General features: G+C 73.2%; 51 protein-coding genes and 2 pseudogenes (2 of these 53 running past the window's edge). 34 read left to right on the plus strand and 19 right to left on the minus strand.

All coding sequences use genetic code 11. The features are described from left to right. On the minus strand, window positions 1–1,385 hold the 5' portion of the coding sequence (locus tag OG730_RS30250) for an oxidoreductase (protein WP_327307197.1). It extends 220 nt beyond the left edge of the window; the window shows 1,385 of its 1,605 coding nt (coding positions 1–1,385); it begins with the start codon at window positions 1,383–1,385; its stop codon lies beyond the left edge, outside the window. 148 nt (window positions 1,386–1,533) lie between these two features. Here OG730_RS30250 and hisD point away from each other — a divergent pair, with 148 nt between their 5' ends. From hisD to OG730_RS30295, 9 genes are read left to right on the plus strand one after another with little or no spacing between them, the layout of a single operon-like run. Then, window positions 1,534–2,856: a histidinol dehydrogenase gene (hisD, locus tag OG730_RS30255; protein ID WP_327307198.1), complete on the plus strand. Its 1,323-nt coding sequence runs from the start codon at window positions 1,534–1,536 to the stop codon at window positions 2,854–2,856. Then, on the plus strand, window positions 2,853–3,968 hold the full coding sequence (locus OG730_RS30260) for a histidinol-phosphate transaminase (RefSeq protein ID WP_327307199.1): 1,116 nt from the start codon (window positions 2,853–2,855) through the stop codon (window positions 3,966–3,968). Before hisD ends, OG730_RS30260 begins: the two co-directional genes overlap by 4 nt. Continuing rightward, window positions 3,965–4,558 carry an imidazoleglycerol-phosphate dehydratase HisB gene (hisB, locus tag OG730_RS30265; protein ID WP_215035049.1) on the plus strand — a complete coding sequence of 198 codons (594 nt, stop codon included), beginning with the start codon at window positions 3,965–3,967 and terminating at the stop codon, window positions 4,556–4,558. Before OG730_RS30260 ends, hisB begins: the two co-directional genes overlap by 4 nt. A gap of 1 nt (window position 4,559) precedes the next feature. Beyond that, window positions 4,560–4,727, plus strand: a complete 168-nt coding sequence (locus OG730_RS30270; RefSeq protein WP_327307200.1) for a CG2302 family histidine operon protein — start codon at window positions 4,560–4,562, stop codon at window positions 4,725–4,727. A gap of 2 nt (window positions 4,728–4,729) precedes the next feature. Further along, on the plus strand, window positions 4,730–5,374 hold the full coding sequence (hisH, locus tag OG730_RS30275; protein WP_327307201.1) for an imidazole glycerol phosphate synthase subunit HisH: 645 nt from the start codon (window positions 4,730–4,732) through the stop codon (window positions 5,372–5,374). Then, window positions 5,374–6,108 carry a bifunctional 1-(5-phosphoribosyl)-5-((5-phosphoribosylamino)methylideneamino)imidazole-4-carboxamide isomerase/phosphoribosylanthranilate isomerase PriA gene (gene priA / locus OG730_RS30280; RefSeq protein ID WP_243330271.1) on the plus strand — a complete coding sequence of 245 codons (735 nt, stop codon included), beginning with the start codon at window positions 5,374–5,376 and terminating at the stop codon, window positions 6,106–6,108. The genes hisH and priA overlap by 1 nt, the downstream gene beginning before the upstream one ends. Further along, window positions 6,105–6,545: a RidA family protein gene (locus tag OG730_RS30285; RefSeq protein WP_327307202.1), complete on the plus strand. Its 441-nt coding sequence runs from the start codon at window positions 6,105–6,107 to the stop codon at window positions 6,543–6,545. Before priA ends, OG730_RS30285 begins: the two co-directional genes overlap by 4 nt. Beyond that, the gene (hisF, locus tag OG730_RS30290) at window positions 6,542–7,297 is read left to right on the plus strand and encodes an imidazole glycerol phosphate synthase subunit HisF (protein ID WP_327307203.1); all 756 of its coding nucleotides are present in this window, start codon (window positions 6,542–6,544) and stop codon (window positions 7,295–7,297) included. Before OG730_RS30285 ends, hisF begins: the two co-directional genes overlap by 4 nt. 28 nt (window positions 7,298–7,325) lie before the next feature. Then, window positions 7,326–8,552 (plus strand): MFS transporter, encoded by a 1,227-nt coding sequence (locus tag OG730_RS30295; RefSeq protein ID WP_327307204.1) that lies wholly within the window; start codon window positions 7,326–7,328, stop codon window positions 8,550–8,552. A 28-nt stretch (window positions 8,553–8,580) separates the two neighbouring features. On the opposite strand, the gene OG730_RS30300 is transcribed toward OG730_RS30295, so the two are convergent. Next, on the minus strand, window positions 8,581–9,213 hold the full coding sequence (locus tag OG730_RS30300; protein WP_327307205.1) for a TIGR03085 family metal-binding protein: 633 nt from the start codon (window positions 9,211–9,213) through the stop codon (window positions 8,581–8,583). A gap of 92 nt (window positions 9,214–9,305) precedes the next feature. On the opposite strand from OG730_RS30300, the gene hisI reads away from it, so the two are divergent. From hisI to lgt, 11 genes and pseudogenes are all read left to right on the plus strand, one after another. Beyond that, entirely contained in the window at window positions 9,306–9,686 is a 381-nt protein-coding gene (hisI, locus tag OG730_RS30305) for a phosphoribosyl-AMP cyclohydrolase (RefSeq protein ID WP_327307206.1), read from the plus strand. Between the two features lie 31 nt (window positions 9,687–9,717). Then, window positions 9,718–11,208, plus strand: coding sequence for an anthranilate synthase component I (locus OG730_RS30310; RefSeq protein WP_327307207.1), 1,491 nt, complete (start codon window positions 9,718–9,720; stop codon window positions 11,206–11,208). Window positions 11,209–11,222: 14 nt separating this feature from the next. After that, a complete protein-coding gene (locus OG730_RS30315; protein ID WP_327307208.1) occupies window positions 11,223–11,897 on the plus strand; it encodes a TIGR02234 family membrane protein in 675 nt (224 codons plus the stop codon). Between the two features lie 150 nt (window positions 11,898–12,047). Continuing rightward, entirely contained in the window at window positions 12,048–12,299 is a 252-nt protein-coding gene (locus OG730_RS30320) for an HGxxPAAW family protein (protein WP_327307209.1), read from the plus strand. Window positions 12,300–12,370: 71 nt separating this feature from the next. Beyond that, on the plus strand, window positions 12,371–12,862 hold the full coding sequence (locus tag OG730_RS30325; protein WP_327307210.1) for a DUF2752 domain-containing protein: 492 nt from the start codon (window positions 12,371–12,373) through the stop codon (window positions 12,860–12,862). Window positions 12,863–13,024: 162 nt separating this feature from the next. Further along, window positions 13,025–13,834 carry an indole-3-glycerol phosphate synthase TrpC gene (trpC, locus tag OG730_RS30330; protein ID WP_250743801.1) on the plus strand — a complete coding sequence of 270 codons (810 nt, stop codon included), beginning with the start codon at window positions 13,025–13,027 and terminating at the stop codon, window positions 13,832–13,834. A 9-nt stretch (window positions 13,835–13,843) separates the two neighbouring features. Then, entirely contained in the window at window positions 13,844–14,053 is a 210-nt protein-coding gene (trpM, locus tag OG730_RS30335) for a tryptophan biosynthesis modulator TrpM (protein WP_250743802.1), read from the plus strand. Window positions 14,054–14,250: 197 nt separating this feature from the next. Next, complete coding sequence (gene trpB, locus OG730_RS30340; RefSeq protein ID WP_327307211.1) at window positions 14,251–15,501, plus strand: tryptophan synthase subunit beta; 1,251 nt, start codon at window positions 14,251–14,253, stop codon at window positions 15,499–15,501. Further along, complete coding sequence (gene trpA / locus OG730_RS30345) at window positions 15,498–16,310, plus strand: tryptophan synthase subunit alpha (protein WP_327307212.1); 813 nt, start codon at window positions 15,498–15,500, stop codon at window positions 16,308–16,310. The genes trpB and trpA overlap by 4 nt, the downstream gene beginning before the upstream one ends. Before the next feature lie 122 nt (window positions 16,311–16,432). Beyond that, window positions 16,433–17,218: pseudogene (locus OG730_RS30350) on the plus strand (DsbA family protein); the annotation flags it as partial. Between the two features lie 321 nt (window positions 17,219–17,539). Beyond that, window positions 17,540–18,613 (plus strand): prolipoprotein diacylglyceryl transferase, encoded by a 1,074-nt coding sequence (gene lgt / locus OG730_RS30355; RefSeq protein ID WP_327307213.1) that lies wholly within the window; start codon window positions 17,540–17,542, stop codon window positions 18,611–18,613. A 253-nt stretch (window positions 18,614–18,866) separates the two neighbouring features. Here the strand turns inward: lgt and OG730_RS30360 are convergent, their stop codons facing one another. From OG730_RS30360 to OG730_RS30390, 7 genes are all read right to left on the minus strand, one after another. Then, a complete protein-coding gene (locus OG730_RS30360) occupies window positions 18,867–19,688 on the minus strand; it encodes an HpcH/HpaI aldolase/citrate lyase family protein (RefSeq protein ID WP_327307214.1) in 822 nt (273 codons plus the stop codon). Then, a complete protein-coding gene (locus OG730_RS30365; RefSeq protein WP_327307215.1) occupies window positions 19,685–20,899 on the minus strand; it encodes a CaiB/BaiF CoA transferase family protein in 1,215 nt (404 codons plus the stop codon). Before OG730_RS30365 ends, OG730_RS30360 begins: the two co-directional genes overlap by 4 nt. Further along, window positions 20,896–21,801, minus strand: a complete 906-nt coding sequence (gene rbsK, locus OG730_RS30370) for a ribokinase (RefSeq protein ID WP_327307216.1) — start codon at window positions 21,799–21,801, stop codon at window positions 20,896–20,898. Before rbsK ends, OG730_RS30365 begins: the two co-directional genes overlap by 4 nt. Then, window positions 21,798–23,498 carry an ADP-ribosylglycohydrolase family protein gene (locus OG730_RS30375; RefSeq protein WP_327307217.1) on the minus strand — a complete coding sequence of 567 codons (1,701 nt, stop codon included), beginning with the start codon at window positions 23,496–23,498 and terminating at the stop codon, window positions 21,798–21,800. The genes rbsK and OG730_RS30375 overlap by 4 nt, the downstream gene beginning before the upstream one ends. Beyond that, complete coding sequence (locus OG730_RS30380; RefSeq protein ID WP_327307218.1) at window positions 23,495–24,685, minus strand: ADP-ribosylglycohydrolase family protein; 1,191 nt, start codon at window positions 24,683–24,685, stop codon at window positions 23,495–23,497. Before OG730_RS30380 ends, OG730_RS30375 begins: the two co-directional genes overlap by 4 nt. Continuing rightward, entirely contained in the window at window positions 24,682–26,160 is a 1,479-nt protein-coding gene (locus tag OG730_RS30385) for an ADP-ribosylglycohydrolase family protein (RefSeq protein ID WP_442815222.1), read from the minus strand. Before OG730_RS30385 ends, OG730_RS30380 begins: the two co-directional genes overlap by 4 nt. Window positions 26,161–26,762: 602 nt before the next feature. Further along, window positions 26,763–27,749 carry an ADP-ribosylglycohydrolase family protein gene (locus OG730_RS30390; RefSeq protein WP_266909514.1) on the minus strand — a complete coding sequence of 329 codons (987 nt, stop codon included), beginning with the start codon at window positions 27,747–27,749 and terminating at the stop codon, window positions 26,763–26,765. A gap of 269 nt (window positions 27,750–28,018) precedes the next feature. On the opposite strand from OG730_RS30390, the gene OG730_RS30395 reads away from it, so the two are divergent. From OG730_RS30395 to OG730_RS30405, 3 genes are all read left to right on the plus strand, one after another. Then, the gene (locus OG730_RS30395; RefSeq protein ID WP_327307220.1) at window positions 28,019–28,750 is read left to right on the plus strand and encodes a VIT1/CCC1 transporter family protein; all 732 of its coding nucleotides are present in this window, start codon (window positions 28,019–28,021) and stop codon (window positions 28,748–28,750) included. A 376-nt stretch (window positions 28,751–29,126) separates the two neighbouring features. Continuing rightward, the gene (gltB, locus tag OG730_RS30400) at window positions 29,127–33,677 is read left to right on the plus strand and encodes a glutamate synthase large subunit (protein ID WP_327309485.1); all 4,551 of its coding nucleotides are present in this window, start codon (window positions 29,127–29,129) and stop codon (window positions 33,675–33,677) included. Further along, on the plus strand, window positions 33,670–35,130 hold the full coding sequence (locus OG730_RS30405; RefSeq protein ID WP_327307221.1) for a glutamate synthase subunit beta: 1,461 nt from the start codon (window positions 33,670–33,672) through the stop codon (window positions 35,128–35,130). The genes gltB and OG730_RS30405 overlap by 8 nt, the downstream gene beginning before the upstream one ends. Before the next feature lie 166 nt (window positions 35,131–35,296). Here the strand turns inward: OG730_RS30405 and OG730_RS30410 are convergent, their stop codons facing one another. Together OG730_RS30410 and OG730_RS30415 are read right to left on the minus strand one after the other, a co-directional pair. Next, window positions 35,297–36,079, minus strand: coding sequence for a GntR family transcriptional regulator (locus OG730_RS30410; RefSeq protein WP_327307222.1), 783 nt, complete (start codon window positions 36,077–36,079; stop codon window positions 35,297–35,299). After that, entirely contained in the window at window positions 36,076–36,624 is a 549-nt protein-coding gene (locus OG730_RS30415) for a GntR family transcriptional regulator (protein WP_327307223.1), read from the minus strand. The genes OG730_RS30410 and OG730_RS30415 overlap by 4 nt, the downstream gene beginning before the upstream one ends. Before the next feature lie 422 nt (window positions 36,625–37,046). On the opposite strand from OG730_RS30415, the gene OG730_RS30420 reads away from it, so the two are divergent. Both OG730_RS30420 and OG730_RS30425 read left to right on the plus strand, forming a co-directional pair. Further along, window positions 37,047–39,608 (plus strand): molybdopterin-dependent oxidoreductase, encoded by a 2,562-nt coding sequence (locus tag OG730_RS30420; protein WP_327307224.1) that lies wholly within the window; start codon window positions 37,047–37,049, stop codon window positions 39,606–39,608. Continuing rightward, the gene (locus OG730_RS30425; RefSeq protein ID WP_327307225.1) at window positions 39,605–40,567 is read left to right on the plus strand and encodes an FAD binding domain-containing protein; all 963 of its coding nucleotides are present in this window, start codon (window positions 39,605–39,607) and stop codon (window positions 40,565–40,567) included. Before OG730_RS30420 ends, OG730_RS30425 begins: the two co-directional genes overlap by 4 nt. A 39-nt stretch (window positions 40,568–40,606) precedes the next feature. On the opposite strand, the gene OG730_RS30430 is transcribed toward OG730_RS30425, so the two are convergent. Then, the gene (locus OG730_RS30430; RefSeq protein ID WP_327307226.1) at window positions 40,607–41,590 is read right to left on the minus strand and encodes a GlxA family transcriptional regulator; all 984 of its coding nucleotides are present in this window, start codon (window positions 41,588–41,590) and stop codon (window positions 40,607–40,609) included. A 111-nt stretch (window positions 41,591–41,701) separates the two neighbouring features. On the opposite strand from OG730_RS30430, the gene OG730_RS30435 reads away from it, so the two are divergent. The 3 genes from OG730_RS30435 to OG730_RS30445 all read left to right on the plus strand — a co-directional run bounded on the left by OG730_RS30435 (window position 41,702) and on the right by OG730_RS30445 (window position 44,026). After that, on the plus strand, window positions 41,702–42,619 hold the full coding sequence (locus tag OG730_RS30435; RefSeq protein WP_327307227.1) for an NAD-dependent epimerase/dehydratase family protein: 918 nt from the start codon (window positions 41,702–41,704) through the stop codon (window positions 42,617–42,619). Window positions 42,620–42,719: 100 nt separating this feature from the next. Next, on the plus strand, window positions 42,720–42,944 hold the full coding sequence (locus OG730_RS30440; protein ID WP_327307228.1) for a hypothetical protein: 225 nt from the start codon (window positions 42,720–42,722) through the stop codon (window positions 42,942–42,944). Then, window positions 42,941–44,026, plus strand: a complete 1,086-nt coding sequence (locus tag OG730_RS30445) for a hypothetical protein (protein ID WP_327307229.1) — start codon at window positions 42,941–42,943, stop codon at window positions 44,024–44,026. The genes OG730_RS30440 and OG730_RS30445 overlap by 4 nt, the downstream gene beginning before the upstream one ends. A 60-nt stretch (window positions 44,027–44,086) precedes the next feature. Here the strand turns inward: OG730_RS30445 and OG730_RS30450 are convergent, their stop codons facing one another. Next, window positions 44,087–44,590, minus strand: a complete 504-nt coding sequence (locus tag OG730_RS30450) for an SgcJ/EcaC family oxidoreductase (RefSeq protein WP_327307230.1) — start codon at window positions 44,588–44,590, stop codon at window positions 44,087–44,089. A gap of 96 nt (window positions 44,591–44,686) precedes the next feature. Between OG730_RS30450 and OG730_RS30455 the strand changes: the two genes are divergently transcribed. Together OG730_RS30455 and OG730_RS30460 are read left to right on the plus strand one after the other, a co-directional pair. Further along, window positions 44,687–45,181, plus strand: coding sequence for a MarR family winged helix-turn-helix transcriptional regulator (locus tag OG730_RS30455; protein WP_327307231.1), 495 nt, complete (start codon window positions 44,687–44,689; stop codon window positions 45,179–45,181). Window positions 45,182–45,300: 119 nt separating this feature from the next. Then, the gene (locus OG730_RS30460) at window positions 45,301–46,746 is read left to right on the plus strand and encodes a DUF1906 domain-containing protein (RefSeq protein WP_327307232.1); all 1,446 of its coding nucleotides are present in this window, start codon (window positions 45,301–45,303) and stop codon (window positions 46,744–46,746) included. A 6-nt stretch (window positions 46,747–46,752) separates the two neighbouring features. Here the strand turns inward: OG730_RS30460 and OG730_RS30465 are convergent, their stop codons facing one another. The 5 genes from OG730_RS30465 to OG730_RS30485 all read right to left on the minus strand — a co-directional run bounded on the left by OG730_RS30465 (window position 46,753) and on the right by OG730_RS30485 (window position 52,712). Beyond that, complete coding sequence (locus OG730_RS30465) at window positions 46,753–47,274, minus strand: pyridoxamine 5'-phosphate oxidase family protein (protein ID WP_327307233.1); 522 nt, start codon at window positions 47,272–47,274, stop codon at window positions 46,753–46,755. Between the two features lie 103 nt (window positions 47,275–47,377). After that, window positions 47,378–48,688: an RNA-guided endonuclease IscB gene (gene iscB, locus OG730_RS30470; RefSeq protein WP_327309486.1), complete on the minus strand. Its 1,311-nt coding sequence runs from the start codon at window positions 48,686–48,688 to the stop codon at window positions 47,378–47,380. Window positions 48,689–49,080: 392 nt separating this feature from the next. Next, window positions 49,081–49,809, minus strand: coding sequence for a vWA domain-containing protein (locus OG730_RS30475; protein ID WP_327307234.1), 729 nt, complete (start codon window positions 49,807–49,809; stop codon window positions 49,081–49,083). 51 nt (window positions 49,810–49,860) lie between these two features. Then, window positions 49,861–51,030, minus strand: a complete 1,170-nt coding sequence (locus OG730_RS30480; RefSeq protein ID WP_327307235.1) for an acyl-CoA dehydrogenase family protein — start codon at window positions 51,028–51,030, stop codon at window positions 49,861–49,863. Continuing rightward, window positions 51,027–52,712, minus strand: a complete 1,686-nt coding sequence (locus OG730_RS30485) for a FadD3 family acyl-CoA ligase (RefSeq protein WP_327307236.1) — start codon at window positions 52,710–52,712, stop codon at window positions 51,027–51,029. Before OG730_RS30485 ends, OG730_RS30480 begins: the two co-directional genes overlap by 4 nt. A gap of 141 nt (window positions 52,713–52,853) precedes the next feature. On the opposite strand from OG730_RS30485, the pseudogene OG730_RS30490 reads away from it, so the two are divergent. Then, window positions 52,854–53,243: pseudogene (locus OG730_RS30490) on the plus strand (flavin reductase family protein); the annotation flags it as partial. A gap of 47 nt (window positions 53,244–53,290) precedes the next feature. On the opposite strand, the gene OG730_RS30495 reads toward OG730_RS30490, so the two are convergent. Further along, on the minus strand, window positions 53,291–53,953 hold the full coding sequence (locus OG730_RS30495) for a PadR family transcriptional regulator (RefSeq protein ID WP_442815223.1): 663 nt from the start codon (window positions 53,951–53,953) through the stop codon (window positions 53,291–53,293). 116 nt (window positions 53,954–54,069) lie between these two features. On the opposite strand from OG730_RS30495, the gene OG730_RS30500 reads away from it, so the two are divergent. The 3 genes in view from OG730_RS30500 to OG730_RS30510 are tightly spaced (at most 9 nt apart) and all read left to right on the plus strand, a layout consistent with a single transcriptional unit that may run on beyond the window. Beyond that, window positions 54,070–55,200, plus strand: coding sequence for an LLM class flavin-dependent oxidoreductase (locus OG730_RS30500; RefSeq protein WP_327307238.1), 1,131 nt, complete (start codon window positions 54,070–54,072; stop codon window positions 55,198–55,200). Between the two features lie 9 nt (window positions 55,201–55,209). Beyond that, the gene (locus OG730_RS30505) at window positions 55,210–55,935 is read left to right on the plus strand and encodes an SDR family NAD(P)-dependent oxidoreductase (RefSeq protein ID WP_327309487.1); all 726 of its coding nucleotides are present in this window, start codon (window positions 55,210–55,212) and stop codon (window positions 55,933–55,935) included. Beyond that, window positions 55,932–56,462: the 5' portion of an alpha/beta hydrolase gene (locus OG730_RS30510; protein WP_327307239.1), read on the plus strand. Its footprint extends 372 nt past the window's final position; the window shows 531 of its 903 coding nt (coding positions 1–531); the start codon lies at window positions 55,932–55,934; the stop codon falls past the right edge of the window. Before OG730_RS30505 ends, OG730_RS30510 begins: the two co-directional genes overlap by 4 nt.

Below are 56,462 nucleotides of genomic sequence, written 5' to 3' on the forward strand. Positions count from 1 at the left end.
ACCTCGAAGAGCACGGCCCCGGCCGCCCACAGCACGGCCATCCACAGCGCCGCGCGGCCCGGCCGGTAGCCGTAGACCACCGTCCAGTCCTGGAGGTGGCCCCACGCGCGCAGCGCCGGCGGCAGCGTCGCCCGCCGGCGCCGCTGTTTGGCCAGCAGCACCCCGCGGGCGTCCGAGTCCTCGCCGGAGGCCCGCAGGACCGCGGCGAGCCGCTCGTACGGTTCCGGGGAGTACTCGGGGGTGGCCGCCTCGATCCACTCCAGCCGGCGGGCCGGCGGGAAATCGCCCCGGGGCGCGAGGTTCTCGTAGGCGAAGCCCTCGATGGACAGCCGGCCCGGGCGGGCCGGCCAGCTCGTGGCCGTGTCCACGAGCTTGACCACCCGCGAGCCCGACAGCACCACCCGCCCCAGCTCGGGGCGCTCGCCCACGAACCGCAGCTCCGGGGTGTGGATGCGGCGCAGCGAGACCTCCTGGTCCTCCGTGAGGGTGAACCGGGCCCCGTAGAAGTCCACGGCGTCCCCGAAGCGGCCGTCGTCCAGCCGCAGGCCGCCCCGGCATTCGAAGTGCTGCGCGGGTCGGCCCCGCAGCGGGGTGTGGCCCAGCCCGTAGGGGGGAGTGGAGGAGCCGGAGCCGCCCGAGACGTAGTCCAGGGCGATGGAGGTCAGGTAGAGCGTGCGCTCGACGGTGAGCTGCGGCGCGTTCAGCGCCCGCTTCCCGGCCGGATTGCTCAGGCGGGCCCCGCGCAGGCTCATCGAGACGCCGACCTTGGCGCCGCGCAGGCTCAGCTCCCCGTAGGTCTGGAGCAGCTCGCCCTGGAAGTCCTGGGCCACCGACATGCCGTCGGCGGCCAGGGCCCGTCCCTTGGCGTCGCGCCGCACCACCGCCTCGCTGATCAGCAGGTCGGTGCCGATCTGCGCGTCGGTCAGCCGGATCCCGCGCGCCACCCGGCAGCGCGCCAGGTGCAGATCGCCCTCGGTGTGCAGCCGGGCCGCGTCCAGCCGGGGTATCGCGCAGTTGACCAGGCGCAGGGTGCCGAAGCGGGTCTCGGAGAGCTGCACCTCGCCGTCGAAGCGGCAGGACTGGAGCTCCACGTACGGGGTGACCGTGCCCCCGGAGAGGTCGAGGCGGCCCGTGATCCGTCCGCCGCGCAGCTTCAGGGAGGCCACCCGGCCCCGCACCGGGCCCGGCCCGTGGAGCAGCAGCAGGGCCACCACGGCCGCGCGGACGCTGCGCTCGGGGCCCCAGACCCGGTCGGCGTGCGGATCGTCCCGCTCGGCGGTGCGGGTGCTGAGATCGCAGACGCTGCCGGTCCGGTACGCGTCCCACATGAGCCGCTCGGGGCCCGTGAGATCCTCGGGTTCCCCGTCCGGGCGTGCTTCGGCCATGGCGGCCCCCCTCCGCTCGTCCGCGCGGACACCACCGCGCCTACCGGCAACGCTAGAGGGCCGCTGTGACATCGGAAAACGTCCGTGGCCTGTATCAGCCAGTGATACGGACGGACGGCGGCGTGAAACGGTCTGAGAGAATTGGCGGGTGATCTCTCGTATCGACCTGCGCGGCAACACCCTCCCCGAGGGTGGCGCCCTGCGCGATCTGCTGCCCCGTGCCGAGTTCGACGTGGAAGCCGCCCTGGAGAAGGTGCGGCCCATCTGCGAGGACGTCCACCATCGTGGAACGGCGGCGCTGATCGAGTACGCGCGGAAGTTCGACGGGGTCGAGCTGGAGCAGGTCAGGGTGCCCGCCGAGGCCCTCAAGACCGCCCTCGACGAGCTCGACCCGGCCGTCCGCGCCGCCCTGGAGGAGTCGATCCGGCGCGCCCGGATCGTGCACCGCAGCCAGCGCCGGTCCGAGCACGTCACCCAGGTGGTCCCCGGCGGCACGGTGACCGAGAAGTGGGTGCCGGTGGAGCGCGTGGGGCTGTACGCCCCGGGCGGCCGTTCGGTGTACCCGTCCTCCGTCGTCATGAACGTGGTCCCGGCCCAGGAGGCGGGCGTCGAGTCCATCGCGCTCGCGTCCCCGCCGCAGAAGGAATTCGACGGTCTGCCGCACCCGACGATCCTCGCCGCGTGCGCGCTGCTCGGCGTGGACGAGGTGTACGCGGCCGGCGGCGCCCAGGCCGTCGCGATGTTCGCGTACGGGACGGAAGACTGCCCGCCCGCCAACATGGTGACCGGCCCCGGCAACATCTGGGTCGCCGCCGCCAAGCGCTACTTCACCGGCAAGATCGGCATCGACACCGAGGCCGGCCCCACCGAGATCGCGGTCCTCGCGGACTCCACGGCCGACCCGGTGCACGTCGCCGCCGACCTGATCAGCCAGGCCGAGCACGACCCGCTGGCCGCCGCCGTACTGGTGACGGACTCCGAGGAGCTCGCGGTCGCCGTCGAGAAGGAGCTGGAGCCGCAGGTCGCGGCCACCAAGCACATCGAGGACCGGATCAAGCCCGCGCTGGCCGGCCGCCAGTCCGCGATCGTGCTGGTCGACAGCCTGGAGGACGGCCTCAAGGTCGTCGACGCGTACGGCGCCGAGCACCTGGAGATCCAGACGGCCGACGCGGCCGCCTGGGCTGCCCGCGTGCGCAACGCCGGAGCGGTCTTCGTCGGCCCGTGGTCCCCGGTCTCGCTCGGCGACTACTGCGCCGGCTCCAACCACGTGCTGCCCACCGGCGGCTGCGCCTGCCACTCCTCGGGCCTGTCCGTGCAGTCCTTCCTGCGCGGCATCCACATCGTGGACTACACGCGCGACGCCCTCGCCGAGGTCACCCACCACGTGGTGACCCTGGCCGAAGCCGAGGACCTGCCCGCGCACGGCGCGGCTCTGAAGGCACGATTCGGTTGGAAGGTTCCGCAGGCATGACCCGCACCATCGGTATCGACGACCTCCCCATCCGGGACGAGCTGCGCGGCAAGACCCCGTACGGCGCCCCGCAGCTGGACGTGCCCGTCCAGCTCAACACCAACGAGAACCCGTACGGGCTGCCCGAGCCGCTCGTCGCGCGCATCGCCGAGCGCGTCGCGGAGGCCGCCCGCACCCTCAACCGGTACCCCGACCGGGACGCCGTCGAGCTGCGCACCGAGCTCGCCGCCTACCTCACCCGTACCGGCAAGCACCCGGTCGCGCGCGAGAACGTATGGGCCGCCAACGGCTCCAACGAGGTCCTCCAGCAGCTGCTGCAGACCTTCGGCGGGCCCGGCCGCACCGCGATCGGCTTCGAGCCCTCGTACTCGATGCACGCGCTGATCGCGCGCGGTACCGGGACCGACTGGATCTCCGGTCCGCGCAACGAGGACTTCACCATCGACGTGGCGGCGGCCGAGCAGGCCATCGCCGAGCACGCCCCCGACGTCGTCTTCATCACCTCGCCCAACAACCCCACGGGCACCGCGGTCGGGGCCGAGACGGTCCTGGCCCTCTACGAGGCGGCGCAGGCGGCCAAGCCCTCGCTCGTCATCGTGGACGAGGCCTACGTGGAGTTCAGCCACCGCGACTCGCTGCTGCCGCTCATCGAGGGCCGCCCGAACCTGGTGGTCTCCCGGACCATGTCCAAGGCCTTCGGCGCCGCGGGCCTGCGCCTGGGCTACCTGGCCGCGCACCCCGCCGTGGTCGACGCCGTACAGCTCGTACGCCTGCCGTACCACCTGTCGGCCGTCACCCAGGCGACCGCGCTGGCCGCCCTGGAATTCACCGACACCCTGCTCGGCTACGTCGAGCAGCTCAAGGCCGAGCGCGACCGCCTGGTCACCGAGCTGCGGGGGATCGGCTTCGAGGTCACCGACTCCGACTCGAACTTCGTACAGTTCGGCCGGTTCGAGAACTCCCACACCGCCTGGCAGAAGATCCTCGACCAGGGCGTCCTGGTCCGGGACAACGGCGTACCGGGATGGCTGCGGGTCACCGCGGGCACCCCGGCCGAGAACGACGCGTTCCTGGAAGCGGTTCGCGCACTGAACAAGGAGCAGCACGCATGAGCCGCATCGGACGGGTCGAACGGACCACCAAGGAGACCTCGGTCCTCGTCGAGATAAACCTCGACGGCACCGGCAAGGTCGACGTCTCGACGGGCGTGGGCTTCTACGACCACATGCTCGACCAGCTCGGCCGCCACGGCCTCTTCGACCTCACGGTCAAGACCGAGGGCGACCTGCACATCGACAGCCACCACACGATCGAGGACAGCGCCCTCGCGCTGGGCGCCGCCTTCAAGCAGGCCCTCGGCGACAAGGTCGGCATCTACCGCTTCGGCAACTGCACCGTGCCGCTCGACGAGTCCCTCGCCCAGGTGACCGTCGACCTGTCCGGCCGCCCGTACCTCGTGCACACCGAGCCCGAGAACATGGCGCCGATGATCGGCTCGTACGACACGACGATGACCCGGCACATCTTCGAGTCCTTCGTCGCGCAGGCCCAGATCGCCCTGCACATCCACGTGCCGTACGGCCGCAACGCCCACCACATCGTGGAGTGCCAGTTCAAGGCGCTGGCCAGGGCCCTGCGCTACGCCGCCGAGTTCGACCCGCGCGCCGCCGGGATCCTGCCCTCCACGAAGGGCGCCCTCTAGCGTGAACGGGCTCAACACGATCCTGATCGTCCTCGGCCTGTTCCTGGCCGGCGGCGTCTACTCCTTCAAGAAGCAGGAGATGCCGGCGTCGGTGATCATCCTGCTCGCCATCGGCTCCGTGATGTGCCTGGTCGCCGGAGTGCTGCGGATCCAGGGAATTTGGGAGTGAGCATGTCGACCCCCACCAAGAAGGTCGTGGTCTTCGACTACGGCTTCGGCAACGTCCGCTCCGCCGAGCGCGCTCTGGCGCGCGCCGGCGCGGACGTGGAGATCACCCGCGACTACGACAAGGCCATGGACGCCGACGGACTCCTCGTCCCCGGCGTCGGAGCCTTCTCCGCCTGCATGCAGGGGCTCAAGGACGCGCGCGGCGACTGGATCATCGGCCGCCGGCTCTCCGGCGGCCGTCCGGTCATGGGCATCTGCGTCGGCATGCAGATCCTCTTCGAGCGCGGCATCGAGCACGGCGTGGAGACCGAAGGGCTCGACGAGTGGCCCGGCACGGTCGGCCCGCTGCAGGCCCCGATCGTCCCCCACATGGGCTGGAACACCGTGGACGCGCCGGCCGACAGCCAGGCCTTCGCCGGCCTGGACGAGGACGCCCGCTTCTACTTCGTGCACTCCTACGCGGCCCACGACTGGTCGCTGGAAGTCACCAACCCGCTGATCAAGGCGCCCAAGGTCACCTGGGCCACGCACGGCGAGCGGTTCGTCGCGGCGGTGGAGAACGGGGCCCTGTGGGCCACCCAGTTCCACCCCGAGAAGTCCGGGGACGCCGGCGCCCAGCTCCTCACCAACTGGATCGAGACCCTGTGATGACGACGTCGAAGAAGCTCGAACTGCTCCCCGCCGTCGACGTCCGCGACGGCCAGGCCGTCCGCCTCGTGCACGGCGTCTCCGGCAGCGAGACCTCCTACGGCTCCCCGCTCCAGGCCGCCCTGGCCTGGCAGGCCTCCGGCGCCGAATGGCTGCACCTGGTCGACCTGGACGCCGCCTTCGGCACCGGCGACAACCGCGCGCTCGTCGCCGAGATCACCGGCGCCATGGACATCAAGGTCGAACTGTCCGGCGGCATCCGCGACGACGCCACGCTCGCCGCGGCCCTCGCCACCGGCTGCACCCGCGTCAACCTCGGCACCGCCGCCCTGGAGACCCCCGAGTGGGCCGCCAAGGCCATCGCCGAGCACGGCGACAAGATCGCGGTGGGCCTCGACGTACGCGGCACCACCCTCAAGGGCCGCGGCTGGACCAGCGAGGGCGGGGACCTCTACGAGACCCTCGCGCGCCTGGACTCCGAGGGCTGCGCCCGGTACGTCGTCACCGACATCGGCAAGGACGGCACCCTCACCGGCCCCAACCTGGAGCTGCTGAAGAACGTCTGCGCCGCCACCGACCGGCCCGTCGTGGCCTCCGGCGGCATCTCCTCCCTCGACGACCTGCGCGCGCTGGCCGGGCTCGTCGGGGCCGGCGTCGAGGGCGCCATCGTAGGCAAGGCCCTGTACGCCAAGGCGTTCACGCTCGAAGAAGCCCTGAAGGTGGTCTCCGCATGAGTTCCGACAACGGTTCCGCGCACACGTCCGCGAACAGTTCCACGAGCCCTTTCGAGGGCCGGCGCATCTCTTCCGGCGGCGCCTACGAGGACGTGCTCGGCTACTCCCGCGCCGTCCAGCTCCCCAACGGGCTGGTCCTGGTCTCGGGCTGCACCGGAGCCGACGCGGGCGGCCCGTACGACCAGACGAAGAAGGCCTTCTCCGTGGCCTTCAACGCGCTGGAGCAGGCCGGGCTCGGCCCCGAGCACGTGGTCCGCACCCGCCTCTACCTCACGCACGCCCGTGACGTGGACGAGGTCGGCCGCGCGCACAGCGAGCTCTTCGACAAGATCCGCCCCGCCTCGACGCTGATCATCGTCAACGGGTTCGTGGACCCCAGCATGGTCGTCGAGGTGGAGGTCGAGGCCTTCGGCCCCGTCGCCGGAGGCTCCGCATGACCCTCGCCGTACGGGTGATCCCCTGCCTGGACGTGGACAACGGCCGGGTCGTCAAGGGCGTCAACTTCCAGAACCTGCGCGACGCCGGCGACCCCGTCGAGATGGCCAAGCTCTACGACGCCGAAGGCGCCGACGAGCTGACCTTCCTCGACATCACCGCGTCCTCCGGCAACCGGGAGACCACCTACGACGTGGTGCGCCGCACCGCCGAGCAGGTCTTCATCCCGCTGACCGTCGGCGGCGGCGTCCGCACCGCGGACGACGTGGACAAGCTGCTGCGGGCCGGCGCCGACAAGGTCGGCGTGAACACCGCCGCCATCGCCCGGCCCGAGCTCATCCAGGAGATCGCCGAGCGCTTCGGCCGGCAGGTGCTGGTGCTGTCCGTGGACGCCCGCCGCACCGCCTCCGGCTCCTTCGAGGTGACCACCCACGGCGGCCGGCAGAGCGCCGGCATCGACGCCGTCGAGTGGGCGCACCGGGCGGCCGAGCTGGGCGCCGGGGAAATCCTGTTGAACTCGATGGACGCGGACGGTACCAAGGACGGCTACGACACCGAGATGATCGCGGCCGTGCGCAAGCACGTCACGGTCCCGGTGATCGCCTCGGGCGGCGCGGGCAGGCTCGCGCACTTCCCGCCGGCGATCGCGGCGGGCGCCGACGCGGTGCTCGCGGCGTCGGTGTTCCACTTCGGAGACCTGCGCATCGGGCAGGTCAAGGACGCACTGAGGGAAGCGGGCCACCCGGTCCGCTGAGGTTCGCTTCGCCCGTGGGGGGCTTGTCGTGAACGGGAACGTCTGGCGGGACGCCAATGTCCTGCGCTGGCTGGCCGCCTACGGGGCTTCGCTCGTCGGGGACGGGGTCTACTTCCTCGCCCTCGGCTGGGCGGCCGCCCAGAGCGCCGGCCCGGCCGAGGTCGGCCTGGTCATGGCGGTCGGCGCGATACCGAGGGCGCTGCTGATGCTGGGCGGCGGGGTGGTCGCCGACCGCTTCGGGCCCCGGCTGGTGGTCATCTCCTCCGACGCGGTGCGCTGCGCCGTCGTCCTGGGACTGGCGCTCGCCTTGGCCCTCGGCTCCCCGGGCCTGTGGGTCCTGGTGCTCGTCGCGCTGGTCTTCGGCATCGTGGACGCCCTGTTCATGCCGGCCGTCGGCGCGCTGCCGCCGCGGATCGCGGGGCCCGGCCAGCTGGTACGGGTCCAGGGGCTGCGCAGCCTCGCCGAACGCGTCGGGCACACCGCCGGGCCGCCGGTGGCGGGGCTGGCGATGGGGCTGGGCGGGCCGGCGTCGGCCTTCGCGGTGGCTTCGGCGCTGTTCGGGGTCTCGCTGGTGCTGCTGGTGGCGGTACGGATCGCCCCGCTGCCGGCTCCCGCGGAGCCCGCCGCGGCCGCCGCCCCCCAGACCCCTTGGCGGCAGCTCCGCTCGGGGCTCGGCTACATCCGGCGGCACGGGCTGATAGGCCCCCTGGTGCTGTCGGGAGCGCTGAGCCAGCTCGGCACCTCCGCGCCGATGACGCTGGGGCTGATCCTCGTCTCCGAGGAGCGCGGCTGGGGACCGGCCGGGGTCGGCTGGATCATCGGCGGGATGGGTGTGGGCGCGGCGTCGAGCGCGCTGGTGCTCACCCTGATCCCGAGGTTCCCCCGGGCCGGGGCGATCCAGAACCTCACCCTGATCATCGGCTCCGCGGGCATCGGCGGGCTGGTGCTGGCCCCGAACCTGCCGTTGGCGGTGGGACTGGCGGTGCTGACCGGCCTGGTCTGCGGGATCTGCGGCGGCCTGGCCATCGCCCTCATCCAGACGGCCACGGACCCCTCGTACCTGGGACGGGTCAGCTCCGTGATGGCCTTCACGGCGGTCGGCCTGGCCCCGCTGGCCTATCCCGTCTTCGGCTTCGCGGCGGACGCGTGGGGCGTGACCCCGGTCTTCCTGGCGGGGGCGGCGGTGAGCATGGCGGGCGCGATCGTAGGAACCTCGGCCCCCGCGGTCCGCCGCGCGGAACTGGCCTTCGCCTGAGCCCCGCCCCTTCTTCGGCGGGCGGGCCTCACATGCCCAGGCGGGCCACCGTGAGCTTCGCGATGGCTTCCTTCGGGCCGTCCAGTTCCACCGCGGCGGCGTCCTGACGGCCGAAGCAGAACAGGGTCAGCTCGCCCGGCTCGCCCGTGACCGTCACCACCGGCGCGCCCTTGTGCGCCACCGCCGTCTGGCCGTTCGGGCGGCGCAGGACCAGGCCCACCGGGGAGCGGCGGCCCGTCAGACGGGACAGCTTCTCCAGGCGGGACCACAGGGAGTCGGAGAAGACCGGGTCCAGGACGCGCGGGGACCAGTCCGGCTGGGCGCGGCGGACGTCCTCGGAGTGGACGTAGAACTCCACCGCGTTCGCCAGCTCGTCGATCTGCTTCAGCGAGTAGAGGGACATCTTCGGCGGGCCCGTGCGGATCAGCTGGATGAGTTCCTCGTACGGCTTGGCCCCGTACTCCGCCATCGCCTTGTCCAGGCGGGCCTTCAGCGCGTTCAGCAGCAGTCCGCCCGCCGCGTCCGGGCGACGCTCCCGGACCACCACGTGCGCGGCGAGCTCCCGCGTCCGCCAGCCTTCGCACAGCGTCGGCGCCTCCGGGCCCGCGGACTCCAACAGGTCGGCCAGCAGCAGTCGTTCACGCTTCGCATGGGTAGACATGCGGGCCAGCCTACGGCTGGAACCCGTCCCGTGCCTGCCCATCAGGCGGACAGGGATCCTTGATCGTCCCCCGGGCCCGGCACAATGGCTCCATGAGTACGTCCTCCCTCGATCCCGCCATCGCCGCCCGCCTCAAGCGCTCCGCCGACGGCCTGGTCCCGGCCATCGCCCAGCAGTACGACACCGGCGAGGTGCTCATGCTCGGCTGGATGGACGACGAGGCCCTGCACCTCACCCTGACCACCGGCCGGTGCACGTACTGGTCGCGCAGCCGTCAGGAGTACTGGGTCAAGGGCGACACTTCCGGCCACTTCCAGCACGTGAAGTCCGTCGCGCTCGACTGCGACGCCGACACCGTGCTCGTCCAGGTGGACCAGGTCGGCGCGGCCTGCCACACCGGTGCCCGGACGTGTTTCGATGCCGACGTCCTCCCCCTGGCCGGTCCCTCCGGCCCCACCGCCGAAGCCGAATAGCCGAAGCCGATCACGAGTAAGGTCCCACGCCATGGATCTTGAGACGTTCCGCAAGCTCGCGGCCGACCGCCGCGTCATCCCCGTCAGCCGCAAGCTGCTGGCGGACGGTGACACGCCCGTCGGGCTCTACCGCAAGCTGGCCGCCGAACGCCCCGGGACGTTCCTCCTGGAGTCCGCCGAGAACGGCCGCTCCTGGTCGCGCTACTCCTTCGTCGGCGTCCGCAGCGCCTCCACCCTCACGGTCAAGGACGGCCAGGCCCACTGGATCGGCACCCCGCCCGTCGGCGTCCCGACCTCGGGCGACCCCCTGGAGGCCCTGCGGCAGACCGTGGAGGCCCTGCACACCCCCCGGGACCTCGCCTCCGGCATGCCGCCCTTCACCGGCGGCATGGTCGGCTACCTCGGCTACGACATCGTGCGCCGCCTGGAGCGCATCGGCGAGCACACCGAGGACGACCTGCGACTGCCCGAGCTGACGATGCTGCTCACCTCCGACCTGGCGGTCCTGGACCACTGGGACGGCACCGTCCAGCTCATCGCCAACGCCATCAACCACAACGACCTCGCCGCGGGCGTGGACGAGGCCCACGCGGACGCCGTGGCCCGCCTCGACGCCATGGAGGCCGACCTCGCGCGGCCCGCCCCGTACGCGCCGATGCCGCTGCCCGACTCGCAGCTCCCGGAGTACTCGGCCCTGTGGGGCGGCGAGAAGTACCAGGCCGCCGTGGAGGACGTGAAGGAGCGGATCCGGGCCGGCGAGGCCTTCCAGGTGGTGCCCTCGCAGCGGTTCGAGACCCCGTGCAGCGCCTCCGCGCTCGACGTCTACCGGGTCCTGCGGGCCACCAACCCCTCCCCGTACATGTACCTCTTCCGCTTCGAGAACGGCTTCGACGTCGTCGGGTCCAGCCCCGAGGCGCTGGTCAAGGTCGAGGACGGGCGGGCCATGGTCCACCCCATCGCCGGCACCCGGCACCGGGGCGCCACCCCGCAGCAGGACAACGAGCTCGCCGACGAGCTGCTCGCCGACCCCAAGGAGCGAGCCGAGCACCTCATGCTCGTCGACCTCGGCCGCAACGACCTCGGCCGGGTCTGCGAGCCGGGATCGGTGGAGGTCGTCGACTTCATGAGCATCGAGCGGTACTCGCACGTCATGCACATCGTCTCCACCGTCACCGGGCGCGTCGCCGAGGGCAAGACCGCCTTCGACGTGCTCACCGCCTGCTTCCCGGCCGGCACCCTGTCCGGTGCGCCCAAGCCCCGCGCCATGCAGATCATCGAGGAGCTGGAGCCCACCCGCCGCGGGCTCTACGGCGGCTGCGTCGGCTACCTCGACTTCGCCGGGGACTCCGACACCGCCATCGCCATCCGCACCGCGCTGCTGCGCGACGGGAAGGCGTACGTGCAGGCCGGCGCCGGGGTCGTCGCCGACTCGGTGCCCGAGCTGGAGGACGCCGAGTGCCGCAACAAGGCCGCCGCGGTGCTCCGCGCGGTGGCGGCGGCGAACCGCCTCCACGGCGCCTGAGCCGGTAGGGGATAGTGGGGTACGTGAGTGCCGTGCCCCCGCCCCGAACCGAACACGCCGATGCCGCCGCCGAACCCGAGGCCCCCTCGGGCCGCGGCGGCCGCCGCAGCGTGGCCGTCGCCCTGCTCCTCGGCGCGCTCGGCGCCACCGTCGTCCTGCTCGCCTCCGGCCGCGTCTGGGCCCGGGGCGTCGCCGCGGTCGGCGGCGGCTCGCTGCCGGTGACCGCCGACGGGCGGGCCGTCACCGGCCTGCCCGCCGCCCTGGCCATCGTCGGACTCGCCGCCCTGGTCGCCGTCTTCGCCGTACGCGGCCGCAGCCGCCTGCTGGTCTCGGGGCTGCTCGCGCTGAGCGGCCTGGGCGCGGCGCTGGCGGCGCTGGCCAACGCGGACGGCCGTGGCGCGCTGGACGCGGAGGCGGCCCGTACGACGGCCGACGCCGCGGCCCACGTGGCCGGCCTGACCCATACCGCCTGGCCCTACGTGACGGCGGCCGGCGGGGCACTGATCCTGCTGGCGGGACTGCTCGCGCTGCGCTTCGGGAGCGCCTGGCCCGCGATGGGCGGCCGCTACGAGCGCGACGGCAGCCCGCTACCGCGCAAGGCGGCCGTGGTGGACCCGGACCGGCCGGAGGACATGTGGAAGGCCCTGGACCGGGGCGAGGACCCCACCGGCCCGGAGCCCACCCGCTGAACCCGCGATCCGACGCGTCAACCCGGACCCGACCCCGTGAACGAGGCCGGGTCCCGGTGCGGGACAATGACCAGCGAGCGTTGACCACATCACCGTTCACACAGCATGTGCGGCGTGCGACAGAGCACACCCGAGTACGAGGAGCAACTCATGGCGGGCACTAGCCACGGACACACCCCGGCCGCCTGGACCGGTGTCATCATCGCGGTCATCGGTTTCTGCATCTCCGGTGCCTTCATGGTGCTGGCGAACCCGCTGGGCTTCTACGCGGGCCTCGTCGTCGTCGTCATCGGCGGTGTCGTGGGCATGGCGATGAAGGCCGCGGGCATGGGCGCGCCCAAGGCCGCGCACCAGGACCTCGCCGAGGTCATCGCCGCGAACCGCGTCGCCGCGAAGGTCTGACGCGCCGACCGGGCGGTAGCCGGTACGCCGGTTTTCGAAAGGCGCGGCCCTGTCGGGCTGCGCCTTTTGTCATGAGCGGAGAGAATCAGCGGGTGGACGCCTCCTCCGGAACGACCGATCTCGCGCCGCCTCCCGCGCCCGTGTCCCGGGCCGGCCGGCTGGTGCGTCCGGCGCTCACGCTGACCGCGGCCGCCGCGGCCCTCGCCTACGTGGGGACCGTGGACCCGAACGAGCCGGGCCACTATCCGGTCTGCCCGCTGTTCCGGCTGACCGGGGTCCTGTGCCCCGGCTGCGGCGGGCTGCGCAGTGCCCACGCGTTCGCCCACGGCGATCTCGTGACAGCTATCGGGGCAAATGCCCTGGCGGTCGCGGGCTACTTCTTCTTCGCCGGTTTCATGGTCCTGTGGCTGGTTCGGGCCTATCGGGGGGTACGGGCCCCGAGGCCCGTAGTACGGCGGCCGCACTGGTGGGGGATCGGCACGGTCTGGTGGGCGATCGGTGCGGTGGCCCTGGTCTTCTCCGTTGTCCGGAACCTGCCCGTGGGCTCTTTCCTGGCGCCCTGAGGTATAGCTGAAGTAAATATTCCGGATGTCCATTTAATGGGACGCCGTCAACCGCGTGCGGAGGGCAAGGCGTCCTGCGGATACCATTTGAACTGCTGACCTTGCAGTTGTACGTGTCTGCAAGGCGGCCGACCGTCATCGACCCGGAAGGGGGCCGCTCGCGTGAGTGTGCTCGACGAGATCATCGAAGGGGTCCGCGAAGACCTTGCCGAACGGCAGGCGCGCGTCAGCCTCGACGAGCTCAAGGAGCGTGCCGCCAAGGCGCCCCAGGCCAAGGACGGCGTCGCTGCCCTGCGCGGCGACAGCGTCAAGGTGATCTGCGAGGTCAAGCGTTCCAGCCCCTCCAAGGGTGCGCTGGCCGCCATCGCCGATCCGGCCGGGCTCGCCGCCGACTACGAAGCGGGCGGTGCGGCGGTCATTTCCGTCCTCACCGAGCAGCGTCGTTTCGGTGGCTCGCTGGCCGACCTGGAGGCCGTCCGCGCCCGCGTGGACATCCCGATCCTGCGCAAGGACTTCATCGTCACGGCGTACCAGCTGTGGGAGGCCCGCGCCTACGGCGCCGACCTCGTGCTGCTGATCGTCGCGGCCCTGGAGCAGGAGGCCCTCGTCTCCCTCATCGAGCGGGCCGAGTCCATCGGCCTCACCCCGCTCGTCGAGGTCCACGACGAGGAGGAGATCGAGCGTGCGGTCGCGGCGGGCGCCAAGATCATCGGCGTCAACGCCCGCAACCTGAAGGACCTCAAGGTCGACCGCTCCACCTTCGAGCGGATCGTCGGCGAGATCCCGGCCCACATCGTGAAGGTTGCCGAGTCCGGCATCCGCGGGCCGCACGACCTGATCGCCTATGCGAACGAGGGCGCCGACGCCGTCCTCGTCGGGGAGTCCCTGGTGACCGGCCGCGACCCGAAGGCGGCCGTGGCCGACCTCGTCGCCGCCGGAGCCCACCCCGCCCTGCGCCACGGGCGGAGCTGACCCGCACCCATGGCCCGAAACCGCCCCTCCGTCCGCACCCGGCCGGGCTCCGGCCTGGCCGGCGTGCCGACGGCGCACGCGCCCCTGGCGCGCGGCTGCCGCCCTCGCGGCTGCCGCGCCCCGGCCCGGCGCGTGCGGGGGCGGCGGGTCCGGTACGTGATCGGCTCCGAGCCCGGTCAGGTCAACGGCATGCGATGGCGACCCGGAGTCGCGTCGTAACGAGGCCCGCCGGACGGTGTACGTCGTACACCCGTCTCCGTCGGCGTCCTCTTACGGTCCGTTCCCCCGAGCCGCCGGCTCCTGGACGGGCCGCTCCGCACCCTCGTACGCCCATGCCCCAGCGGGGTGTGCGCATCGCGGGCGGACGGCGCAATACGGTGAAGACATCCGCGTCGCATCCGTAGGAGTACCTGGGCATGTCCAGCGCCAGCAGTTTCTTCATCCCGGACCCCGAGGGTCACATCCCCAACGCCGAGGGCTACTTCGGCGACTTCGGCGGCAAGTTCATCCCGGAGGCGCTCGTCGCCGCCGTGGACGAGGTCGCCGTCGAGTACGAGAAGGCCAAGGGCGACCCGGCCTTCGCGGCCGAGCTCGACGACCTGATGGTCAACTACACCGGCCGTCCCAGCTCCCTGACCGAGGTGCCCCGCTTCGCCGAGCACGCGGGCGGAGCGCGGATCTTCCTCAAGCGCGAGGACCTGAACCACACCGGCTCGCACAAGATCAACAACGTGCTGGGCCAGGCGCTGCTCACCAAGCGCATGGGCAAGACCCGCGTCATCGCGGAGACCGGAGCCGGTCAGCACGGCGTGGCCACCGCCACCGCCTGCGCGCTCTTCGGCCTCGAGTGCACGATCTACATGGGCGAGATCGACACCCAGCGCCAGGCGCTGAACGTGGCCCGGATGCGCATCCTGGGCGCCGAGGTCATCGCGGTGAAGTCCGGCTCCCGGACGCTGAAGGACGCCATCAACGAGGCGTTCCGCGACTGGGTCGCCAACGTGGACCGCACCCACTACCTCTTCGGCACGGTCGCGGGACCCCACCCCTTCCCCGCCATGGTCCGCGACTTCCACCGCGTCATCGGCGTCGAGGCCCGCCGCCAGATCCTGGAGCGAGCCGGACGCCTCCCCGACGCCGTCGCGGCGTGCGTGGGCGGCGGCTCGAACGCCATCGGCCTCTTCCACGCCTTCATCCCGGACGCCGACGTCCGCCTGGTCGGCTTCGAGCCCGCCGGACACGGCGTGGAGACCGGCGAGCACGCGGCGACCCTGACCGCGGGCGAGCCCGGCATCCTGCACGGATCGCGCTCCTACGTCCTGCAGGACGAGGAGGGCCAGATCACCGAGCCCTACTCCATCTCGGCCGGTCTGGACTACCCGGGCATCGGCCCGGAGCACTCGTACCTCAAGGACGCGGGCCGCGCCGAATACCGCGCGATCACCGACGACCAGGCGATGCAGGCCCTGCGGCTGCTCTCGCGCACCGAGGGCATCATCCCGGCCATCGAGTCGGCGCACGCCCTCGCGGGCGCGCTGGACCTCGGCAAGGAGCTCGGCAAGGACGGGCTGCTCGTCGTCAACCTGTCCGGCCGCGGCGACAAGGACATGGACACCGCCGCCCGCTACTTCGACCTGTACGACGCCTCCGAGGGGGAGACCAAGTGAGCGGCACCATCGAACTCCTCTCGGCCACCCTCGCGAAGGCGAAGTCCGAGGACCGCGCGGCCCTCGTCGCCTACCTCCCGGCCGGCTTCCCGACCGTGGACGGGGCCATCGAAGCCGTCAAGGCCGTCATCGCCGGCGGCGCGGACGTGGTCGAGATCGGCCTCCCGCACAGCGACCCGGTCCTGGACGGCGCCATCATCCAGACCGCCGACGACATCGCCCTGCGCGGCGGGGTCAAGATCGCGGACACCCTGCGGACCGTCCGCGAGGCGTACGAGGCCACGGGCGCCCCGATCCTCGTCATGACGTACTGGAACCCCATCGACCGCTACGGCGTCGAGCGGTTCACCGCCGAGCTCGCCGAGGCCGGCGGCGCGGGCTGCATCCTGCCCGACCTGCCGGTCCAGGAGTCCGCGCTGTGGCGCGAGCACGCGGCCAAGCACGGTCTGGCGACCGTCTTCGTCGTGGCTCCCAGCAGCAAGGACGAGCGCCTCGCCACCATCACGGCGGCCGGCTCCGGCTTCGTCTACGCCGCCTCCCTCATGGGCGTCACCGGCACCCGCGAGTCGGTCGGCAACCAGGCCGCCGACCTGGTCCGGCGCACCCGCGCCACCAGCGACCTGCCGGTCTGCGTCGGACTGGGCGTCTCCAACGCCGTCCAGGCCAAGGAGGTCGCGGGCTTCGCCGACGGCGTCATCGTCGGCTCGGCCTTCGTGAAGCTGCTGCTCGACGCGCCGGACCTGCCCGCCGGGCTGGCCGCCGTCAAGGCACTGGCGGGCGAGCTCGCCGCGGGAGTGCGCCGGAGCTGACGTGTTGCGCGTTCGATAGGGCAGCCGGACCCCTGAGCGGGTTCTGTAGCCCGATCGGGTGGAAGTAGGGGCAGGGAGGCACGAGAGTGCCTCCCTGCTTCGTTTGGCCGAACGTGAGCGACATGAACGACGGTGCGAACCGCGATGCGACGAAACGATCGGCCCGCGAGCGACTCCAGGCGGAGCGCGAGAAGCAGAAGGCGAGGGACAAGCGGCGGCGGACCCTCGTCGTGTCGGCGGCGGTGGTCGGCGTACTCGGGCTGGCGGCCGTCGTCGGCCTGATCGCGGCGAACACCGGCAAGGGCGGATCCTCCGCCAAGGGCGGCCCGCTGGTGGCCCCCTCCGGAGCCACGGGCAAGGACGCGCTGGCCATCCAGGCCGGCAAGGACGAGGCCCCCTCCACGCTGACCGTGTGGGAGGACTTCCGCTGCCCGGCCTGCAAGGCCTTCGAGACCAATTACCGGGACACCGTCCACGAGCTGGAGGCCAAGGGCCTCCTCAAGGTCGAGTACCACCTCGTCACCCTGATCGACGGGAACATGGGCGGCACCGGCTCGCTCAAGAGCGCCAACGCCGCCGCCTGCGCGCAGGACGCCGGGAAGTTCTCCCCTTACCACGACGTGCTCTTCGACAACCAGCCCGAGGAGACCAACGACGCCTACGGCAAGAACGCCAAGCTGCTGGAGCTGGCCGGGAAGGTCGACGGACTGGACACCCCCGCGTTCCGCACCTGCGTCGAGGACGGTACGCACGACAGCTGGGTGAACAAGTCGCAGGACGCCTTCCGCGCGGGCAAGTTCCGCGGGACCCCGACCGTGCTGCTCGACGGCAAGGACATCTTCGCGGACCAGGCCAACCCGCTGACCCCGCAGAAGCTGAAGGAGAAGGTGGAAGCGGCCGGCAAGGGCGGCCCGGGCGGGGTGAAGGGCTCGCCGTCGGCGTCTCCGTCGGCGTCGGCGTCAGCATCGGCGTCGGCGTCCGGATCCAAGTCCAAGTCGAAGTCCGGATCGCCGTCGTCCTCCGTTTCCGCGTCGGGCTCGGCGAAGGCCTCCCCGTCCTCCTCGGCCCGCTCGGCGGGACGGTCGGCCACGGGCGGTTCGGGCTCCGCCGACGCCTCTGCGGACCACGACGGGATGCCCATGGGGCACTGACGGCCGTCTCGATTCGGCAGCAGCTTGCCGGACGGGTTGCGGTCACCACCGTCCGGCAAGGTAGCGTCGGCTCTTGCCATGAACCTTGCCTTCATTCCCAGTCCGTCGACGGGCGTGCTCCATCTCGGGCCGATCCCGCTGCGCGGCTACGCGTTCTGCATCATCATCGGCGTCTTCGTCGCCGTCTGGCTCGGCAACAAGCGCTGGATCGCGCGCGGCGGTAAGCCGGGCACGGTCGCGGACATCGCCGTGTGGGCGGTGCCGTTCGGCCTGGTCGGCGGTCGCCTCTACCACGTGATCACCGACTACCAGCTCTACTTCGGCGAGGGCCGCGACTGGGTCGACGCCTTCAAGATCTGGGAGGGCGGCCTCGGCATCTGGGGCGCCATCGCGCTGGGCGCGGTCGGTGCCTGGATCGGCTGTCGCCGGCGCGGCATCCCGCTGCCGGCCTGGGCCGACGCCCTGGCCCCCGGCATCGCGCTGGCCCAGGCCTGCGGACGCTGGGGCAACTGGTTCAACCAGGAGCTGTACGGCCGCGCCACCGATCTGCCGTGGGCGGTGAAGATCACCGACGGCCCGAACCGGGTCGCCGGGACCTACCACCCGACCTTCCTCTACGAGTCCCTGTGGTGCGTCGGTGTCGCCCTGCTGGTGATCTGGGCCGACCGGCGCTTCAAGCTCGGACACGGGCGGGCGTTCGCGCTGTACGTCGCGGCGTACTGCGTGGGGCGCGGCTGGATCGAGTACATGCGGGTCGACGAGGCCCACCACATCCTCGGTCTGCGGCTCAACGTCTGGACCTCGATCGTCGTCTTCGTGCTCGCCGTCGTGTACCTGGTGCTGTCGGCGAAGCTGCGGCCGGGCCGCGAGGAGGTCGTCGAGCCGGACACTGACTCCGTGGCCGGAGCCAAGGACGGCGACACCCCGGCCGGGGAGGCCGGCGCCGAGGGCGACAAGGCCGGAGACAAGGCCGAGGCCAAGGACAAGGCAGGGGCCGAGACCGGGGACAAGCCCCCGGGCGAGGTCACCGCGGACGCCGAGGGCGAAGTCGCGGCTGACGCCGGGGCCGAGGCCGGTGCCGAGCCGGTGGACGCCGAGGGCGAAGCCGACGGCAAGGACAAGGCCGAGGTCCCCGGGGCCAAGAAGCTCTGACCGCAGCGACGGTCGAAACGGGAGGGGCGCCGCGCACATCGCGCGGCGCCCCTCCCCTTTCGCGTGCGCGGGCAACCACGGGGCCGCGCCCCCGCACCGCCCCCGTCGGGGCCGTCCGCCCGCCGGGGGCGGTGCGGGTCCTGGGCGGTCGGGGGGTGGGCGGCGACTGGGCCCGCCCGCCCGGGTGCGGGGCCGGACGGGGGCACCGTTCCGGACAGCAGGCCGCTCGCGTGCGGAGGCGGGTGGCTGTCGGTCAGGAGAGGACCGGTGCGACCCTGTGGGACAGGGCCACCACCCGTTCCGCGCCCGCCAGCATCGCCGGGTCGACGAAGCGGCCGTCGGGCAGGGCCACCGCGCCCGGGGTGCGGCGGGCCGCGGCCACGATCTCCGCGGCGGCGCTGACCTCCGCCGGGCCGGGCAGGTAGGCCCGCTCGATGACCGGGAGCTGGCGCGGGTGGATCGCCGCGCGGCCCAGGAAGCCGAGGGCGCGGCCCCGGGCGCAGGAGGCGGCCAGTGCCTCCAGGTTCCGGATGTCGGGGAACACCGACTGGGCCGGCGGCGCCAGCCCGGCCGCGCGGGCCGCGACCACCACCCGGGAGCGCGGCCAGTCCAGGCCCGACTCCGCGGTGACGCCGAGGTCGGCCCGCAGGTCCGCCTCGCCCAGGGACAGCCCGCGCAGGGCGGGGTGCGCGCGGGCGATGTCGTAGGCCCGTTCCACGCCGATCGCCGATTCCAGCAGGGCGTACAGGGCCACCCCGGGGGCGCGGTCGGCGGTGGCGGTGATCTGCTCCGGCGAGGAGATCTTGGGCAGGCGCAGCCCGGCGAGGCCGTGGAGCCCGCCCAGCGCGCTGAGGTCGGCGCCGCCCCAGGGGGAGTCCAGGGCGTTGACGCGTACGTGGACCGGGACCGGATGCCGGTCGCCGAGCAGTTCGGCCGTGGCGGCGCGGGCGTACTCCTTGCGGGAGGCCGATACCGCGTCCTCCAGGTCCACGATCACGGCGTCGGCCCCGGCGTGCAGTGCCTTGGACACCACCTCGGGGCGGTCGCCGGGTACGTAGAGCCAGGTCAGGATCACAGGGCTCCTTCCGTGCGCAGTGCGGTGATCTCGGCCGGGGTGAGGCCGATCTCGGCGAGTACGGCATCGGTGTCCGCGCCGTGCGGGCGGCCCGCCCAGCGGATGGAGCCCGGGGTGTCCGAGAGCCGGAAGAGGACGTTCTGCATGCGGATCGGGCCCAGCTCCGGATCGTCTACCTCGGTGATCGTGTCCAGGGCCGCGTACTGCGGATCGGCCATGACGTCCCGTACGTCGTAGACCAGCGCGACCGCGGCCTCGGCCTCCTCGAAGGCGGCCGTCACCTCGTCCGCCTTGTGGCGGGCGATCCAGCCGCCGACCGCCTCGTCGAGCACGTCCGCGTGACCGGCCCGCCCGGAGCCCGTGGCGAACCACGGCTCGGCGATCAGCTCGGGCCGCCCCACGAGCCGCATCACCCGCTCGGCGATGGACTGGGCGGAGGTGGAGACCGCCAGCCAGCGGCCGTCCAGGCTGCGGTACGTGTTGCGGGGCGCGTTGTTGGTGGAACGGTTGCCGGTGCGCGGCTGGACGTAGCCGAGCTGGTCGTACCAGAGCGGGTGCGGCCCGAGGACGGTCAGGATCGGCTCGATGATCGCCAGGTCCACCACCTGCCCGTGCCCGGTGCGGTCGCGCCCGGCGAGCGCCGCCATCACGGCGTACGCGGTGGTCAGCGCGGCGATGGAGTCCGCGAGCCCGAACGGCGGCAGGGTCGGCGGCCCCTCCGGCTCCCCGGTGATCGCCGCGAAGCCGCTCATCGCCTCCGCGAGGGTGCCGAAGCCGGGGCGGTGGGCGTACGGGCCCTCCTGGCCGAAGGCCGTCACGCGGGTCAGGATCAGCCGCGGGTTCGCGGCGGACAGCTCGGGCCAGCCCAGGCCCCAGCGCTCCAGGGTCCCCGGGCGGAAGTTCTCGATCACCACGTCGGCGGTGGCGACCAGGCGCAGCAGGGTGTCCCGGCCGCCGGGGCTGGACAGATCTAGGGTCATCGTCCGCTTGTTGCGGCCGAGCAGCTTCCACCAGAGGCCGATGCCGTCCTTGGCGGGGCCGTGGCCGCGGGAGGGGTCGGGGCGGGTCGGGTGTTCCACCTTGACGACCTCGGCGCCGAAGTCGCCGAGCAGGGTGGCGGCGAGGGGACCGGCGAAGAGGGTGGCGAGGTCGAGGACGCGGAGCCCTCGCAGGGGCGGGGCGGGGGCGGCGTCCCGGTCGGCGGGCGTCATGAGGCGGCTCCGGAGCGGGCGAAGGTGTCGGTCTGGGAGCGGGTCGGCATCGAGTCCTGGGCGCCGGGGCGCTGCACGGACAGGGCGGCGGCCGCCGAGGCCCAGCGCAGCGCCCCGGGCATCGGCCGGCCCTCGCCCAGGGCCACGGCGAGCGCGCCGACGAAGGTGTCCCCGGCGGCGGTGGTGTCCACGGCCCGTACGCGCGGCGCGGGCACGGCCAGCGGCTCGCGGCCGCGGGCGGCGTACAACACCCCGGCCGCGCCGAGGGTGACGACCACCTCCGGCACGTCCTGGAGCAGGGCGGCCGCGGCCAGGTGCACGTCGGTGAGCCCGGTGAGGGCGGCGGCCTCGTGCTCGTTGGGCACCAACAGATCGGTGGCGGCAAGGAGTTCGGCGGGCAGCGGCTGGGCCGGGGCCGGCGTGAGGATGGTCCGTACGCCGTGGTCGCGGGCGGCCAGCGCGCCGGCGAGCACGGCCTCCAGGGGCAGTTCGAGCTGGAGGAGCAGGGAGTCGGCGGCGCCGATCCGGGCGGCGTCGCCCGGCTCCAGGGCGGTGACCAGGGCGTTGGCGCCGGGGATGACGATGATGCTGTTGCCGCCCTCGTCGTCCACGGTGATGTGCGCGGTGCCGCTGGCGCCCTCGACGGTGCGCAGGGCCGCCGTCCCGACCCCGGCGCCGGTGAGCGCGGAGCGCAGCCGTACGCCGAACTCGTCGGCCCCCACCGCGCCGATCATCACCACCTCCGCGCCGCTGCGGGCGGCGGCGACGGCCTGGTTGGCGCCCTTGCCGCCGGGGACGGTGCGGAAGTCGCGGCCGGTGACGGTCTCCCCGAGGCGGGGGGCCTTGGCGACGTAGGCGACGAGGTCCATGTTGGTACTGCCGAGCACGGCGATGGCCGTCATGGGCGGGCTGCCTCCTGTGCGGTGAGGTGGGCGAGGGTGTCGAAGCCGATGCCGTCGAAGCCGGGGACGGTGGTGGCGAGGCGGTTCTTCAACGGGGCGGTCCAGCGGTGCGGGATGGCGTCGGGGGAGCCGGCGAGCAGTCCGGCGAGGGCGCCGGCGGTGGCGCCGTTGGAGTCGGTGTCCCAGCCGCCGGACACGGCGCGGCAGACGGAGTGGGTGAAGTCCCCGTCGGCGTGGGTGAGGGCGGCGGCGATCACGGCGGCGTTGGGGACGGCGTGGACCCAGTGGTAGTGGCCGTAGCGGGCGTGGAGCAGGTTGACGACGGTATCGAACTCGGCGCCGGTGCGGTGCGCGTCCGAGGCCGCCCGGATCCCGTAGCCGACCGCCTCGGCGAGGCGGGAGCGGGGCGGTACGACGGCCAGGCCGGCCCGGAGCGCGGTGTGCACGTCGGCCCGCCCGGTGGCCGCGGTGGCGGTGGCGGCGGCGACGAACGCGGCGGCGTGGGCGCCGTTGCCGGTGTGGGTGAGCGCGGCGTCCCGGTGCGCCTGGGCCGCGGCGGCGGCCGGGTCGCCCGGGTTGGTCCAGCCGTGGACGTCCGCGCGGATCAGGGCGCCGATCCATTCGCGGAAGGGGTTGTGGTGGGTGGCGGTGGCGGGGGGCTCCAGACCTTGCAGCAGATTGCGGTACGCGACCCGCTCGGCGGTGAAGGTCCGGCCGGCCGGGAGCTCGTCGAGCCAGAGCCGGCCGACGTCGGCGGTGGTGAAGCCCTTGCCGTGGCGCTGGAGGAGGAGCAGGCCGAGGAGGGGGTAGTTGAGGTCGTCGTCCTCGGGCGTGCCGTCGATGTTCTCGGCGAGGGAGGTGGGCGCGGAGCGGCGGTTCCAGGGGTGGGCGGCGAGCACCTCCGGTGGGACGCCGCGCTCGGTGAACCAGTCGGCCAGGGGCCAGTTCCCGGCGGCCCTGGCCAGGGCCCGGATCCCGTGCAGGGGCAGCTTCTCCACGGGCTTCCCCAGCACACACCCGACGGCCCGCCCGACCCAGGCCGCCTCCAGCCTCCGGCGCAGCCCGGAGCCGGGGGCGGCCGCCCCGGCCCAGCGCCCCGCGGTGCCGTAGCCGGCCCGGGCGCCGGTGGCGGCCTCGGCCCCGGCCCCGGGCAGGCCCTCGGCCCCGGGTAGGCGCTCGGTTCCGGGCACGTCCCCGGCCTCGGTTCTGGGCCCCGGGGGGTGGGCGGGCTCGTGGCTCTGGGGGGCGGCGGGCCACGGGGCCGGGTCGGTGGGGGTGGGGAGGGCCGCCAGGGCCGTCAGGAGGTCGGTGGCCAGGACTCGGAGTTCCGGCGGGGCCGGGGCGGGGGAGGCGCCCGCCCGGGCCGGGGCGAGGTGGCCGCCCGCCGCGAGCCAGACCCGCAGCAGGGGCTCCGCGGCCTCCCCGCGGCCGTCCTCGGCGGCCTGCCGGAACTCGTGGCCGACCAGATCCTCGGGCTGCACCCAGGTCAGCCGGACGGGGACCGGGGGCTTGCCCCCGGTTTCGGGAAGGGGCGGGGTGGGGGAAGTCCCGCCCCCGGCCCGGTCCGGGCCGCGGGCCGCAGGTCCGGAGCCGGGCTCAGGCGGGGCCGGGCCGAAGGCCACCGCTCCCGTGGCGCCGCGCGTGTTCGGGGCCGGGGCCGGGGAAGCCGGTGGGAGCGCCGGGCGGGTGGGGGTCATCGGGGGGTCGTCAGGGTCGCGAAGGCGGCTTCGTGGGTGCGGCGGCGGGAGGCGTCGCGGGCGAAGACCTCCCGGGTGGTCGCGGCCAGCGAAATCGCCGGGGCGCGCAGGTCCAGACGGCTGGCCTCCGCGACCCGGTCCGCCCAGGCGGCCGGGACGGCAGCCTCGCCCGACAGGGCGCCCGCGATCGCACCGGCCATGGTCGCGATGGAGTCGCAGTCCCGGCCGTAGTTGACCGCGCCGAGCACGGAGGTCTCGTAGCGGCCGTCGGCCACGAGCAACATGCCGAGCGCGATGGGGAGTTCCTCGATGGAGTGCAGGCGGGACGGGCGCCGCGCGCCCAGGGACGGGGCGCGGTAGTCCGGGCCGACCGAGTCGTACGGGGCGACCGCCGCCCGGAGCGGCGACAGGGCCGACTCGAAGTCCCGGTGGCGGGCCGCGACTTCGCAGACCGCCGCGATGGCCTCGCGGGTGCCGTCCTTGGCCAGGGAGAGCGCGGTGTCGATGACCGAGGTGGCCGTCGCGCCCGGTGCGCACGCAGCCGCCACCGCCGCCGCGAACACCCCCGCGGCCTCCCGCCCGTACGAGGACTGGTGCGCGCCGGTGACGTCCAGCGCCTCCGCGTACGCCCCGGCCGGATTGCCCGCGTTGACGAGGCCGACCGGCGCCATGTACATCGCCGCGCCGCAGTTGACGATGTTGCCGGTGCCCGCCTCCCGCGGGTCCGCGTGCGCGTAGTGCAGCCGGGTCACGATCCACTTCTCGGCGAGGAAGATCCGCTGGAGGGGGAGGGCGTCCGCCTCCAGTTCGGGGATCCAGCGGGGGACCGTCATCAGATCCGGGACCAGGTGCTCGGCGATCGCGTACGCGTCCAGGTGGTCCCGTACGGCCTCGTAGACCCGGACCAGCGCGTGCGTCATCAGGGTGTCATCGGTGACGTGGCCGTCGCCCTTGTGGTACGGGGCGATCGGGCGGGCCGTACGCCAGTCCTCGTGCCACGGGCCGACGATGCCGCGCACCCGGCCGCCGTGCCGCTCCACGATCTGTTCCGGCGTCCAGCCCTCCACCGGGCCGCCCAGCGCGTCGCCGACGGCCGCGCCGACGAGGGCGCCGGTGATCCGGTCGTCCAGGGTGGGGGAGGGGGTGTGGGTGTGGGGCGTGGGGTCCACGGGGGTCAGGGTCGTCATGTGCGGGGCTTTCCTTGGGGCTTGGGTGAGGTGAGTTCCGTACGGGTGAGCAGCGCGGCCAGTTCGACGAGGTCGGTGCCCGCGAGGCGGGGGAGGGCGCAGCCGGAGAGGACGCGGCACGCTTCGCGCCAGGCGGCGGGGAGCGAGTCGCCGCCGCCGAGCGCGCCGGTCAGCGCGCCGGCGAGGGCGGGGGCGGAGTCCGCGACGCGCGACAGGCAGGCGGCGGCCGGGACCGCCTCCCCGACCCGGCCGCGGGCGGCGGTGGCGAGGGCCAGGGCCACGGGGACGGTTTCCGCGGCGGCGATGCCGTAGCTGTAGACGTGGTCGACGATCTGGTGCTCCAGGAGCGGGACGATCGCGAAGGCCCCGCCGGCCGCGCCCCTCTCGGCGCGGGCGAGTTTCACCGCGTGCCGGGCGTTGCGGCCGATCTCGGTGGACTCGGGGAGCTGCGCGAGGGCGGCGTCGACGGCGGCGTCCGTATCCGCCGCGGTGCAGGTCCCGGTGCTCGCGAGGGCGGTGGCGATGGCGGCGGCCATGGCGCGGGCGCCGTGGACCCCGTCGCCGTCCTGGGTGTAGCGGGCGTCGAACTCGGCGAGGTCCGCGGCCGCTTCGGGGTCCCCGGGGTGCACGACGGCGAGGACGCAGGCACGGATGCAGGCGGCGTCGTCGAAGTAGTGCGGGTTGTCGTGGCCGGTGGCGGGCGGACGCAGGCCGGCGGCGAGGTTGCCGAGGCCGGCCCGGACGGAGATCCGGGCCCGGAGGGGCAGGACGGCGGACTCGACCTCGGGCGCGCGTTCCGCTGCCGCGGCGACCTCGCTGGCCAGGGCGTTCCAGGCGAGGTCGATGGCGGCGCGCATGCGGCGGGACCGGGAGAGGTCGCTGAGCAGCACCCCGGCGGCGGTGAGGACCGACTCGGCGGCGAAGGCGGCCCATTCGGCGTCGTCGGAGGGGCCGAGGCGCAGCGGCTCCGGGGGCTGGTTGAGGGCGATGGGGACGGGGAGGGTGGTGGTGGCGTTCTGCTCGGCGAAGGTGTCGAGCTCGCGGGTGAGGCGGCGGGTCCACTCGGGCATCCGGCTGGCGCGGTGGCGGGCCGCGGGCCATCCGGCGGCGTCGCCGGCGGCGAGCCCGAGGAGGAGCCCCTCGATCCGGCGGGGGCCGACGGGGTCGGCCTCGGTTCGGGGGGCTGTGGCCGTGGCCGTGGCCGTACGGGGCTGCGCGTCCCGCGGTGCGGGTCCCGACGGGGCGGTGAGCGGGCGGCCCGCACCCTCCGCCGGGGCGGTGCGGGTCGCCGCAACGGTGTCGGTGCCAGTGGTGGCCCGGGCCCCTGGCGAGGTGGTGCCCGGCGGGGCTTCCGGCGGGGCGGTGTGGGGCCGTCCGGGCCCGGTCGCGGCACGCGGCGGCGGGGCGTCCCGGCCGGGGGCGGTCCCGTTCGGGGGCGGGGTGCCGCCCGTGGTCCCCCGGCCGGGCGCGTCCACCGCGCCGGCGGTACGGGCCTGCGCGCGCGGCGGGGCGTCGTGCTCGGCCGGGGCCGGCTCCGGGGCGGGGGGACTTTCCCCGTACCCGCCCCTTCCCGAAACCGGGGGCAGGCCCCCGGGCCCCCGGACGGGGGCGGCCGTCGTCCCCGCCGCCCCGGGAGCGGCGTGGCCCCGTACCGCGGGAGCGGATCGGAGGAACTCGGGCACCGGCGTGCCGGCGGCCCCCCGGCCCAGGGCCGAGCCGGTCGGGGTACCGCCGCGTGGGGTCTCCCCGGCCGGGGTATCGCCTTCCGGGTCCCGCCCGGTGAAGGCGTCGGCCGGATTCCGCCCGGTCAGGGTGTGGCCCTCCGGGCTCCGCCCGGCCGGAGTGTCGCCCTCCGGGTCCGACTCGCTGAGGGCGTCAGCCGGGTTCGGTCCGGCCGGGGTGTGGCCCTCCGGGTCCGGCCCGGGCAGGGTGTCGGCCGGGTTCGGCCCCGGCAGGGTGTCGGCCTTTCGGGGCTGCTCGGCCTCGGGGGTGTCCCGTGGGGGCGGGCCCGGTGGGTCCGTGAGGGGGGCCGGTTCCCGGGGCGGGGTCTTCGTGGACGGGGGCGTCGGGGTCAGGGTCATCGGGGGGTCTCGGTTTCCGGGGTGAGGAGGTCCGCGATGTCCAGGACGTGGTAGCCGCGCATCGAGGGGAGGCAGCTGCCGCGGACCGGGCCGATCACCGAGGACCAGGCGGCCGGGATGGCGGGGGCGCCGGACATCGCGCCGGCGAGCGCGCCCGCGACGGCGGCCGTGGTGTCCGCGTCGCGGCCCATGTTGACCGCCATGAGGACGGAGGAGGCGAAGTCGCCGCCGCACGCGGCGAACGCGCCGAAGGCGAGGCCGACCGCCTCCGGGGCCAGGTCCGTCCAGGGGTAGCCGCCGATGACCACCGCCGAACGCACCGCCCGCTCGCCGCGCGGAGCGGCCGTCACGGCCCGGCGCAGGGAGCGGGCCGTCCAGGAGTCCGAGGGGATGACCGAGAGGGCCGCCGAGATGACGGAGGCCGCCGAGCCCCCGGCCATCGCCGCCGCGACCCCCGCCGCGACGGCCTGGCCGCCGTAGATGCCCTCGCCGTCGTGGCTGACGCAGCCGTCGATGGCGACCAGCCGGGCGGCCTCGGCGGGCCGGCCCGCCGCGAAGACGCCGAAGGGGGCCGCCCGCATGGCCAGACCGTCCGACCAGGCGTGCCGGTGCTGGGCGGAGATGGGGGCCGCCAGGCCCCGGCGGAGGTTCTCCAGGGTGCCGCGTTCCGAGAAGCCCGCGCCGCGGAACGGGCCTTCGTCCAGGTCCGCGATCCAGTGGTGCCACGCCCGTTCCACGTGCGCGACCGTCAGCGCCGATCCGTGGCGGGCCAGCAGCAGCCCCGAGAAGATCGCGTACTCGGTGTCGTCCGTGCCCGCCGGGTCGTCCGAGACGAAGCCCTCGATCCGGCCCCACTTCGCCCGGATCTCCGACGGCTTCATGTTCTCCGCGGGGGCGCCCAGCGCGTCACCCACCGCGAGTCCGAGAAGAGCGCCCCGGGCCCGTTCGAGGAGGACCTGCGGATTGCATGCAATCAGCTCCATGGCGCGCCTCTCCACTTGATGGGACTCATATTGAGCCCTTGGGGGATTTGTGCCATGGCATGTGGTTTGTCGCTCGTCGCGAAACACCCGCCGCGCACCGCCGTCACCCGGTCGCCGATCCCCAAAACCCCAGGTAAGTACGGCCTTCCTTGCTGGCGGGCGGCGAAAATCGTGCGTAGTTTCGAGGTGTTCAGGGGGAGTGGGTGTCCGCGCGTCGTCCATGGCACAGCTCTGCGCACTCATTCGTACAAAAGGGGAGATAGGCCGACATGTCCATCATCGATATCGAAGCACCGCTTCACACCGCCCACCGCGACAACCACACCCACCGTGACGTCAACGGCGGATGGCTGCGCCCGGCGGTCTTCGGTGCGATGGACGGGCTCGTCTCCAACCTCGCGCTCATGACCGGCGTGGCCGGCGGCGCCGTCGCCCCGCACGTCATCGTGGTCACCGGCCTGGCCGGCCTCGCCGCCGGAGCCTTCTCCATGGCGGCGGGGGAGTACACCTCGGTCGCCTCGCAGCGCGAGCTCGTGCTCGCCGAACTGGACATAGAGCGCCAGCAGTTGCACAAGCACCCCATCGATGAGATGGAGGAGCTGGCCGAGCTCTACGTCTCGCGCGGCGTCGAGCCGGCGCTGGCCCGCGAGGTGGCCATGCAGCTGTCCCGCGACCCGGAGCAGGCGCTGGAGATCCACGCCCGCGAGGAGCTCGGGATCGACCCGGACGACCTGCCGTCGCCGATGGTCGCGGCCGTGTCCTCCTTCGGATCGTTCGCGCTCGGCGCGCTCGTCCCGCTGCTGCCCTACCTGCTCGGCGTGAGCGTCCTGTGGCCCGCGGTGCTCGCGGCCCTGGTGGGGCTCTTCCTCTGCGGCGCGGTGGTCTCCCGGGTCACGGCCCGGTCCTGGTGGTACAGCGGGCTGCGCCAGCTCGTCCTGGGTGGCGCGGCCGCGGGTGTGACGTACATCCTGGGAACCTGGATCGGCGGAGCCGTAGGCTGACCGTGCAGGGAGTGAGACACTATGCAGTAGGCAACATAAGTAGTCAGTTACTCGGCGGTTTCGAACCTGTGTCCGCCGGGCATCACTCCCTGGGCGCCGGGCAATGAGGCCCGCCCCGTACCGGGACCTTCGTCCCGTGTCCCGATGGCAGGACACCTGCGAAAGTCCCCTCTTGCCTGCCCCGTGCAGTGTCCGCATGCTGGAATGGCATATCCGCTTCTCGGGATTGTCGTCATCATGTAATCTGCACGAAATTTCGCAGAGGGCCAACGTCGTCCCTCGGCTATGCACATATGCCACGACGACGACGGGAGAGCCGATGCGTTCCGCATCCACGCACTCCGCGACCGGCCTCAGCAACACCGCCTGGTCGCCCATGGACGGTCGCCCCGCCCAGCAGGGCATGTACGACCCGCGCAACGAGCACGACGCCTGTGGCGTCGGCTTTGTGGCCAACCTCACCGGCGAGGCCAGCCACACGCTGGTCGAGCAGGCGCTGACCGTATTGCGGAACCTCGAGCACCGAGGCGCCACCGGATCCGAGCCCGACTCGGGCGACGGCGCCGGCATCCTCTCCCAGGTCCCGGACGCGTTCCTGCGCGACGTGGCCGGTTTCGACCTTCCCGAGGCCGGCGCGTACGCCGTCGGCATCGCCTTCCTCCCCGCCGACGGCACCGCACAGGCCGTCGCCGTGGAGCAGATCGAGGCCATCGCCGCCGAGGAGAACCTCACGGTTCTCGGCTGGCGCGAGGTTCCGGTCACCCCCGACCTGCTCGGCAACGGCGCCCGCGCCACCATGCCGGCCTTCTCGCAGCTCTTCGTGAGCAACGGGACGTCGGGCATCGAGCTGGACCGCAAGGCCTTCGTGCTGCGCAAGCGCGCCGAGCGCGAGGCCGGGGTCTACTTCCCGTCGCTCTCCGCCCGCACGATCGTCTACAAGGGCATGCTGACCACCGGCCAGCTGGAGCCGTTCTTCCCGGACCTCTCCGACCGCCGCTTCGCCTCCGCGATCGCCCTGGTCCACTCCCGGTTCTCGACGAACACCTTCCCGTCGTGGCCGCTGGCCCACCCGTACCGCTTCGTCGCGCACAACGGCGAGATCAACACGGTCAAGGGCAACCGGAACTGGATGCGGGCCCGCGAGTCCCAGCTGGCCTCCGGCCTCTTCGGCGAGGGCGCCCTGGAGCGGATCTTCCCGATCTGCACCCCGGACGCCTCCGACTCGGCCTCCTTCGACGAGGTCCTGGAGCTGCTCCACCTCGGCGGCCGTTCGCTGCCGCACAGCGTGCTGATGATGATCCCGGAGGCGTGGGAGAACCACACCTCCATGTCGCCGGCCCGCCGCGCGTTCTACAAGTACCACTCCACGCAGATGGAGCCGTGGGACGGCCCCGCCTGCGTCACCTTCACCGACGGCACCCAGGTCGGCGCGGTCCTCGACCGCAACGGTCTGCGCCCCGGCCGCTACTGGGTCACCGACGACGACTTCGTCGTGCTCTCCTCCGAGGTCGGCGTCCTGGACATCGACCCGGCCAAGGTCGTCCGCAAGGGCCGCCTGCAGCCCGGCAAGATGTTCCTCGTCGACACCGCCCAGAAGCGGATCATCGAAGACGACGAGATCAAGGACGCGCTGGCCGCCGAGCACCCGTACGCCGAATGGCTGGAGACGGGCGAGATCGAGCTGACGGACCTGCCCGAGCGTGAGCACGTCGTGCACACCCACGCCTCGGTCACCCGCCGCCAGCAGACCTTCGGCTACACCGAGGAAGAGCTCCGCGTCATCCTCGCGCCGATGGCCCGTACCGCCGGCGAGCCGCTCGGCTCCATGGGTACGGACTCCCCGATCGCGGCCCTGTCCGAGCGCCCCCGGCTGCTCTTCGACTACTTCACCCAGCTCTTCGCGCAGGTCACCAACCCGCCGCTGGACGCCATCCGCGAGGAGCTCGTCACCTCGCTGCTGTCCTCGCTCGGCCCGCAGGGCAACCTGCTGGAGCCGACCGCCGCGTCCTGCCGCAGCGTCACGCTGCCGTTCCCGGTGATCGACAACGACGAGCTGGCCAAGCTCATCCACGTCAACGCCGACGGCGACATGCCGGGCATGAAGGCCGCCACCCTCTCGGGCCTGTACCGGGTCTCGGGCGGCGGCGCGGCACTGGCCGCCCGCATCGAGGAGATCCGCGGCGAGGTCGACGCGGCCATCGCGAACGGCGCGCACCTGATCGTCCTCTCGGACCGTCACTCCGACGCCGAGCACGCGCCGATCCCGTCGCTGCTGCTCACCTCGGCCGTGCACCACCACCTCATCGCCACCAAGCAGCGCACCCAGGTGGGTCTGCTGATCGAGGCCGGCGACGTCCGCGAGGTCCACCACGTCGCGCTGCTCATCGGCTACGGCGCGGCCGCGGTCAACCCGTACCTCGCCATGGAGTCCGTCGAGGACCTCCTGAGCGCCGGTACCTTCCTGTCCGGCCTGGAGCCGGAGCAGGCCATCAAGAACCTGATCTACGCGCTCGGCAAGGGCGTCCTGAAGGTCATGTCCAAGATGGGCATCTCCACCGTCGCCTCCTACCGCGGCGCGCAGGTCTTCGAGGCCGTCGGCCTGAACGAGGAGTTCGTCGCGGCCTACTTCGCGGGCACCGCCACGAAGATCGGCGGCGCCGGCCTGGACGTCATCGCCAAGGAGGTGGCCGCGCGCCACACCAAGGCGTACCCGGCCTCCGGCATCGCGGCCACGCACCGCGCGCTGGAGATCGGCGGCGAGTACCAGTGGCGCCGCGAGGGCGAGCCGCACCTGTTCGACCCGGACACGGTCTTCCGCCTGCAGCACGCCACGCGCAACCGCCGGTACGACATCTTCAAGCAGTACACGGACCGGGTGAACGAGCAGTCCGAGCGCCTCATGACGCTCCGCGGGCTCTTCGGCTTCAAGACCGATGGTCCGGCGGCACGTCCGTCGATCTCCATCGACGAGGTCGAGTCGGTCGCCGACATCGTCAAGCGCTTCTCCACCGGCGCCATGTCGTACGGCTCCATCTCCAAGGAGGCGCACGAGACCCTCGCCATCGCCATGAACCAGTTGGGCGCCAAGTCCAACACCGGTGAGGGCGGCGAGGACCCGGACCGCCTGTACGACCCGGCGCGCCGCTCCTCCATCAAGCAGGTCGCCTCCGGCCGCTTCGGTGTCACGAGCGAGTACCTGGTCAACGCGGACGACATCCAGATCAAGATGGCGCAGGGTGCCAAGCCCGGCGAGGGCGGCCAGCTGCCCGGCCACAAGGTCTACCCGTGGGTCGCCAAGACCCGGCACTCCACCCCGGGTGTCGGCCTGATCTCCCCGCCGCCGCACCACGACATCTACTCCATCGAGGACCTGGCTCAGCTGATCCACGACCTCAAGAACGCCAACCCGGTCGCCCGCATCCACGTGAAGCTGGTCTCCGAGGTCGGCGTGGGTACGGTCGCGGCCGGTGTCTCCAAGGCCCACGCGGACGTCGTCCTCATCTCCGGCCACGACGGCGGTACGGGCGCCTCCCCGCTCACCTCGCTGAAGCACGCGGGCGGTCCCTGGGAGCTCGGCCTCGCCGAGACCCAGCAGACCCTGCTGCTCAACGGGCTGCGCGACCGCATCGTGGTCCAGACGGACGGCCAGCTCAAGACCGGCCGCGACGTCATCATCGCCGCGCTGCTCGGCGCCGAGGAGTTCGGTTTCGCGACCGCGCCGCTCGTCGTCTCCGGCTGCGTCATGATGCGCGTCTGCCACCTGGACACCTGCCCGGTCGGCATCGCCACCCAGAACCCGGTCCTGCGCGACCGCTTCTCCGGCAAGCCCGAGTTCGTCGTCAACTTCTTCGAGTTCATCGCGGAGGAGGTGCGCGAGCTCCTCGCCGAGCTGGGCTTCCGCACCATCGAGGAGGCCGTCGGCCACGCCGAGCTCCTCGACACCAGCAAGGCCGTCACGCACTGGAAGGCGCAGGGTCTCGACCTGGAGCCGCTCTTCTACGTGCCGGAGCTGCCCGAGGGCGCGGTCCGCCACGCCCTGATCGAGCAGGACCACGGTCTGGAGAAGGCGCTCGACAACGAGCTCATCCGCCTCGCCGCGGACGCGCTGAACGCCGACTCGGCCGAGACCGCGCAGCCGGTCCGCGCCCAGGTCGCGATCCGCAACATCAACCGCACGGTCGGCACCATGCTCGGCCACGAGGTCACGAAGAGGTTCGGTGGCGCGGGCCTGCCCGACAACACCATCGACCTGACCTTCACCGGCTCCGCCGGCCAGTCCTTCGGCGCCTTCCTCCCCAAGGGCGTGACCCTGCGCCTGGAGGGCGACGCCAACGACTACGTCGGCAAGGGCCTCTCCGGCGGCCGTGTCGTGGTCCGTCCGGACCGCGGCGCCGACCACCTGGCCGAGTACTCGACCATCGCGGGCAACACGATCGGCTACGGCGCCACCGGCGGCGAGCTGTTCCTGCGCGGCCGCACCGGCGAGCGCTTCTGCGTCCGCAACTCCGGCGCCCTGGTCGTCTCGGAAGGCGTGGGCGACCACGGCTGCGAGTACATGACCGGCGGCACCGCGGTCGTCCTCGGTGAGACGGGCCGCAACTTCGCGGCGGGCATGTCGGGCGGCGTCGCGTACGTCATCGACCTGGACCCGGCCAACGTCAACGTCGGCAACACGGGCGCGCTCGAAGCCCTCTCCGACACCGACTCCCAGTGGCTGCACGATGTGGTGCGCCGCCACGAGGAGGAGACCGGCTCGACCGTGGCCGCGAAGCTCCTGGCTGACTGGACCGCCTCGGCGGCCCGCTTCAGCAAGATCATCCCGACCACGTACAAGGCAGTGCTCGCCGCCAAGGACGCCGCTGAGCTCGCCGGACTCTCCGAGTCCGAGACCACGGAGAAGATGATGGAGGCGGCGACCAATGGCTGACCCGAAGGGCTTCCTCACCACCCCCCGCGAGACCGCCTGCACCCGTCCTGTGGCCGAGCGCCTCAAGGACTGGAACGAGGTCTACGTTCCGGGCTCGCTGCTGCCGATCATCAGCAAGCAGGCCGGCCGCTGCATGGACTGCGGCATTCCGTTCTGCCACAACGGCTGCCCGCTCGGGAACCTGATCCCCGAGTGGAACGACTTCGCGTACCGCGAGGACTGGACCGCGGCCTCGGAGCGCCTGCACGCGACGAACAACTTCCCGGAGTTCACCGGGCGGCTGTGCCCGGCTCCCTGCGAGTCGGCGTGCGTGCTCGGCATCAACCAGCCGGCCGTCACCATCAAGAACGTCGAAGTCTCGATCATCGACAAGGCGTGGGACAACGGCGACGTCACCCCCCAGGCGCCCGAGCGCCTGTCGGGCAAGACCGCCGCGGTCATCGGCTCCGGCCCGGCGGGTCTCGCCGCGGCCCAGCAGCTGACCCGGGCCGGCCACACCGTGGTGGTGTACGAGCGCGCCGACCGCATCGGCGGGCTGCTGCGCTACGGCATCCCCGAGTTCAAGATGGAGAAGGTGCACATCAACCGCCGCATCGAGCAGATGCGCGCGGAGGGCACCAAGTTCCGTACCGGCGTCGAGGTCGGCCGCGACATCACCGCCACCGACCTGCGCAAGCGGTTCGACGCGGTCGTCATCGCGGCGGGCGCGACGATCTCCCGCGACCTCCCGGTCCCGGGCCGCGACCTGAACGGCATCCACTTCGCGATGGAGTACCTCCCCCTCGCGAACAAGGTGCAGGAGGGCGACTTCATGGCGCCCCCCATCACGGCCGAGGGCAAGCACGTGGTCGTCATCGGCGGCGGCGACACCGGCGCGGACTGCGTGGGCACCGCCCACCGCCAGGGCGCGGCCTCGGTCACGCAGCTGGAGATCATGCCGCGTCCCTCCGAGGACCGGCCGACCGGCCAGCCCTGGCCGACCTTCCCCATGCTGTACAAGGTCACCTCTGCTCACGAGGAGGGCGGCGAGCGGATCTACTCCGTCTCCACCACCCACTTCGAGGGCGACGAGGACGGCAACGTCAAGGCCCTCCACCTCGTCGAGGTCGCCTTCGAGGACGGCAAGCTCGTCCAGAAGCCCGGCACCGAGCGCGTCCTCCCCGCGCAGCTGGTCACCCTGGCGATGGGCTTCACCGGCACCGACCAGGAGAACGGCCTCACGGCGCAGTTCGGCCTGGCGATGGACGCCCGCGGCAACATCGAGCGCGACGCCTCCTACGCGACCAACGTCGACGGCGTCTTCGTCGCCGGCGACGCCGGCCGCGGCCAGTCGCTCATCGTCTGGGCCATCGCGGAAGGCCGCTCGGCCGCCCGCGGCGTGGACCGCTTCCTGACCGGCACCAGCGCCCTCCCGTACCCGGTCAAGCCGACGGACCGCTCGATCACCGTCTGATCCTCGACGCCGTGCTCGCACCGTCGGGTGGTCATTGAGGTTGAGCAGTACCCCCGGCCCGGGCCGGGACCCCTCATACGGTCCGTACAACGGTGTACGGGACTCTGACACAACGCCCGCCACGTCCCCGACCAGGGGTGGCGGGCGTTGTGGCGTTCCGGGGCAGTCAGGCTTCGGGCGTGAACTCGTACTGGAGCTCGTACAGGTGGCTCGCCTTCAGCATCACGGTGACCTCGATCGGCTGCGTCTCCGCTCCGTACACCGTACGGAGGGTCCGCAGGACGGGCAGGTCGCCGGGCAGCCGTAGGGCGGTGTACTGCTCCTGGGTCGCGACGCGGGCGGAGAGCCGGTCCACGCTGCGGTGGGGCGGGAAGCCGAGCTCGGCCAGGAGGGTCGGAGTGCCGCCACGGATTCGGCGGGGTTCCGCCAGGGCGGTGCCGCGTGCGAGGTCGGGCGGGTAGTACGAGCTCACCAGCTCGGCGGGTTCGCCGTCGATGCTCAGGAGTTGGTGCCTGCACACGGCGGGGCTGCCCACCGCGAGGCCGAGCGCGGCAGCGACGTCGCCGACGACCGGGACCTCTTCCACCGCCAGCAGGGTGCTGTGAGCCGCGCGGGCCGGTTCCGACGCTTCGGCGAGCCATGGGTAGGCGGCCCCGTCCACAGCCGGTGTCAGGGAGCCGGCCGGGCGAACGGTCCGTTGCCGGGTGTCCCGTACGGTCACGGCCGAGCCCGCACGGCCCAGAGCCAGTCCCTCGTCCTTGAGGAGCTGGACGGCCTTCTGGATCGTGGCGTTGGAGGCGTCGAACCGGGCTTTCAGCCGCGCGGTCGAAGGCAGCTTCGATCCGGGCGCGAGGCCGCCGCTCATGATCTCGTCCCGCAGATCGGCGGCGATGCGGGCGTGGAGCGGCCGGGGGTCGGGGCCTGCGGCTTCGGAAGGGGACAGGGTCATGCGACCTCGATGTCGATCTCGTACCGCAGTTGCTGGCGTCCGGCAGGCATGATCATCACGTCGGCCTGGATCGGCCGGCCCGCGGAGTCATAGGTGGTGCGGGCGAGTTGGAGGACCGGCTCGACCGGCCCGAGGCGCAGTTGCTCCTGTTCCTCGGGTCCCGGCATCCGGGCCGTCACGTTCTCGACCGCCCGTACGCCGATGTATCCCAGCCCGGCCAGCAGGGTCACCGCACCACCTCGGATCTTCGCGGTTCCGGCCAGAGGGGTGCCCGCGGCGATGTCGGCAGGGTAGTAGGTGTCGGTCAATTCGGTTGGTTGGCCGTCGAGTTCGATGATCCGGCGGCGGGCGATGACGGTCTCCCCGCTCGCGAGGTCGAGCATCAGGGCGACCTCGGCCGGGGTGTCGGCCTCGCCGGCGTGCAGGATGCGCTGCGCGCCGCGGCGGCCCGCGGCCTCGGCCTCGGCGGTCCAGGCGTCTGAGGCCCCGTCGGCGCGCGGGGTCAGGTAAGGCATCGACGTGCTGGTCCATCCGCTGCCGTTCACGCTGCCTCCTGAGTGTCCGTCGAGCTCTGGCGGTGCCCACGTTAAGCGACGCCTTCGCGCGATCCCAGCCTGCAACCTTGCTGGCTTTCGCGAATAGCGATACGTCCTGTGTGGCCTTGGAAGCCCGGAGCGGCCGGGGGCTGTGGCTGGTGGCCGAGCTTGCGGACGAGTTCAAGATCCGCGACGAGTGAGTGGGCAAGACGGTCTGGGCTGGATTCAAGCTGGGCTCGGCGTGAGGTGAGTGACGGTGACACCACGCCCGCCACGTCCCCGACCAGGGGTGGCGGGCGTTGTGGCGTTCCGGGGGCGGGGCCGTTCGCCGGGCCGAGCTGCGGGGACCGTGGGGGCGGGTTATCAAGGGGGGTGAAGGCGAGCCCGGTGGGTGTGGGGGTCGCCGCCGCCCACGCTGAGGAGTGCTTCCCGTGGAGTTCGAGGTCAATGGCGTCCCCTGTGCGGTGGACGTGGACGGTGATCCGGCCGCCGTCGAGGTGGTGCGGGAGCGGTTGGGGCTGACCGGGACCAAGGTGGTCTGCGCCGGCGGGGTGTGCGGGGCGTGCACGATCCAGGTCGACGGGGAGCCCCGGGTGGCCTGTCTGACGCCGGCCGCGCGGCTGGGCGGGCGGCGGGTGACGACCGTGGAGGGGCTGGCCGGTCACCCGGTCGGGCGTGCCTTCGCCGGGGAGGACGCCTTGCAGTGCGGTTACTGCACGCCCGGGTTCGTGGTCGAGGCGGCCGCGTTCTTCGAACGGTGGCGGGCCGCGCACGGAAGGCGCAGGCCGGGGCGGGAGGAGATCGCGGAGGCGCTGGCGGGGCACCTGTGCCGGTGTGGCGCCTACGAGGGGATCTTCAGCGCCGTCGCGGCGGCGTGTGCGGGGGAGTACGACGGGGAGGCGGGCGCCGTTCCGCGCGCCGAGGCTCCCGAGAAGGTCGACGGGTCCGCGCGGTACACCACCGACCAGCGGGCCGAGGGGCTGCTGGAGGGGGTGATCATCCGGTCGCCGCACGCGCACGCGTACGTACGGTCCCTTGAGGCCGGGGATGTCGCCGTGGTGCCGCTGCTTCCGCCCGACGGCGTGGTGCGGTACGTCGGGCAGCCCGTTGCGGCGGTCGCGGCGGCGGACCGGGCCTCCGCGCGGGCGGCCGCCGCGCGGGTCACGGTGGAGTACGAGGTGCTGCCGGCCGCACTCGACGTGGGCCGGTCCCGGGCCGGTGAGGGGCCGCTGGTCTACGAGGACAAGGCGGCGCGGAAGCTGGCGCCCGGGTCGGGGGAGGCTCCTCAGCTGACGCCCGCCCGCTGGCGCGGGAACCGGCGGGGACCCTCCGCCATGAGCAAGCGGCCCGCCACGGCCGTGCGCCGCATCGTGGAGGCCCGTAAGAACAGCCCCGAGCGGGTGGTCGAGGGGCTGTTCACCACCGCCGCGCAGAGCCATACGCCGCTCGAACCGCACGCCTGTCTCGCGGAGTGGGTCGACGGCGCCCTCCACCTGGAGGTGTCCACGCAGTCGGTCAGGCAGGTGGCCGTGCTCGCCGCCGAGCGCTTCGGCGTGCCCCTCGAACAGGTGCGGGCCCGGGCCGTCCACGTGGGCGGAGGCTTCGGCTGCAAGATGGGGCTGACCTCCGACGTCGTGGCCGCGGTGGAGTTGGCCCGGCTGCACGGCGCCCCGGTACGGGTGGTGCTGGACCGGGACGAGGAGCTCACCGACGGCGGGTACCGGCCCGGGACCCGGATCCGGCTGGCGATGACCGCGGACGCCGAGGGCGGGCTGAGCGCGCTGGCCATGGACGTGGACACCGACGGCGGGGTCTCGGTGGGCGGCACCGTGGCGGCGCTGGCCCGGTTCATGTACGGCAAGGCCCCGCGCCGGCTACGGGACTTCGACACCGTCACCCACCGGCCCCCGGGCGCCCCCTTCCGCGGACCCGGCGGACCCACGATGTGCTGGGCCCTGGAACAGGCCGTCGACGAGATGGCCCACCGGCTCGGGCAGGATCCGATCGCCCTGCGCCGCCGCTGGGACGGGAACCCGAAGCGCCACGCCCTGTACGACCTGGCCGCGGAACTCCCGGCCTGGTCGGGGACCCGCGGCGGCACCGGGCGGTTCCGCCGGGGCGTCGGGGTGGCCGCGGCCAACTGGCTCTACTTCCTCGACCCCGTCACCGAGGTCGAGCTCACCGTCGAGGACGGGATCGTCGTCGCCCGCTGCGCCGTGCAGGACATGGGCACGGGCTCGCGCACCGTCCTGCGCCGGGCCGTCGCCGAAGGACTCGGCGTACCGGAGGAGCGGGTGCGTGCCGAGGTCGGGCACAGCGACACCGTCCACGGGCCCACCTCCGGCGGCAGCCGCACCACGCCGTCGATCGTGCCCGCGGCCCTGGACGCCGCCGAACGGCTGCGCGACGCGCTCGGCGCCGCTGACGGCGACGTGGCGTCCCGGTTGGGCCTCGCGAACGGCGTACGGGTCACCGGCCGGCGCCCCCGCGACCGCCGGGGCTTCGTGACCCCCCTCAACCTGACCATGGGCGGCGTGGCGATCGGCCGCGGCTTCACCGGATCGGTGCAGGTCGCCGAGGTGGAGGTGGACACCCGGCTCGGCCGGATCCGCCCGCTGCGCGTGTGGAGCGGCATCGCCGCGGGCCGCATCCACGAGGAACGGCTCGCCCGCAGCCAGTGCGAGGGCGCCGTCGTCCAGGGCGTCGGCTACGCCCTGTTCGAGGAGCGGCGCACCGACCCGGCCACGGGGCGGGTGCTGACCGACAACCTGGAGGACTACCGCATCCCCGGCATCGGGGACACCCCCGAGATCACCGTCCACTTCCACCAGGAGGGCTTCGACCACGTCCCCGGCGCCGGAGTCGGCCTCGGGGAGATCTCCACCCTGCCCACCGCGGCCGCCCTGGCCAACGCGGTCCACGACGCCACCGGCTGGCGCCCGTACGACATGCCCATCCGCCCCGACCGGCTCCTGGAAGGACTGGCCACGTGAGCGCCGAACCCACCCTCACCGACCTCTCGGCCGCCGTCCTCGCGCGTGGCGGGGAGCTGCGCGCCGGTGGCACCGACACCACCGCCCGGTACCGTGCGGGCATCGCCCCGGGGCCGTTCACCGACCTCGACGGCGCCGGCAGCCTGCGCGGCTGTACGCCGCTGCCCGGCGGCGGGCTGCGGATCGGCGCCCTGACCACGCTCGCCGAGCTGGCCACCGATCCTCGGCTGCGCTCCGGCTGGCCCGCCCTGGCGGTGTCCGCCGGGACCGCGGCGACCCCGCAGATCCGCGCCGCCGGCACCCTGGGCGGCAACCTGCTCCAGCGCAACCGCTGCTGGTACTACCGCAATCCGCACTTCAGCTGCCTCCAGAAGGGCGGCTCCGGCTGCCCCGCGCGCGAGGGCGACCACCACTTCGGCGTGGTCAGCGGCGACGGCCCGTGCGTGGCCCCGCATCCGTCGACCCTCGCGATGGCCCTGCTCACCTACGACGCGGGAGCCGAGATCCACGGCGAATCGCCGCGCACGGTGGCCGATCTGTACGGGGACGGCGACCAACTCCACCGGGCCGACCACCTGCTGGCACCGGACCGCGTCCTCACCGCGGTCCTGCTGCCGCCGCCCCTGCCGGGCGAGCGCGCCGCCTGCCACCGGGCCACCAGCCGGGCCCACGGCGAATGGCCCCTGGTCGAGGCCACCGCCCGGCTCGCGCTGGACGGCGCCACCGTCACGCACGCCGCCGTCGCGGCGGGCGGCGTGGCGCGGGTTCCGCTGCGGCTGCCGGAGGTGGAGACCGTCCTGATCGGCCGGGAGGTCACCCGCGAGCTGCTCGCGGCAGCGGCCGCCACGGTGCTCGCCCGCTGCCGGCCGCTGCCGCAGACCGGCTACAAGGCCACCCTGTTCCGGGACACCGTGCTGGAGGTGCTGGAGCGGGCCGCCGGAGCGGCCCTCACCGGTTAGGCCGTCCCTTTCGGATCGTGCCCGGCCCCGCCCGCGGGCCTACGGCTGCCGCACCCGCGCCATGGCCCGGTAGGCGGTCGGAGTGAGGCCCGTGGAGCGGACCAGGTGGGTGCGCAGGGAGTCCGCGGTGCCGAGCCCGCTGCGTGCCGCCACCTGGTCCACGGGCAGGGCGGTCGTCTCCAGGATCTCGCGGGCGCGGTGGAGGCGCTGGTGCAGGAGCCATTGCAGGGGACTGAGCGCGGTTTCGGCACGGAAGCGGCGGGTCAGGGTGCGCACGCTCAGGCCCGCGTGCCGGGCCAGTTCGGCCAGGGGCGTCGGTTCGTGCAGGCGGGCCAGGGCCCAGGCGCGGGTCGCGGCCAGGGAGCTGCCGCGGTCGGCCGGGAGCGGGGTCTCGATGAACTGGGCCTGGCCGCCGGGCCGGGCGGGGGCCGCGACCACCAGGCGGGCGGTGGCGTGCGCGACGGCGGCTCCGTAGTCGCCGCGCACCAGGTGCAGGCACAGGTCGATCCCCGCGGAGAGCCCCGCGGAGGTCACCACCCCGTCGTCCTCGACGAACAGCACGCCCGGCACGAGGTCGACCGCGGGGAAGCGCTCCCTGAACTCCTCCGACATGCTCCAGAAGGTCGTGGCGCGCCGTGAGTCGAGGAGGCCGGCCTGCGCGAGGACGAACGCGCCCGTGCAGATGGACGCGACGCGCACGCCCCGCGCGGCGGCGGCCCGCAGGGCGTCCAGTACCCGCGGGTCGCCGCTGACCCGGGCGCCGGTCCCCGTCACGATCACCGTGTCGGCCCGCTCGATCGTCTCCAGGCCGTGGCGCACGACGATGTCGATGCCGATCGCCGCTTCGACGATGCCGGGGGCGGGCGTGCAGATCGTCACCTCGTAGGCCGGGTCCTCCCCGATGCGGGTCGCGCCGAAGACCACCTCCGGGATCGACAGGTCGAAGGTGGTCACCGGGGGGACCGCGATGACCGCCACCCGGTGCGGCCGTCGGGCAGCGGGGGGCGAGGGCGGGATCGTCATGGCTCGAATCTCCGGACGGCTGGCATTCGGGCCACTACTGTACGGGGCCGCCCGGGGTGAGAGTTGATCCATCGCGTGAACAACTCGCGCCATCAGCAAGGGAGTACGGCCATGTCCGTGCACGTCGTCACCGGCGCCGGCCCGATCGGCACCGCCACCGCCCGCCTGCTCGCCGCGTCCGGGGAACGGGTCCGTGTCGTCACCCGCGGCGGTGGTGGGCCCGAGCATCCGCTCGTCGAGCGGGTCGCCGCCGACATCACCGACACCGACCGCCTCGCCGAGCTGCTCCGGGACGCCCGCACCCTCTACAACGCGGCCGCTCCCGCCTATCAGGACTGGCGCACCGCCTTCCCGCCCCTGGCGGCCTCCCTGCTCGCCGCCGCCGGGCGCACCGGCACGGACTACGTGATGCTCGGGAACGTCTACGGGTACGGACCGGTGGACGGGCCGCTGTCCCCCGGGCTGCCCCTGCGGCCGACCTCGGACAAGGGGCGGGTGCGCGCCGCGATCTGGGAGGAGGCCCTGGCCGCCCACGAGGCCGGGCGCGTGCGCGCCGCCGAGGTCCGGGCCAGTGACTTCCTCGGGGAAAGCGCGCTCTCGCTGTTCACCTGGACGGTCGTCCCGGCCGTGCTCGCGGGCACGGAGGCCCTGCTCCCGGTCGGCCTGGACGAGGCGCACGCCTGGTCCTACGTGGACGACGTGGCCCGCACCCTCATCGCGGTCGGCGGCCGGGAGGACGGCTGGGGCCGCGCCTGGCACGTGCCGTCCACCTCGGAGCTGTCCGTCCGGGCACTGGCCGGCCGGCTCGCCGGGGCCGCGGGTGCGCCGGAGCCGCGGCTGCGGCGGATGACGCCCGGGGAGCTGGCCGAGCTGGTCGCCCGGGACGCGGTGATGGCCGAGGTCCCGGAGATGGCGTACCTGTACGACGCGGCGCTGCGCCTCGAGGCCGCCGATACCGAGGCCGTGCTCGGCGTACGGGCCACCCCGCTGGACCTGGTGCTCAAGGAGCTGGTGGAGGGCGGCGGTTGATGTGGCCCGCTGACCCTACCTGCGAGTATTGACTATTAGTCAATTCGGGCCCACGCTCGATGCGAGCCGTCGTGTCGTCTCTGGTGTGGGAGGTCGTCCCGTGCGTACAGATGAGGAAATGGGCCGTTTGGGCGGGGAGTTGGGCGGAGCCCGGCCTCCCGCGTCGTTCGCGGAGCTGGAAGCCGGAGAGCTCGCGCGGCTCGCCGAAGCGCTCAAAGCGGAGCGGGCGCGTCAGGCCGAAGGCCTGAACCGGGCCGCCGAGGAGGCGCTGGGACTGGTCCCCGCCCTCGCGCGCGGGGCCGTGCGCAAGGTGCTGTTCCGGTGAGCCGCGCCGAAGTGGAGAAGATCGCCCGGCTGGTGGGCGCGGACGCCGGAGAGCTCGGCTTCCTGCGCGGGCTGCCGGACGAGGACGTACGGGCGTTCCGCGAGCAGGTCAGCGGTGTACTGAACGACGGCGCCCCCGAGATGCTCGACCGGATCGCCGCCGCGACCAAACTGGTGCCCGCCGGCATCGCGGCCGCCATCTCGCAGAAGGCCCTCGGACCCCGGCTGGCCGCCGGCGTGGCCGGCCGGCTGGAGGCGGGCCGGGCCGCCGCCATCATCGAGAAACTGCCCGTCTCCTTCACCGCCGAAGCCTGCGGACACCTGGACCCCCGGAAGATCTCCGGGATCGTCGACCGCCTCGACGAGGGGCTCGTCGTGCGCATCGCCACCACCCTCGCCGAGAACCACGACCACCTCACCATGGGCCGGTTCGTCGGCCACATGCGGGACCAGGCGCTCCGCCGGATCCTCGACCAGGTCGACGACGCGGCGGTGCTGCGCGCCGGCTTCTACGTGGACCTGCCCGAACGGCTGCCCCGGATCCTGGAGCTCATGGGCGACGACCGGCTCGCCGCGGTCGTACGGGCCGCTGCCGCCGAGGGGCTCTGGGAGGAGGCCCTCGGCGTCGCCGCGATGGTCGGCGGCGATCAGCGGCTGCGGATCGCCGAGCTCACCGCCCGCCTCGACGCCGCCGAACTCGACTCGCTCGTACGGGTGACGCACGCCGAGGGCCTGTGGGAGTCCCTGCTCCCGCTCGTGGCGCTGCTCGGCGAGGAGGACCGGCTCGCGGTGGCCCGGCTGGAGTCCCTGCGGGACCCGCTCGTGCTGGCCGGAGTGGTACGGGCCGTCGTGGCGACCGGCCTCTGGGGCGCCTTCCTGCCGCTGGTCGGCGCACTGCCCGAGGAGGCGCGCAGGGTGGTGGCCGATGCCGCCGCCGGGCTGGGCGACGCGGAGCTCGAAGGGCTCGTGCGGGAGGTCGGCGAGCAGGACCTGTGGGAGCTGGTGCTGCCGCTCGTCGAGCTCATGGAGGAGACGGGGAAGGAGCGGATCTTCGCCCTGCCCGCCTTCCGGGAACAGGAGTAGGGGGAGGGGGCGGGCGCGGTCGCCCCCGGTCTACCCCGGTCCGCCCCGGTCCGCTCCCGGTCAGCGCTCGGCGGCCGGGACGAGGTCCGGGGCCAACCGGTGGGACACGGCCTCCATCAGGGGCCTGCGCTTGGTGTTCTGGAAGGCGGCGATCCGCCACTCCCCGTCCGCACCCGCACCCGCACCCGCACCCGCACCCGCCACCGCGTCACGGACGAGGGTGTACGTCTGGATCTTGGTGAGCTTCGCCGGGCGCTTGCCCTTGTAGGTGTCCCCGCGGCCGTTGACCACGGCCACGTCCGGCCCGTAGAGGCGGATGTCGAGGACCTCGTCCGCCAGCCGGGTGCCCTTGAGGAAGCCGGCGAAGAGGGCGCGGTGGCTGGCCACGATGTCGCGGCGGCCCCGGTAGAAGGTGCCGACGTAGGTGATGTACGTGGCGTCCTCGGTGAACAACGCGCCGTACGCCTCGGCGTCGTGGCGCTCCCAGGCGGAGACGAGCCGGTCGAGCACGGTCCGGACCGAGGCGACGGTCTCATCGGTGGACGTGCTGGTGGACTTCTGCATGACGGACCACTCCCCAGGTGATTAGACTGATGCAGATACTGATCGAGTGCAGTATCTGCATGCGTGCAGATATAAAGGTAGGAGGCGGTCCCGAACATGGCAACAGGCAGCGGCGGTCCGGATGGGCACACGGTCTTCCGGCAGTACCTGGACGCCGTCGGCCTCCAGGGGCTGGCCAGCGCCGAGGCGGCCGGTCTGCACACCTCCGAGTGGTACGCCCTCAGCCTCATCACCCTGGAGGGGGGCCTGTCCTCTGGCGAGCTCGCCACCCGCACCGGGCTCACCACGGGCGCGACGACCCGGCTCATCGACCGCCTGGAACGGGCCGGTTACGCCCGCCGCGCCGCCGATCCGGGGGACCGGCGCCGGGTCATCGTGGAGCCCGTGGCGGACGCCTTGGACCGGGTCGAGGACGCGGTCGCACCGGCCCGGCGGCACATCGCCGCCGTGATCGGCTCCTACACCCCGGAGCAGCAGGCCCTGCTCTTCGACTACTTCGCCCGCGCCGCGCCCGCCTTCCGCGCGGCCACGGAGGAGATCCGCGGGGCCGGCGCCCCGCGCCGGAGCAAGAGCCGCCCCGCGGCGGAGTAGGAGGGCGAGGGGGGCGGGGGAGCCCGTGCGCGGAGCGGTGCGGCCGTCCCGTCAACAGGTGACCGCGGGCTCTCGTGCCTCTGCGTCAACCCCCGGGCCTTCTGGTAACAGTGGGTCACATGCTCCCCTCCCACATGATGTTGAGCTGCCTCCTGGGTGCCGCGCTGCTCGCTCCCGTCCCGCTCGGGGCCGCCGAGGGCCCCACCGCCGGGCGGGCCGGCGCCGACGGCCGCACCGTCGACTACCGCGGGCTGCGCCTCACCGTCCCCGCCGACTGGCGGGTCGTCGACCTCGACCGCACCCCCGACGCCTGCCTGCGCCTCGACCTGCCCACCCTCTACCTCGGGCACGCGGGCGGCCAGGGCGAATGCGCGGCCGCCCGCGCCGCGGCCCCGCGCTCCGACACCCTGCACCTGGAGCCGCTCGACGGGGCCCCGCCGCGCGCCGACATCCCCACCGTCGGAGGTGACGAGGGGGACCCGCTGCCCAAGGTCCGGGGCGACAGCAACGAGATCCGCTACGCCCTGCGCCGCGCCGGGGTGATGGCCACCGTCTCCTACGGGTCCACCCCCGAGGCCGTCCGCGCCGTCCTCACCCGGGCCCGCGCCCTCACACCCCCGGCCGCCCCCGGTCCGGTCTCCGTCGATCCCGTCGGCGTGGTCGGCGGGGGTCCCCGTACGACCGTCCAGGCGCCCTTCACCGGCGAGGGGTTCGACGCCTGTACCGCCCCCACCCAGCGCACCATGGACGCCTGGCGGGCCGACTCGCCCTTCGGCGCCGTCGGCGTCTACATCGGCGGCCGCGCCCGCGCCTGCGCCCAGCCGCAGCTCACCGCCGGATGGGTGAGCCGGCAGGCCGCGGCGGGCTGGCACCTCATGCCGATCTGGGTGGGGCCCCAGCCCTGGAACAGCTCCTCCACGGGGCTCTCCACCGACGCCTCGGAAGCCAACGAGCAGGGCCGGGCCGAGGCCGAGGGCGCGGCCCACGCCGCCGCGGCGCTGGGCATGGCCGAGGGCACGGTCCTCTACAACGACCTGGAGAACTACACGGACCGGGCCACCTGGGACGCCCCGGTCGTCGCCTATCTCACCGCCTGGACGGTCCGCCTGCACGAACTGGGCTACGGGGCCGCCGCCTACGTCTCCGCGAGCTCCGGGGCCAAGGCGCTGAGCGCCCACTTCGCCCAGGCCCCCGACGCCATGCCCGACGTGCTGTGGGTGGCCCGCTGGAACGGCGCGGCCTCGGTCACCGACGCCGACATGGGACTCCCGGCCGGGACCGAGCAGTGGACGGGGGGCCGCCGCGCCCACCAGTTCCGGGGAGACCACGACGCCACGTACGGGGACGTGAGCCTCAACATCGACCGGAGCTGGCTGGACGTCGGCGCCCAGACCCCGGCGGGGGCACCTGCCAAGGCCCCGAAGGGTCCGAAGGGTCCGAAGGCACCTGGCAAGACCAAGAAGGCTCCCGCCAAGGTCCCGGCCAAGTCCCCGGCCAAGGCCCCCGCCAAGGCGCCGGCCAAGACCCCGGCGGTCCTCCCGGCGCAGTCCCCGGCCAGGGTCTAGCCCCGCTCAGCCCGCCGAGGGCTCCTCGCGGGTCGGCTCGTCGTCATTGCCCCGGCGCAGGGTGCGCAGTCCGTGCTCCGGGGTCCACGAGCGGACCACCAGGTCGTCGCCCTCGACCCCGACGTGCACCACCTCGGTCAGCTCGGCGCGGAACAGGTCGAAGGGGTGCGGGGTGTCGTTCTCCTCGGCCTCCTCCGCGTACCGGTGGAGCTCGGGCTGTTCCACGATCTCCACCGCGCGTCCGGCGATCCGCACGTCCCCGTCGGGCATCGCCTCGTCCGCGCCCGGGTTGGTGTGCAGGGCGAAGCGGGGGTCGCGCCGCAGATCTTTCCCCTTCATCGAGCCCGGCATCATGCCCAGCCACAGCTCGCCGCCGCGGATCTCGACGTTCAGTCCGGTCGCGCGCGGGGAGCCGTCCTTGCGCAGGGTCGCCAGGACGTGGTGCGGGAACTGTGCGAAGCGGGCCTGGACGGCCCCCGCGAATTCCGGTTCCGCCTTTTCGAATACGGCCCAGTTGTTCGTTGTCATCGGACTTCTTTCGTGGATACCCCCTGCTTTAGCTGGGGGAGCAAGTGGATCGTTGGGCCGGAGGTGCGGAATGCCGGGGTCTCTTCGCTTTTGCCGGTGGCTGTCAGATGGCAACGGTGTGGCCTTCAGGGCGGGTGGTGTAGGCGTAGCCGTCGGCTCGTTGGAGGAGGCGGAAGTGTTTGCGTCCGATGCCCTGGATGAGGCCGTGGGCGGTTTTGATGTTGAAGCGGCCGGTGGCTCGGACGGCGATCCGTCCCGTGTGGGTGCCGTTCTTCTTGCCGGTGGGGACGACGGCGCGCGCGAGGTCTCCGGTCTGGTAGCCGAAGAACTGCTTCTGCCTGGGTAGCCGCAGGCGGGGGAAGCCGTACTTGTCGGTGCGGGTACGGGCGTACGTGCCGCGCCCGGTTGCGGCAACGGCAAGAATGTGGGTCGGGGTTCGGGTGACGGCATTGAGGTAGCCGACGCACAGGGCGTCCAGCGTATGGGTCTTTGGAGTAGCGGTCCGCTGCCGGTTCCATTTCGTGCGGCCGCCCGATGCGGTGCACACCGAGGGGAACGCGGCGTCGAGGGCGCGCCAGAGCGCCCAACGGGTCGCGTTGACGGCTGCAGCGTCGCGCAGGGGGGCTTTGGCTTGGGCGAGGATGCGGGCCAGCTGGCGCGGGGATTCCTTGAGGAAGTCTTCGACGGGCTGGTTGGACTTCTTCTCGTTGCAGGGGATGCAGGCGGTGCACAGGTTGGAGATGCGGTCGCTGCCGCCGCGTGAGCGGGGGTGGATGTGGTCGATGTTGAGGGGGATTCCGGTGGCGCCGCAGTAGGCGCAGGCCCTCTTCCATTTGGCGAGGAGGTATTCGCGGACTTCTGTGCCGTGAAGGGTGCCGTGCTGGTACTCGGCCCCCTCCAGAGGTCCGCCGTGGGACATGGCGTGGGTATCGAACACGTTCCGTTCCACGTGCACCACACGGACGGGTGCCCAGCGTGCTAGCCGGGTGGTCCACGACATGGTGGTGTCCACACGGTGACGCAGCGACGGGGCCAGCCAGCCCTTGGGGCGGGTGCGGTTGGAGAAGCGGGGCGCGCGGTAGCGCAGGTTGCGGGTGCGCCTGCCACGTCGGTAGGCGGCACGAGCGGTGAGCTTGTCCCGGATCACGCCGCCCCGGTGTGCGAGCTCGACCGCGTACAGGCCACGGCGCTCTCCGTCCTTCGCGGTGAACACGGCGATTCCGGTGTGCTTGGAGCCGGGGTCGATCCCGACTTCCACACCGTCCACCTGCGATGCGCAGACCGTGCGGTCTTTGAGTCGGATCACGAATGGGGTGTGCCGGGCCACGACAGCCCGGCCCTGCTTGAGGAGCTTGCGGGCTCTCGCGGGGCTGGAGGGTTGGAGCGGTGTGCCGTGCTTGTCCAGGACGAACACGACGGGGTGGCCTTCACGGGCCTTCTCCCCAACCAGAAGGTTGGGGGTGACGCCGCCGATGCCGGGTGAGGCATGGGCGGTCTCCCCTCGCACATGTACTGCGCCGGGTGCCTTGCGGCCTTCGAGTCCCGTTTCGTCCCCGATCCGGGGGGTGTCTGCTGACTCGAATTCCAGAGCCATCTGCTGAGGAAGCACAGGTGGGTGGGTCTTCCGTCCTACGCGGTACGTAGCCAACTTCGTTCACCTCCACATACGTGTGTTGGCTGGTGCTGGTAACGGCGGCCAACAGCCGGCGTGGCTGACAGCCCCCTCCTACAGGAGGGAGATCCCGTTACGCGTCCATCAAAGCGTGAGACACCGCCATCAAAGCGCGAGCCACTGACAATCGCGGATCAGGCGCGCACGATTCCCGCCGCCCGGGCCGCCGCGAGCCACCCGGGGAACTCCCCGACCAGCCGGTCGTACAGTTCCGGGTCCGCGACCGTGCGCGGGCCGGGGCCGGCGTGGAAGTAGCCCGCGTTGTCCACCACCCGCTTCTGCGGGACGGGCAGTTCGTCCAGCCGCCGCAGGAAGTCGAACTGCGAGCTGCGGGTGTTGCCGAAGCCGACGAACTGCCAGAAGAGCGGTAGCCGGGCCGCCTTGCACAGGTACTTCTCGGCGGCGAGCTTGTTGATCGGACCGCCGTCGGTCTGGAAGACCACGAGCGCGGGGAGGGCGGACCCCGAGTCCAGGTAGTGGTCGATCACGGCGTCCATCGCCGCGTGGTAGGCCGTCTTGCCCATGTGGCCGAGGCCGGCGGCGATCGCGGTGACCCGCCCCTCGTGGCCGGCCAGGGAGATCTCCTCGACCGCGTCCACCTCGGTGGAGAAGAACACGACCGGCACGCGGGCGTCGTCGTCCAGGTGCGCGGAGAGCCCCAGCACCCGGTCGGCGAGGGCCTGCACGCTGCCGTCCTCGTAGTACGGGCGCATGGAGCCCGAGTAGTCGAGCACCAGGTAGACGGCGGCCCGCCCGCCCTCCAGGCCGTGGTTGCGGAGCGAGGTCCCGGCGCTCTTGTACAGGCTCACCAGCGCCGGGGCGGTCTCTTCGATCTTCCGGAGGTCTATCGCGCTGCCCGTCATGGGGCCGAGCGTACGACAGCCCGCGCCACCCGGGCCCCGGCCGTCGGCGCGTCACCCGGTCGGGAGGAACCCCAGCCGCCCCGCCAGCCGTTCACGGTGTGCGGCGGGGGAGCCGAAGAGCCGGGCCGAGCCGTGGGCCCGCTTGAAGTACTCGTGCGCCTCGTGCTCCCAGGTGATGCCGATGCCGCCGTGCAGCTGGATCATCTCGCCCGCCACGTACGCGTACGCCTCCGAGCAGGCCGACTTGGCGGCGGCCGCCAGGTCCGGGGCCGCGTCGGCGGCCGCCGCCGCGAGGGCCAGTGAGCGGGCGCCCTCCACCGCGGTGTGCAGGTCGGCGAGCCGGTGCTTGACCGCCTGGAAGGAGCCGATGGGCCGCCCGAACTGCACCCGCTCCTTCGCGTACCGGACCGTCACCTCCAGCGCCCGCGCGGCCGCCCCCGCCTGCTCGGCGGCGAGCGCCGTGCAAGCCAGGTCCCGGACTCGGGCGAGGACCCCGGCGCCGTCAGCCGAGAGCAGCCGGGCCGGGGTCCGGTCCAGGGTGAGCTCCGCGAGGGGCCGGGTGCGGTCCATCGTGGACCGTACGGTGAAGGCCGCCGGCGCGGCGAGGAGTTCGAACAGGCCGAGCCGGCCCTGGCCGGGCTCGGCACCGGGTCCGCGGGCGGTGCCCGGGGCCGGGGCCGTCCTGGCGAAGGCCAGCAGCAGGGTCGGCTCCGCCGGGCCGGCCAGGACGTACCGCTTGGTGCCCGTGAGGACCCAGCCGGAGCCCGCCGGCTCGGCCCGGGCCGTGAGCTCGTGGGCCTCCCAGCTCCCCCGAGGGCCGCCGGACCCGGCTCCCGTGCCGGACCCGCCGCCCGCCCGCGGGCCCGCGCCGGCCGGGGTCTCCGCCCAGGCCAGGGCCCCCACGGCCGTGCCCTCCGCCAGGTGCGGCAGGTGCTTCGCGCAGGCTTCGCGGTCGCCGGACGCGAGCAGGGCCGCCACCGTCAGCACCGCCGAACCCAGGTACGGTACGGGGCTCAGCGCGCGCCCCAGTTCCGCCATGACCACCCCGACCTCGGCCGGCCCGCAGCCCAGCCCGCCGTACTCCTCGGGGACCGCCAGCGCGGCCGCGCCGATCTGCGCCGTCAGCGGAGCCCAGGCCGTGTGGCCGGGGTGGCGCGCCAGGACGGCCCGTACCGCGCCCCGGAGTTCCTCCTGTTCGCCGGTCGGCTGTAGCGGCCTCATGCCGACTCCCCTCGCGCCGTGCGGCGCAGCTCCGTCTTCAGCAGTTTGCCGCCCGCGTTGCGCGGGAGCTCCTCCAGCAGGGTGAACCGCCTCGGCACCTTGAAGTTGGCCAGCCGTTCCCGGGTCCAGGCGGTCAGCTCTTCGGAGGTGACCGGCCCGGTGGTGACGACGTAGGCCACTCCGACCTCGCCGAGCCGCTCGTCGGGGGCGCCGACGACCGCCGCGTCGGTGATGGCGGGGTGGGTCAGCAGCACGTTCTCCACCTCCGCCGGGTAGGCGTTGAAGCCGCCGACCACGTACATGTCCTTCAGCCGGTCGGTGATGGCGAGGTAGCCCCGCGCGTCGAGCACGCCGATGTCCCCGGTCCGCAGCCAGCCGCCGGGCAGCACGGCTTCGGCGGTGCTCGCCGGGTCGTCCAGGTAGCCGGGGGTGACGTGGTAGCCGCGGACCTGCACCTCGCCCGGCTCCCCGGCGGGCAGGACCGCGCCGAGCGGGTCGGTGATCCGTACCTCGGTGTCCGGCAGCGGCCGGCCGACGGTGTGGGCGAGGGTCCAGGCGTCGGCGTCGGTGGGGCAGACGGACACGACCCCGCCGGACTCGGTGAGCCCGTACGCGGTGAACACGTCGGGCGCCCCCAGTGCGCCGCGGATCTCCTCGACGAGGGAGGTGGGCACCGAGGCGGCCCCGGTGCCGGCCAGGCGCAGTGCGGACAGGTCGTGGGCGGTCCGCGCCGGGTGGCGGATCAGGCCGTGGAAGACGGTCGGCGGGCCCATCAGGCAGGTCACGCGCTCGGCGGCCATGCGGTGCAGGATGCGGTCGGTGTCGTAGACCGCCTCGGGGAGCATGGTGACCCCGCGCAGCAGGCAGGCGAGCACCCCGGCCTTGTAGCCGAAGGTGTGGAAGAAGGGGTTCACCAGCAGGTACCGGTCGCCGGGGCGCAGGCCGACGAGGCCGGACCAGGAGGCGTAGAGCCGCAGGGTCTGGCCGTGGGTGGTCATGACGCCCTTGGAACGGCCGGTGGTGCCGGAGGTGTAGAGGATGTCGCTGAGGTCATCGGGGCGCACGGCGGCGGCGCGCGCGACCCGCTCGGCGTCGGGGACGGCCTCGCCGGCGCGCAGGTAGGCCTCCCAGGAGACACCCGCGCCTTCGTTCCCAGTGCCTTGGTCCCCCGGGCCCTCGTCCCCCGGGTCCTCGTCCTGCGCCCCGCGTCCCGCGTGCCCGTCGCGCAGGATCACCGTGGAGGCGAGCGCCCCGAGGTCCTCGCCGGAGGCGTGCAGGTCACGGGCGTAGTCGGTACCGAGGAACCCGCGCTCGGTGAGCAGTACGCGGGCCCCGCTGCGCCGGATGATGTCGGCGGCCTCGGCGGGCTTGTAGCGGGTGTTGACCGGTACGAGGACCGCGCCGGCGCCGACGGCGCCCAGGGCGGCGGTGATCCACCGGCGGCTGTTGGGCGCCCAGATCGCGACCCGGTCGCCGGGGCGGACGCCGTGGGCGATGGCGGCGCGGGCTGCCGCGGAGATCTCGGCGGCGAGGCGGGCGAAGCTCCAGCGGACCTCTCCGTCGGCGAGCGCCTCGCGCTCCCCGTACGCGGCGGCGGCGTACTCGGGGAGCCGGGCGAGCGTGGCGGGCGGCTGCGGCAACGGCTGCGGCCGTGCCTCAGGCCGGGGCGGGGGTGGTGGCATCGGATCGGACCCTCCCTACTTGACGAGCGAGCGTGGGCGGTATCCAATCACAGGTGTTTCGGTTAGGCATATACCTAGTAGAAATAATCAGGGAGGGTTCTCATGAGGGAGGAAGCCATGTCCGACATGAAGGCGTCCGACATGAAGGCGGTCCTGTCCAGCTTCTGCACCGGCGTCGCCGTCATCACGGCACGCGGAACCGACGGCCGCCCCGTGGGGATGGCCGTTCAGTCCTTCTCGTCCGTATCCCTGGACCCGCCGCTGGTCTGCTTCTGCCCGGCGCGCACGTCCTCCACCTGGCCCCGGATCCAGGCGGCGGGAGCCTTCGCCGTCAACATCCTCGCCGCCGACCAGCAGGAGCTGTGCCGCCGCTTCGCCGTCACCGGGGGCGACAAGTTCGCCGGGGTCCCCTGGCGGGCCGGCGGCAACGGCGCGCCCCTGCTGGAGGGGGTCCTCGCCACCGTCGAGTGCGATCTGGAGGCGGTCCTGGACGGCGGCGACCACGCCATCGCGCTGGGCCGGGTCACCGCGCTGACGGCGCACCGCGAAGGCGCGCCGCTGCTCTACTTCCGGCGCACCTACGGGCGCTTGCCGGGCTTGCCCGGCGCCGGGTCCGGGGCCGGCGCGGGGCTCGCGCCGCGCCCGCTCTCCAGCGCCGCGACTTCGGCGAGGTCGTCCAGCATGGCCGCCGCCAGGTCGCGCTCGGACGCGTAGTACCGCTCGGCCCACTTGAGGGTGAGCGTCGGGTAGGCCCACGAGGCCTCTTCCCGGGCCCCGTCCGCGTCGGCCACCGCGCGCCGCCGCATCTTCTCCGCGAACTCCTGGTGCTGTACGAGGACTTCGCGCATCTGCTCCGGCTCCAGCAGGTGGCCGAGCCACAGCCGCAGCATCGGTCCGTGCTTGAGCACCGGCGGGTCGACGGGAGCCTCGCGCGCCCAGCGCCGTACGGCCGTCATGCCCTCGTCCGTGATCCGGTACACCCGCTTGTCGCGGGTGCCGGTCTCCTGGGCGACCAGCCGCGAAGAGGCGTAACCGGCCTTCTCCAGCCGCTTGAGCTCGCTGTAGATCTGGCTGAAGGACGGGCTCCAGTAGAAGAAGCGCAGCGACCAGTCCGACCACTTCTTCAGGTCGTAACCGGAGAGCTCCTCCCCGAAGGAGAGCAGCCCGAGCACCGCCCAGCTGGTCGCGGGGAGCGTGCGCCCGTTCGTGTCTTCTGCCGCCTCGTTGGTCACGCAGCGCAGTCTACGACCGGTCTGCGCGGCGGCCCTTCCCCCGGCTCGGTATGACTGCTAGAAGTATTCCTATTCGAAATACATCACCGACGTGCCGTGCGCAGCGCACGGCTGGGAGGCACCCCGTGAAGTTCTCGATGATCTTCGAGGCGCAGCTCGTCGACCCGACGCCCGAACGCGAGCGCCAGGTCATCCACGACTGCGTCGAACAGGCCGTGTTCGCCGAGGAGATGGGCTTCGACCGGATCTGGGCCGTGGAACACCACGCCCTCACCCAGTACGCCCACATGAGCGCCTCCGAGATCTTCCTGACCTGGGTCGCCGCCCGGACCGAGAAGATCCGCATCGGCCACGGCGTCGTCACCATGCCCTTCGGCTACCAGCACCCCGTGCGCGTGGCCGAACGCGCCGCCATGCTCGACGTGCTCTCCGGCGGCCGCGTGGACATCGGCGCCGGCCGCGGCGCCACCCGCCAGGAGATGTCCATGTACGGGGTCCGCCCCGAGGACACCTACCCGCAGATGGAAGAGGCGCTGCGGATCTTCTCCTCCGCCTGGCGCGAGGAGAAGTTCGAGTGGCACGGCTCCATCGACATCGGCCCCGGCGCGATCCTGCCCCGGCCGGTCCAGGACCCGCACCCGCCGCTCTTCATGGCCTGCTCCAAGCACGACACCCTCAAGCTTGCCGCCGAACTGGGCATCGGAGCGCTCGTGATGGGCTTCGCCGGCGCCGACGACGTGCGCGCCATGCGCAAGGTCTACGACGAGGCCATCGCCACCCGCACCGGCGACCGCTTCGTCTCCACCGAGGTCAACGACCACCTCTCCGCGCTCTGCCCCACCATCGTCCTCGACGACGCCGAGCGCGCCCTGCGCCTGGGCACCCGCGGCCAGCGCTTCTTCGCCGAGTCCATCGCCCACTGGTACGGCAACGCCCCCGAACCCACCGGCTACTGCGAGGACGAGACCGCCGAGGAGCACGTGGCCGCGCTGGACCGGGGCCGTGAGGAGCTGGTCGCCAAGCTCCACGGGGCGAACATCCCGGCCCGCCCCGTAGACACCGGCACCTACAACGCCGAGCATGCCTACGGCGACGCCCGGACGGCCATCGCCTACGTCGAGCAACTGCGCGAGATCGGCGTCGACGAGGTCATGTGCCTGATCCAGATGGGCACCGTCCCCCAGGAGGCCTGCATGGAGACCATCCGCCAGTGGGGCGAGACCGTCATCCCGCACTTCCGCGCCCTGGAGGGCTGACCCGTGGCCATCTCCCTCGACGGCAAGGTCGTCGTCATCACCGGCGCCGGACGCGGCCAGGGCGCGGCCGAGGCCCGGCTGTGCGCCGGGGCCGGAGCGCGGGTCGTGGTCACCGACATCCGGGAGGAGGAGGGCCGCGAGGTCGCCGCCTCGCTCGGCGACCAGGGGCTCTACGTCCGCCACGACGTGGCCGACGCCGGCAGCTGGGCGGAGGTGGTCCGCGAGGCCGTACGCGCCTTCGGCACCGTCTCCGCCCTGGTGAACAATGCCGCGCTGTGGCGCACGGCCCACGTGGAGCGCCAGGGCCTGGAGGACTTCGAAGCCCTGCTCCGGGTCAACCTCCTCGGGCCGTTCCTCGGGATCCAGGCCGTGGCCCCGGTGCTGCGCGCCGGCGGAGGCGGCTCGATCGTCAACGTCTCCTCCACCGCCGGACTGGTCGGCATCCCGGGCCACGCGGCGTACGGCTCCAGCAAGTTCGCCCTGCGCGGGCTCACCAAGTCGGCCGCGCTGGACCTGGCGGGGGACCGGATCAGGATCAACTCCGTGCACCCGGGGGCGATCGACACCCCGATGGTCAGCGAGGCCGTCGCGGGACGGGACTGGTCGCACCTGCCACTGGGGCGGATCGGGCGGCCCGAGGAGGTCGCGGAGTTGGTCCTCTTCCTCTGCTCGGAGGGGTCCTCGTACATCACGGGCGCGGAGTTCACGGTCGACGGCGGGATGACCGCGCGATGAGCGGCGGCGGTACCGGTACGGACCGGCTGTCCCCGGCGGCCCGCCGGCTGTGCGACGCGATGGCGGCGTTCTTCCCCGGCCCCGGGGACGCGGCGGCCCTGCGGGCGGCCGCGGCCGCCTCCCCGAGGGGCGGCGCGGAGGTGGCCTCCGTACGGGACGCGGATGCGGACGGGGTCCCCGTCCGGATCTACGACCCGGCGCCGGGGGCCGGGGGCCGCCCGCTGGCGGTGTTCTTCCACGGCGGGGGCTGGGTGATGTGCGGCCTGGACACCCATGACGCGCTGTGCCGGGCCCTGGCCGTGGCCTCGGGCGCGGTGGTCGTCTCCGCGGACTACCGCCTCGCGCCCGAACACCCCTGGCCGGCCGCGCCCGACGACGCGCTGACGGTGCTGCTGTGGGCCCGGGCGCGGGCGGCCGCACTGGGCTGCGACCCCGCGCGGCTGATCGTCGCCGGGGACTCCAGCGGAGGCACCCTCGCGGCCGTGACGGCCCTGCGGGCCCCCGAACTGGTCGCCGGTCAGCTGTTG

It is taken from the genome of Streptomyces sp. NBC_01298 (assembly GCF_035978755.1).
Taxonomy (GTDB): Bacteria; Actinomycetota; Actinomycetes; order Streptomycetales; family Streptomycetaceae; genus Streptomyces.

Excerpts from the sequence above, each read along its gene's own strand:
- OG730_RS30260 (WP_327307199.1), top strand. The coding sequence starts at position 2,853 with ATGACCCGCACCATCGGTATCGACGACCTCCCCATCCGGGACGAGCTG.
- hisB (WP_215035049.1), top strand. The coding sequence starts at position 3,965 with ATGAGCCGCATCGGACGGGTCGAACGGACCACCAAGGAGACCTCGGTC.
- hisH (WP_327307201.1), top strand. The coding sequence starts at position 4,730 with ATGTCGACCCCCACCAAGAAGGTCGTGGTCTTCGACTACGGCTTCGGC.
- priA (WP_243330271.1), top strand. The coding sequence starts at position 5,374 with ATGACGACGTCGAAGAAGCTCGAACTGCTCCCCGCCGTCGACGTCCGC.
- OG730_RS30285 (WP_327307202.1), top strand. The coding sequence starts at position 6,105 with ATGAGTTCCGACAACGGTTCCGCGCACACGTCCGCGAACAGTTCCACG.
- hisF (WP_327307203.1), top strand. The coding sequence starts at position 6,542 with ATGACCCTCGCCGTACGGGTGATCCCCTGCCTGGACGTGGACAACGGC.
- OG730_RS30300 (WP_327307205.1), bottom strand. The coding sequence starts at position 9,213 with ATGTCTACCCATGCGAAGCGTGAACGACTGCTGCTGGCCGACCTGTTG.
- hisI (WP_327307206.1), top strand. The coding sequence starts at position 9,306 with ATGAGTACGTCCTCCCTCGATCCCGCCATCGCCGCCCGCCTCAAGCGC.
- OG730_RS30310 (WP_327307207.1), top strand. The coding sequence starts at position 9,718 with ATGGATCTTGAGACGTTCCGCAAGCTCGCGGCCGACCGCCGCGTCATC.
- OG730_RS30320 (WP_327307209.1), top strand. The coding sequence starts at position 12,048 with ATGGCGGGCACTAGCCACGGACACACCCCGGCCGCCTGGACCGGTGTC.
- OG730_RS30325 (WP_327307210.1), top strand. The coding sequence starts at position 12,371 with ATGAGCGGAGAGAATCAGCGGGTGGACGCCTCCTCCGGAACGACCGAT.
- trpM (WP_250743802.1), top strand. The coding sequence starts at position 13,844 with ATGGCCCGAAACCGCCCCTCCGTCCGCACCCGGCCGGGCTCCGGCCTG.
- trpB (WP_327307211.1), top strand. The coding sequence starts at position 14,251 with ATGTCCAGCGCCAGCAGTTTCTTCATCCCGGACCCCGAGGGTCACATC.
- lgt (WP_327307213.1), top strand. The coding sequence starts at position 17,540 with ATGAACCTTGCCTTCATTCCCAGTCCGTCGACGGGCGTGCTCCATCTC.
- OG730_RS30365 (WP_327307215.1), bottom strand. The coding sequence starts at position 20,899 with ATGACGCCCGCCGACCGGGACGCCGCCCCCGCCCCGCCCCTGCGAGGG.
- rbsK (WP_327307216.1), bottom strand. The coding sequence starts at position 21,801 with ATGACGGCCATCGCCGTGCTCGGCAGTACCAACATGGACCTCGTCGCC.
- OG730_RS30375 (WP_327307217.1), bottom strand. The coding sequence starts at position 23,498 with ATGACCCCCACCCGCCCGGCGCTCCCACCGGCTTCCCCGGCCCCGGCC.
- OG730_RS30380 (WP_327307218.1), bottom strand. The coding sequence starts at position 24,685 with ATGACGACCCTGACCCCCGTGGACCCCACGCCCCACACCCACACCCCC.
- OG730_RS30390 (WP_266909514.1), bottom strand. The coding sequence starts at position 27,749 with ATGGAGCTGATTGCATGCAATCCGCAGGTCCTCCTCGAACGGGCCCGG.
- OG730_RS30395 (WP_327307220.1), top strand. The coding sequence starts at position 28,019 with ATGTCCATCATCGATATCGAAGCACCGCTTCACACCGCCCACCGCGAC.
- gltB (WP_327309485.1), top strand. The coding sequence starts at position 29,127 with ATGGACGGTCGCCCCGCCCAGCAGGGCATGTACGACCCGCGCAACGAG.
- OG730_RS30405 (WP_327307221.1), top strand. The coding sequence starts at position 33,670 with ATGGCTGACCCGAAGGGCTTCCTCACCACCCCCCGCGAGACCGCCTGC.
- OG730_RS30410 (WP_327307222.1), bottom strand. The coding sequence starts at position 36,079 with ATGACCCTGTCCCCTTCCGAAGCCGCAGGCCCCGACCCCCGGCCGCTC.
- OG730_RS30430 (WP_327307226.1), bottom strand. The coding sequence starts at position 41,590 with ATGACGATCCCGCCCTCGCCCCCCGCTGCCCGACGGCCGCACCGGGTG.
- OG730_RS30435 (WP_327307227.1), top strand. The coding sequence starts at position 41,702 with ATGTCCGTGCACGTCGTCACCGGCGCCGGCCCGATCGGCACCGCCACC.
- OG730_RS30450 (WP_327307230.1), bottom strand. The coding sequence starts at position 44,590 with ATGCAGAAGTCCACCAGCACGTCCACCGATGAGACCGTCGCCTCGGTC.
- OG730_RS30455 (WP_327307231.1), top strand. The coding sequence starts at position 44,687 with ATGGCAACAGGCAGCGGCGGTCCGGATGGGCACACGGTCTTCCGGCAG.
- OG730_RS30460 (WP_327307232.1), top strand. The coding sequence starts at position 45,301 with ATGCTCCCCTCCCACATGATGTTGAGCTGCCTCCTGGGTGCCGCGCTG.
- OG730_RS30465 (WP_327307233.1), bottom strand. The coding sequence starts at position 47,274 with ATGACAACGAACAACTGGGCCGTATTCGAAAAGGCGGAACCGGAATTC.
- OG730_RS30475 (WP_327307234.1), bottom strand. The coding sequence starts at position 49,809 with ATGACGGGCAGCGCGATAGACCTCCGGAAGATCGAAGAGACCGCCCCG.
- OG730_RS30480 (WP_327307235.1), bottom strand. The coding sequence starts at position 51,030 with ATGAGGCCGCTACAGCCGACCGGCGAACAGGAGGAACTCCGGGGCGCG.
- OG730_RS30485 (WP_327307236.1), bottom strand. The coding sequence starts at position 52,712 with ATGCCACCACCCCCGCCCCGGCCTGAGGCACGGCCGCAGCCGTTGCCG.